This window comes from Flavobacterium sp. UBA7663 (assembly GCF_002483315.1).
Classification (GTDB): domain Bacteria; phylum Bacteroidota; class Bacteroidia; order Flavobacteriales; family Flavobacteriaceae; genus Flavobacterium.
The window spans coordinates 1-57,671 of sequence record NZ_DLHR01000015.1 but is presented as its reverse complement, the minus strand read 5'-3'; the positions used below and the strand labels follow the sequence as shown (position 1 = coordinate 57,671).

Sequence of the window (57,671 nt, the reverse complement as noted above, 5' to 3'; positions counted from 1 at the left end):
CCACAAGATGTTGTATTTATCTCTTGGAATTGCACCTGCATTTTTCCAACGCTCGCGAATGTCGTTTACTTTTTTGAACATATCGCCAATACTCGAATCACCTGAATCGATTAAGTTTTTCAACTCTTCGATTAAGCCTTCACGAACGGCAAAATTTTGCTCTAAATTGTTTTGTAATTGTTTGAAATGTTTGGCTTTGCTTGCTTTGTAAGCGTTGTAAATGCCATCAAACTTATTTTTTAAAGGGAAGTGATACTCAAAATCTAAACCTTCTTCGTTGTTTTGAGCTAAGAATTCCTCTTTTTTCTCGTCTATAAAATGGTGGTATTTGTCCGAAAAAGCCTTTCTAATGCCTTCTACATGGTCTTTAATCGCCATTACTTTTTCGTTGTTGACTAATTTTTCTAGCTCATCGGTTAAGGCTTCCATCGACATTGCATCGTAATCCAATACCGGAATTTCGTGCTTTTCTTTTATCGAATCATCTTCGCTTTCTTCTGCATTAGAATTGTCTATTTCCTCTAATACCGATTGACTAATAATGGTAACGCCATCTAATTGTTCCATTTGGTCTTGTCCATCTGCGTTGTGCAGGTTATCATGTGTTGCTTCTGACATTGTGTAAATGCTTAAGGTTACTAATATTTTGTGAAGATACTAAAGCACTCCGAAAATTCAAAAAAAATCGTCTAATTATCGCTTATTTTCTTTGAAACGAGTGTTTTGGGCATTCTTGCCATCCATTTTCCCGCTATCCGCTATATCCGCCAAGGCGAGATGTCTCTTCTATCGGGGTTAGATTGCCATCAAAAAGCTTTCTTGGGATTGGTTTTTTGAAGAGGTTTTAGTTTTGTATTTTTTCAAAAGTTTTAATCAAATGCCGTTAGGCATGAAATCTCGATAAAAATTATAAAGAATAGGAAAAAAATCCCGTAGGGATGACATAAAAGAGATGCTTAATAGTATGACAAACAACGAGTATTAAACCATCTAAGTCATATAAGTTCATTTAAGTTGACTTTGTGTTCTATGCAAAGTGAAACGCCTAAAATCAACGCATAGTTTTTCTAATGTGTCTATGTGTTTAAAAGAAAATCAGTTATAATCAGCGCTTGAAAACCCGTGTCATCAGCGTGCTAATCTACTCATTCCAAATCTTCCAAGCCTTTTCCGCCTGTAAAACCAACATTTCATAACCGTTTTTAGTCACGGCGCCTTGTGCTTTGGCTTTTCTTAAAAATGCGGTTTCTTCTGGATTGTAAATTAAGTCGTAAGCAATGTGTTTTTTTGTAAACAAATTGTAGTCTAAATTAGGACAATCGTCTACATTAGGATGCGTTCCTACTGGAGTCGTATTGATGACAATCGTATATTCTTCAAAAATTGAAGCGTCTAATTCTTCGTATTTGAATTGAAATTCATCTGCTGTTCTGGAAACAAAATCATATTCGATTTTTAAGCTTCGTAAGGCGTATGCGATTGCTTTACTTGCGCCACCAGTTCCTAAAATCAACGCTTTTTTGTGGTGGTCTTTCAATAAAGGTTTGATGGATTTTTTAAATCCGTGGTAATCGGTGTTGTAGCCTTTTAGTTTTTTCTTTTTGGAAATCGTAACGCAATTTACGGCCCCAATTTTCTTAGCTGTTTTCGATAATTTATCTAAATAGGGAATAATCTCTTCTTTGTACGGAATGGTAACATTTAAACCACGTAACCCTTTAATTTCAGTGATTACTTTTGGAAACTCTTTGATACTTTCAATGTCGTAATTCTTGTATTCACAATTGTCAAAATGACCAATTTCAAACTTTTCATTGAAATACTTTTTAGAAAAAGAATAGCTAATATTTCGGCCAATTAAGCCAAATTTCAACTGTTTTTTTGTTTTCTTTTTCATTGGTAAAAGATTTTCAGAGTTTTAAGAAATCAAATTTAAATAGTATTTTATTATAAATTGTTAAGACAATGTTTTTTTTTGAATTTAAGAGTAATAAAATTATTTTTTTGATAGTTTCTTTTTAATTATCTTAATGATAACAGGAGAAACAGAAACAAATGTTATTAATAAAATAACCATGTCAAAATTTTCTTTTACCCAAACCACTTGTCCTAAGAAATATCCTAAAAAGGTTAAGCTGGTTACCCAAATAAACGCTCCTAAGACACAAAAAACAATATATTTAATGTACGGCATGCTTCCTGCACCAGCAACAAAAGGAGCAATGGTTCTTAATACGGGTACAAATCGTGCCATGATAATAGCTTTTCCACCATTTTTTTCAAAGAAAGTTTCGGTATGAGTGATGTATTCTTTTTTAAGGAAAAGGATTTTCTTTTTTTGCTTTATGAGATTGCCAAATTTATTTCCTACAAAGTAGTTTAAATTATCACCAAGCAAAGCGGCAATAATTAATAACGGAATGATGATTGACATGCTTAATTGTCCTGTTGAAGCGGCAATTACGCCAATAGCAAAAAGCAAAGAATCTCCTGGTAAAAGTGGCATAAAAACAAAGCCAGTTTCTGCAAAAATAACTAAGAATAAGATTAAGTAAATTAAGTAATCGTATTGATGAATTAAATCTTGTATTACTGTTAAAGGGTCATTCAGAAAGGCAGATAAAAAATCGATAATTTCCATTATGGTGGTTGGGGTATTTTAAATTTATTTGTGATTTAAGCGTTTAATGAAAAAGGTAGTTTTAATGAAATTGTCAAAATCGTTTGCTTATTTTGAAATTTTTACTTTATGAAAATTAGTTTCTCCCTAATTTACTAGCTAATTTTTCCATTCCAAAAATTACAAAAAATCCTAAAATAGCCAATACGATTGCCATTGCAATTTGAGGTTCACCCTCAAAATTTTGTGGTAAAATACTTTTGTCAATATAAGGAACTACTTCGCCATGACTGTTGATTCTTGTTTCTAAAACTTGTTTCCAAGGCCAAACTTTATTTAATGAACCAACCATAAATCCTACTAATAAGGTTAATGTTGTGTTTTTATGATGGGCAAACATCCAATGTAATACTTTAGAAAACGATTTTAATCCGATAATACAACCAATAGCAAAAACACCTAATTTTAATAAAGCTTGTGTTAAGATTTCAGAATTGGCAGTGGTTAAGCCTTCTCTAAATGTATTGATGGTTCCAATTACCGTTTCATAAGAACCCATTAAAAGCAAAATGAAAGCACCTGAAATTCCGGGTAAAATCATCGCAATAATGGCAATAAAACCCGATAAAAATAAATACCAATAGCTGTCAGGAGAACTCACTGGACGTGCAATAGTAATATAATAAGAAACCGTAATTCCTATTAGTAAAAATAAAATATCGACTAATTTCCAACTCGTAATTTCTTTCCAAATTAAAGTAATACTAGCGATAATTAATCCAAAGAAAAACGACCAAACTAAAATAGGTTGGGTTTCTAATAAATGCGTAATCACTTTAGAAAAAGTTAAAATACTGATTCCGATTCCAGATAATAAAGCCAATAAAAAACTACCGTTTACTTGCTTCCAAGCGGCTTTTAAGCCTTCGTTTTTTAATGTTTTTAAAACAGAAATATTTACATTATTAATGCTATCAATTAATTCTTGATAAATTCCAGAAATAAAAGCAATGGTTCCTCCAGAAACACCTGGAACTACATCGGCAGCTCCCATTGCTAATCCTTTAAGCGTAATAATCAAATAATCGGGAAATAGTTTTCTCATGACAATAAAAATTCCAAAGTATTGCTACTTTGGAATGGGTTAAGGGTTGTTTATTTTTATTTTTTAAATTTCATAATTGTTTTCTGAACTTCAGTTCTTTCCCAAACTACTGGAAATAACTCTTGAAACAAAGAAAGTTGTTTCAAATTTAATTTCATTCCGTTCATAAGGTGAAGATTTCCTTTGGTAACGTCATCTGTTAAGAAGTACAATCCAGCCAAACGGTATTCCATTTCGTACTCGTCTGGTAAAACATCTCTTGCTTCTAAAAGGATTTCAATAGCAGTATCAAACTCGCCTAAATATTGTAAAACGTCTGTCCAAAGTGTAAAAGTATCTAAATTGATATCGCCACTTTCAAATGCTTTTCGGTAGCCGTATTCTGCTTCTTCAAAGAAATGAAGTGCTGTATTTACGGCTGCAAATCGTTTCCAGTATAACGAATTATCACCATCAATTCCAATTGCTTTGTTTACGTAATATAATGCTTTTTGGAAGTTTTTTTGACGAATATAAAAATCAGTAATTGCAATCCAGCCTTTATCTAACAATGGGTCTTCGTGAACTGTTTTTAGGTAATAATTTAATGCGAATTCGGTATTTCCTAAACGCTCGTAACATTTCGCCACACGAAGCAAAACAAAAGAAGAAGGATCATCTAATTCTAATGTAATGTTGTAGCAATCAATTGCTTCTTGATATTTTTTTAGTTTTTCGTATGATTTTGCTTTTTCCATGTACGCACCTAAGAAGGTCTCGTCAATTAAAGTTGCGTAATCGAATGCCCAAACTGCTTTTTCGTAGTTTTTCAACGCATAATATTGTCTGCCTAACTGATGCCAAGCGACTTCACTATACGGATTTTTATCAATGAATTTGTTTAGGTAAACAATAGCATCTTCATTCTGATCTAAGAAATCAAAACAGTACACTACGTTGTAAAGTGCCGAATAATCTTCGGTATCTTCGTCTAAACATTTGATGAAATTTTCTTTTGCCATTTCAAGATTATCCATGAAAAGATATTCCATTCCAATCATCGAATACACATCAGCATAATCATCTGTGTATTTTAAGGCGATTTTTAAAAAGGAAATAGCCTTTTCGTGTTCGTCTCGTTTAGAATGTATGTTGGCTTTTTGGATGTAAATTTCTTCGTTTGTTGGCTCAATAGCATATAACTCGTTTAGTAACTTTTCAGCAATATCGAGTTTGTCTTCGTACACCAACATTTCTACTTGAACTAATTTTAATCCAGTAGATTTTGGATGTTGTTCTAAACCTAATTTTAGCGCTTTTTTGGCCAAGTTCAATCGGCCGGTATCCATATAATGAAGAATAATATCTTCAAACTCCTCTGAATCAAAGAAAAAAACTTTGTTGGTTTTTAACATTGATTCAAATTTAGATAAGGACAAGCTGTTTTCTTCTTCTTCGTGACTCAAATTCATAGCGCTTCGTTTTATGATTTTATCCTTATTAAAATTAAGGAATAATATTGGGGTAGTGGTTCGGGGTTTGAATTGTTGTAAACAATTTAATTAACAATTTACAATTACAAGAGCAACGTCAAAAATTAATTTCAAAATTTAGTTTGAGTTAAAAAAAACATCAAACTCCCATCTTCCATCATCCATCATTTCATTTCTCTTTCTATCTCATTTAATACCTCAATAATAATGCCACATCCTTTTGTAATTTCTTCATTACTAATGGTTAATGGCGGTGTAATTCGAACAGCGCAACCTTCGAAAAGGAGCCAGAATAAAATCACTCCTCTTTTGTGGCAACGTAAAATCACTTCATTAGTAATCTCTGGAGAATTGGTCATTGCAGCAATCATAAGCCCTCGGCCGCGAATTTCTTTAATTAATGGATGTACTAAAAGGCTTCGGAACAATTGTTCTTTTTCTAAAGTTTCAGCCATTAAATTGGTTTCCGTTACTTCTTGTAATGTTGCTAAACTCGCTGCCGCTATGACAGGATGTCCGCCAAAAGTAGTAATATGACCTAATTTTGGATCGTGACTTAATAAATCCATCATCTCAGCTGATGCAGTAAAAGCGCCAACTGGCATTCCGCCACCCATTCCTTTTCCCATAACGACTACATCAGGAATGACATCGTAGTTTTGAAATCCGAAAAGTTTTCCGGTGCGACCAAATCCGGGTTGGATTTCGTCTAATATCATGATAGCACCAACTTCATCACAACGTTGGCGTACTTTTTTGAGAAAATCGTTTTGAGGTTCAATAAAACCTGCACCACCTTGAATCGTTTCTAATAAAACTCCAGCAGTTCTTGTGGTGATTTTTTCCAAATCCGGTTCATTGTTGAATGTAATAAAATCAACATCTGGAATTAAAGGACGAAAAATTTGTTTGCGTTCTTCAAATCCCATCACACTCATACTTCCCATAGTGTTTCCGTGATACGCATTATGACATGAGATTAATTGACTTCTTCCAGTTACACGACGAGCTAATTTTAAAGCACCTTCAATGGCTTCTGTTCCTGAATTTACCAAATAGGTTTTCGTAAGTGGATAGGGAAGGTGTTGTGCTAATAATTTACATAATTCTGTTGCTGGATGTTGGGCATATTCGCCATATACCATGACATGAGAATACGTATCTAATTGTTTTTTGATTGCATCATTTACTCGTTGCGGCTGATGCCCTAATGTGTTTGCTGAAACTCCAGCAACCATATCCAAATAGGCATTGCCATCAGTATCATAAATATAAGAACCCATAGCATGAGAAATTTCCATTGCTAATGGGTGAGGTGAAGTTTGGGCTTGGTATTTAAAAAAATCTTCAATCATATTTTTTAGTGATTAGTAAAAAGTGATAAGTTAATTTTAGCTAATCACTTTTTACTCATTACTTTTTACTTTTTTTGCTACGGGTTTTTTATCCAATTTCTTTTCTTCTGGTTTGTTTTTAGAATCGTATTCTAAAGTTTCTGGAAGTATTTCCATTGGTTTTTCAGCTTCAATTGCTTTTTTCTTTGCTTCAATTTGAATTTTATCATCTAATTCAATTTCTTCTGCAGGGAAAATATCGTCTTTTGATAAAATGCGCTCATCACCACGCCAAAGGAAGCCTCTAAGTTTTCGTGCATTTTCTGGAAAATCTTTCTCGGGATATATAAAACTATCGGTTTTAGTGAAGAAAGTAATTGAACTGATTTTATTTTCTTCTAGTTCCAAATTGATTTTACTACAAACTGTTTTGTTGATTCCAATAAACTCATTAGCATCATTATACATGTAATAAATGACTTCGGCGTTCTTAACGACATCAACTTCTTTTAGTTTGCTATCAACGAATTTTCCATACAAATTTTGTCCTTTTATCTGATTGTAACCATTTTTACTGAGACTATCTTTTTGAATAATAAAAGCGTTATTGAGTACTTTTAATGAATCTAATTTTTGTGTTTTGTTGTTTCCAATTAAATGCATTATATCACCTGTCATTTGGTTTTCGTTGTTCCAAAGAATAGGTTTTCCAATCATTTTCGTCAACTGTGTTTTGTTGTTAGAATGAAGCGAATCACATTTTCCACTCATGTCACTCTTGTAAAAACGCACATTGTTAAAAGCACGAATCACACGGTCATCTTGAGGTCCTGAAACAATGATTTTTTTACCATGCATATACAAAGTATCTTTTTCTACCAATGTTTTTACTAAAGCTCTTTTGGTTAAAATCATCGAGTCTTTTTTGGTAGCTGCATTTCGGTATAATTCTGCGTAATGGCCTGTAGCGATTACATTGTTGATGGTATCGGTAATTTTTACATTGTTGATACCTCTCGAATAATTTTTCTTTCGGTCGTAATACAAATCATCCCCTTCAATTATTTTATTATCGAGCGTGATTTTGGAATTTTTGGAGAGTTTTCCAATATCATTAGTAGTGTCGTAAAATCCGTTTTCGGTATAAATTACGTTTTCTTTGCTAGTAATAGTTGAAGGTCCAAAAACATAAGCATGTCCAGAATTTTCGTAATAATCTAAATGGTTAGTTTTTATAGTACTTTCTGGATTCGTAACAGTAACAGCAGTAGTAAATTTGTATTTCTTTTGGTCTACATAATAGCGACCCGATTTACTTCTTAACGTATTTTCTTTGTTACGAATGGTGCCGTAGGTATTGTAAGATGCTAATTGATTTTTCTTATCAAAATAAACGGTATCTGTTGTTAATGTTGATTCTGGCGAACGTAAAACTACATCTCCTGTAGCAAAAGCGAGTTCTTTATCACCATTGTATTCTGCATAACGGCTGTTCATAGTAATCGTGTCGCCTTGATTCATTTGAACATTCCCAAATGCTTTTACGTAATTTTCCTCTTTAAAATGATACGCTTTGTTACAAAACATTTTCACTCCATTGTGTATAATGCGAACATTTCCCGTAAAAACAGTTGCGCCGGGGATTTCGGTCTGATTCATATCTACGAAATCGGAATTTTCAATGATAATTTTTTTCTTTTCCTGCGCCACCGAAAAGGTAACTGAAAGAAGTAGAAAGGCGATATAAAAAAATGTGTTTTTCAAGTCGAATTTATTTTGAGCCAAATTTAAGTAAAAACTCTAAAAGCCATTGATAATTAAGAATATTTTATCATTTAAGAGTATAAAAAAACGCTTTCAATTGAAAGCGTTTTTAGTAATTATTTCATTATCGTTTGTTTTCTGTCTGGTCCAACTGAGATTACTTTGATTGGCACTTCCACTTCTTTTTCAATGAATTCGATATATGTTTTTAATTCTTGTGGTAATTCATCATACGTTGTCATACCAGTTAAATCAGCTTTCCAACCTTTCATTTCTGTAAAAATTGGAGTTACATTTTCTGGTTCGATGTTGTATGGTAAATGTTGAATTGCTTGTCCTTTATAGTTGTATCCTGTACAAACTTGTAAGGTGTCAAATCCTGAAAGAACGTCGCCTTTCATCATGTATAATTGCGTTACACCATTTACTTGAACCGCATATTTTAAAGCAACTAAATCTAACCAACCACAACGACGAGCACGTCCTGTAACCGATCCAAATTCATTTCCTACTTTAGCCATCGTTTGCCCAGCTTCGTTGAAATCTTCTGTAGGGAATGGTCCGCTACCTACACGTGTAGTGTACGCTTTGAAAATTCCGAATACGTCTTTTACTTTGTTAGGAGCAATTCCTAAACCAGTACAAGCACCTGCGGCAGTTGTATTTGAAGAAGTTACAAATGGATATGTCCCAAAATCAACATCTAGCAAAGAACCTTGCGCTCCTTCTGCCAAAATTGATTTTCCTTCTTTTAACGCTTTGTTTAAATATTCTTCACTATCAATGAAAGTTAATTTCTTTAAGTCCTCCACGGCTGCAAAAAACTCATCTTCCATTTCTTTTAAGTTGTATTGTAATTCTACATCGTAGAACGCAATCATTGCTTCGTGTTTGTCAGCTAAAGTTCTGTATCTTTCTTTGAAATCTACTAATTCTAAATCACCAATACGAAGTCCGTTTCTGCCCGTTTTGTCCATATAAGTTGGACCAATTCCTTTTAAAGTAGAACCAATTTTTGCTTTTCCTTTTGATGCTTCGGAAGCAGCGTCTAGTAAACGGTGTGTTGGTAAAATTAAGTGTGCTTTTCTAGAAATGAACAATTTAGCAGTAACATCCATATTGAATTTTGCTAAACCTTCAATTTCTTTTTGGAAAACTACTGGGTCGATTACAACTCCATTTCCAATAATATTGATGGCGTTTTTGTGGAAAATTCCAGAAGGAATCGTTCTTAAAACGTGTTTGATTCCATCAAATTCTAAAGTGTGTCCAGCATTTGGTCCACCTTGAAAACGAGCAATAATATCGTATTTTGAGGTAAGAACGTCAACGATTTTTCCTTTTCCTTCGTCTCCCCATTGTAATCCAAGTAGTAAATCTACAGTCATTGTGTTGTGTTTATTATTTGTAGTTAGTTGTTATTATTTTTTTGGTAGAGACAAGTCAGTGACTTGTCTGTACTAATAAATTACGAATCGTCAATTATTGTTGTTTTTTTGTTCCGTAGAAGTAAAGTGAATGGGTTGAGATATTAATACCAAACATTTCTTCCATGGTTTGTTTAATTTGCTGAATTCTTGGATCGCAAAATTCGATAACTTCACCAGTGTCGGTTAAAATAATGTGATCGTGTTGTTTATCGAAGTATGATTTTTCATAATGTGCTTGATTTTGTCCAAATTGATGACGACGCACCAAACCACATTCTAATAAAAGTTCGATAGTATTGTAAAGTGTAGCTCTACTTACGCGATAGTTTTTATTTTTCATTTTGATATACAAAGATTCGATATCAAAATGCTCGGTGGCATTGTAAATTTCCTGAAGAATAGCATAACGTTCAGGCGTTTTACGGTGCGCTTTCTCTTCTAAATATTTAGTAAAAACATTCTTTACAATTTCCTGATTTTTGTTTTCCATTGCTTTGGTTAATGAAATATTGGCAAAGATAGTGTTATTTTTGCTTTGTATAAAATCCTAAACTTAATTGGGATATTTTAGTTATTAACTTTTGTTAATTATTATAAACCCTTGTTACCTTATCAATTCCATCTACTTTTTTGATGTTTTCAATCAATTTTTTCAGAATGGTATTGTTTTGAACAACAACAGCAACTTGTCCGTTAAAAATACCAGCGTCACTGCTCAACGAAATACTCTGAATATTCACATTCATTTGGTTTGAAATTACTTTGGTTAAATCGTTGGTTAATCCTAAAATATCCATTCCTGTGATTTTTAAAATGGCTTTAAATTCTTCTTGAGAGGAGTCAATCCATTTTGCTGGAATAATGCGATAGGCATAATTAGATTGCATACTAATGGCATTTGGACAGTCTTTTCTATGTACTTTTATTCCTTCATTAATACTAACAAATCCAAAAACTTCATCACCTGGAATTGGATTGCAACAGCTTGATAATTTATAATCTAATTTGTCTTGTTCTGAACCAAATACTAATAAATCGTATTTTTTACTAATTTCATTTTTGTGAATTTGTTCTGGTTGATTAGATGGCGAACGTTTGATAGTTTTCTTAAAGAAATTAACCAATGTGTTGCTTTTTTGAGCAGCATAATCTTTTAGTTGTTGGTTTTCAATTGCGCCAATTCCAGCTCGGTAATACAAATCTAAACTGGTTTGTAACTTAAAGAAGTTGACCAATTCATTAGTCGTATTTTCGTTAAGTACAATTTTTAAATGACGTAGTTTTCGAGTAAGAATTTCTTTTCCGTCTTCGGCAATCTTTTTAGTGTTTTCGTTTAAAACGTTTTTAATTTTATTTTTCGCTCTCGAAGTGGTAACATAATCTAACCATTGCGAAGTTGGTTTTTGATTCGCCGATGTAATAATTTCTACTTGATCACCACTATTTAAAACATGATTTAGCGGAACTAATTTTCCGTTTACTCTAGTTCCTCTTGTTTTTACACCAATTTCTGAGTGAATACTAAAAGCGAAATCTAACGAAGTAGCTCCTTTTGGTAACGATTTAATTTCGCCTTTTGGAGTGAATACATAGATTTCTTTGGCATACAAATTCAATTTAAAATCTTCTACAAAGTCAACTGCATTGGTAGAAGAATTTTCTAATGCTTCTTTTAATTGGTTTAGCCAAATTTCCAAACCATGTTCTTCAGTAGCTCCATTTTTATATTTGTAATGCGCTGCGTAGCCTTTTTCCGCAATTTCATCCATCCGTTCGCTTCGCACTTGAATTTCTACCCAACGACCTTTTGGTCCCATTACGGTAATATGAAGTGCTTCATAACCAGACGATTTTGGGGAAGAAATCCAGTCACGTAATCGACTTGGCGAAGGACGATAATGATCAGTAACTACAGAATATATTTTCCAAGCAATGAATTTTTCGTCATGTTGGTTGGCTTTGTAAATAATTCGAAGCGCAAATTTGTCGTAAACTTCATCAAAAGTAACGCCTTGAACTTTCATCTTTCTACGGATAGAATAAATCGATTTTGGACGACCTTTAATTGTGAATTCTATTCCTTCTTCAACCATTGATTTACTTAATACATCTGAAATAGTTTTGATGTATTCATCTTGCTCTTCTTTGGTTTCTTTAATTTTACTTACAATATCATTGTAAACTTCGGGTTCGGTATATTTTAAACCTAAGTCTTCTAATTTGGTTTTGATGTTGTATAATCCTAAACGATGAGCAAGCGGTGCATAAATATAAAGTGTTTCGGAAGCAATTTTGGCTTGTTTGTAATCCACCATACTTCCCATAGTTTGCATATTGTGCAATCTATCGGCGATTTTGATTAGAATTACCCGAACGTCATCGTTTAACGTCAATAGCATTTTACGGAAATTCTCCGCTTGCATTGAAATTTCTTGGTCGGTTTTAACCTTGGCAATTTTGGTTAAGCCTTCAACCAATTGAGCAATCTTAGGATTGAACATTTTTTCAATGTCCTCAACTGTAATATCGGTGTCCTCTACCACATCGTGCATTAAGGCGGCTGCTATTGAAGTTGCTCCCAAACCAATATCACGCGCTACAATTTTAGCTACGGCAATGGGATGGAAAATATAGGCTTCACCCGATTTTCTTCGTTGGTCTTTATGAGCATCAACAGCTACATCAAATGCTTTACGGATGATTTTTTTGTCTTCATCAGTAAGGGTTTGATAACTGATGCGAAGTAATTCTTTATATTCTTGCGCAATGGCTTTGTTTTCGGCTTCTAATTCTAACTCTGTCATACATTTTCTTTAACCAACTAAAAGTAAAGTATTTTTTCTAATTGTGCAAGAGTGAAAATAGAGAAATGAATAAAGAACAAAGATTTGACGTTGAATTTTGAAATTGCTATTGAAATTGTCTTTGTCTTTTAGCTTCGAATAGCAGAATAGCAGCTGCAACCGAAACATTCATTGAATCAATTTCGCCTTGCATTGGAATGATGATGTTTTTAGTGCTTTCTGTTCGCCATTTTTCTGATAAACCTGTTGCTTCTGTTCCAACCACTAAAGCAGTAGGAGTAGTGTAGTTTTGGGTGTGATATTCGGTTGAATCTTGTAAAGTAGCTGAATAAATATTGATTTTATTTGCTTTCAAATAAGCAATAACTTCCTCTGTAGTTCCAACCGCAATTTGTCGGGTAAACAAACAACCTACACTTGAGCGAACGATATTTGGGTTATATAAATCGCTTTTTGGATTGGCAATAATAACTGCATCAATATTAGCAGCATCAGCAGTTCTTAAAATGGCGCCTACGTTTCCGGGTTTTTCTAAGGATTCTCCAACTAATATTAGTGGATTTTTAGAAAGTTTTAAATCGGATAAGGCTAACGATTTTGTTTTGGCAATGGCTAAAATTCCTTCGGTAGTATCGCGATAGGCTAATTTTTGATAGACTTCTTTTGATATTTCGATACGTTCTATTTCACCTGATTTGACAAGATTTTTTATTTCTCTTTCAGAAATGATTTCAGGTAAAAATAGAATGGTTTCTAATTCATAGCCACCTTTTAGTGCCAATTCAATTTCACGTTTTCCTTCAATTAAAAAAGTGCCCGTTTGTTTACGAATTTTTGCCTTTTCTTGCAATTGAACTAACGATTTAATAAATGGATTTTGAACCGAGGTGATTTGTTTCATGAATAAGAAATTATAGAGCAAAAGTACAAAAAAAGCCTCTCATTTACTGAAAGGCTTTTAGTGTTATTTTTTTTGTTGTTCAAATTTTCCTTTGTAACGTTTGTACAATTCCGTGTGATGACTTTCTAAACTGATTTGTCTTCCATCAATAAAAGCGAAGGAAATAACATTCGTTTTCATATCTAAAGCATCGCCTTCAGAAATGAATAAAGTTGCGCTTTTACCTGATTCTAACGTTCCGTATTGGTTGTCAATTCCTAGAATTTTAGCTGAATTTCCAGTGATTAATTGTAACGCTTGTTCTTTTGAAAGTCCCCAAGCCGCACAAGTTCCAGCGTAAAACGGAAGGTTTCTGGTTTGCATACGTTCCATGTCACCAGCGTTTTGTAAGCCAACTAAAACGCCTGCATCTACTAATAATTTGGCATTTTTGTAGGGTAAATTTACATCTTCATCTTCTAATAAAGGCAAACTGTGTACACGATTTAATAAGACCGAAACGTTATTTTCTTTTAATAAAGCACCTACTTTAAAAGCATAATAACCACCAACAATTGTCATGTTTTTGATGTTGTTTTTCTTTTTGAACAAAACCGCATCGATGATTTCTTTTTCGCCATTTGCGTTTACATACAAGGTTTTCTCACCCGATTGTAAACCTTTCATAGCTTCGTAAGGAATGTCTTTTTTAGCATTTTTACTTCCCAAATAAGCAAAAGCATTGTCAAAATATTCTTGAATTGCTTTTACTTGTGGATCGTAGTTTTTGTTCATTTCAATGCCTCCTGGTTCTGCCCACCAACCCGCTCTTGAATAGCTTCTTGGCCAGTTTAAGTGAATTCCATCGTCGGTTTTAATCGAAGCGTCTTCCCAGTTCCAAGCATCTAATTGAACGATTGATGAAGTTCCTGGAATTCTGCCACCTCTTGGTGTAATTTGTGCTAATAAAACGCCATTTGGACGCGTAGTTTCAACTAATTTTGACTCGGCATTGTAAGCGATAATACTTCTTACGTGTGGATTGAATTGTCCAATCTCACTTTCGTCATCCGAAGCTCTTACGGCATCAATTTCAACTAAACCTAATGTTGAATTCGGCGCGATAAATCCTGGATATACATGTTTTCCAGATGCTTCAATCACAATATCGTGTTTGGCTGGTTTCATTACTGTTGCATCGCTAATTGCTGCAATTTTTCCATCTATAATCGAAATTAAACTGTTTTCAATTACTTGTCCGTTTCCTAAATGCGCTTTAGCACCTAAGATTAAAATCGATTTACTTTGTTTTGGAGCTGGCGTTTGTTGGGCAAACCCAAACAAAGAAATAAATAAAAGAACTATATATTTTTTCATTATTAATTGTATTTATAGTGAGACTCTTTGCAATATTCTCCTAAAGTATCACAGTGGTAGTGACCGTTTTCTTTTTTCTTAGGTAATTGCGTTTTCATTCCTTTGTTTTTAGCGTCTAACATGAAGTTAATCAAATCGGCTCTTTCTTTTTGAATTTCGCTCATCACTTCTTTCTCTTTTTCTAAATCATAGAAAATAATTCCGTCTACTAATGTTTTTTCTGCTCTAGTGTAGATAGATAAAGGGCTATCAGACCAAAGTACCACATCGGCATCTTTACCTACTTTAATACTTCCTACTTTATTGTCTACTTGAAGAATTTTTGCTGGATTTAGGGTTACGAAATTCCAAGCTTCTTCTTCCGTTACATTTCCGTATTTAACCGTTTTAGCTGCTTCTTGATTCAAACGTCTTGACATTTCAGCATCATCTGAATTGATAGATACTTTTACGCCTTCGTTCATCATAATAGCCGCATTGTAAGGAATGGCATCGTTTACTTCATATTTATAAGCCCACCAATCTGCAAATGTTGAACCAGCAACGCCGTGAGCCGACATTTTATCAGCTAATTTGTAGCCTTCTAAAATGTGTGTAAATGTTTGAATTTTGAAACCATAACGCTCTGCTAATTTCATCAACATATTGATTTCCGATTGTACGTAAGAGTGACAAGTGATGAAACGTTTTTTAGCTAAAATTTCGCCTAAAACTTCCATTTCGACATCAAATCTTGGCATTTTTTTATTTTTACCTGATTTGTAAGTATCCCACTCATTTTTGTATTCGATTGCTCTAGTGAAATAATCTTCGTAAACTTGTTCCACACCCATACGCGATTGTGGAAAACGGCTTCTTTCAAAATCGCCCCAATTCGATTGTTTTACGTTCTCACCTAAAGCAAATTTGATGTATTTTGGAGCATCTTTCACTAACATTTCATCAGGAGAATAACCCCATTTCAATTTGATGAAAGCTGCACGACCACCAATAGGATTTGCAGAACCATGTAACAAGTTAGCCGAAGTAACGCCACCAGCTAAGTTTCTGTAAATATTAATATCATCAGAATTTACCACATCTTCAATAGTAACTTCTGCTGATGAATTTTGCCCACCTTCGTTAACTCCATTTGAAATGGCAATGTGCGAGTGTTCATCAATGATTCCAGCTGTTAAGTGTTTACCTGTTCCGTCAACAACTTTTGCTCCAGTTGAGGGTAAGTTTTTACCAATTTTTGCAATTTTACCGTTTTGGATTAAAACATCTGTTTCTTTAAGATTTCCTTCTTTTTCACCAGTCCAAACCGTTACATTTTTGAATAGAATCGTTTCTTGTTTTGGTTTTTCGTCGTTTCCAAAAGAAATATTTGGATACGTTACAGCATACATAGACTGCACTTTTGGTTCGTCTTTTTTATCGTCTTTCTTTTTATCGTCTTTAACTTCAGTTGCTCTTTTAGTTGCTGTCCAAGATGTTTCGTTTCCATTTTCTAAAACGGCTTTTCCTTGCATCATGTCTTTTACGAAAGTTCCTGAAAGTCTAACGAAATTTGCTTTTGTAGTATCTTGATTTTTGATAACTAAATTCACCCAAGGATCATTGAACTGAATTTTTGTTCCAAAGTTGATGCTGTCTTTAACGGCTTTTGCTTCAAATTTTGAAGTTTCACCTTCGATTTTTAATTCGAATTTATGGTTGTCAAAAACTAAATCGTAAGTTCCTCTAATATCAGTAGGATTGATTTTATCGATGATATTTCGATTTCCTTGTACCCAGTTTTCTAAGATGTTGCTTTTGTCTTCAAAAATATCCCCTGAAACGATAATGAAATTCGCTAATTTTCCTTTAGAAATAGAACCTACTTTGTCAAATTGATTTACCAATTTTGCAGGAGTTTCTGTTAAAGCTAATAGAGCTTTGTCTTTTGGTAAACCATATAAAACGGCTTTTCTTAAATTAGAAAGAAATGATTTGGTTTCTTTTAAATCTGCTGTAGAAAGTACAAATGGTACATTATTCTCAGCCAAAATTTTCAAGTTAAATGGGGCTTGATTCCAAAATTTCATATCGCTCAAGCTTACTTGTTGCGCTAAGTATGGGTCAGAAACGTCATACGCATCAGGGAAGTTCAATGGAATGATAAAAGTAGCGCCTGATTTTTTGATTTCGTCGATACGCTCAAATTCATTTCCGCTTCCTTTAATTAGATATTTTACTCCAAATTCATCACCTAATTTATCTGCTCTCAATGCATTTAATTTATCGCCAGCGTTGAAGATTTGAAGTAAAGATTTGTTGTTGTTGAATGCTTCTAAAGATAAATCTTTATTAGTTGCATTTCCTTGTCCGTACCATTTAGCATCGTGAAATACTTGGCGAATTAAAGCCATACTTCCCATCATAGAAGAAGGGTAACTTTGCTTGGTAAATTTACTTCTGCTGAATGTGAAATGTTGCGATACTTTATCTTTAATCATTCTATCAGCGTTTGTCCCGAAGTCGTTTAATGTCCAAAGTAAACCTGTTCCTGCAATTACACCATCATTGTGGTGACTTAAAACGGTACCAAAACCAGCTTCTCTTAAACTTCCAGCTGCTTTTTGATCGTAGCTTAAGTTTTCGTATGCATTGTATTCTGGTTTGATGTGGTCGTTCCAATAATAACCTTCACGATTGGTATCGTATTGTGGTGTGAAGTTACCACTTGGTCTTGGTGTTGGTTTGTTGATTCCAAATTCGCTATATAATTCTACGAATGATGGATAAATTGTTTTTCCTGTTGCATCTACAATTGTAGCTCCTTTTGGAATAGAAATGTTTGTTCCAACTTCAACAATTTTGTTTTCTTTGATTAACAGCGTTGCTTTTTCAATTTTTTGCGTTGCTGATACATAAATAGTGGCGTTTGTAATAGCAACATAGTTTTTGAAGCTTTGTTTTACGCCATCATTTTTTGGAAAATATTCTTGAGCATTTCCGGAAAAAGAAATCAAGAATACTAACAATAACGATAAGTATCTCATGGTTTTTGGTTTAGTAATGGCTAAAGATAAAAATTATCTTCGATTTTAATTATGTAAGAAACGGATTTAAGAAATTTTAACTTTTGTTAACAGTAAATTATCGGTTTATATAAAGGTAGCCGGTTAATGGTTCGGAATAATTAGGATCATTTAAATAAAGGATATAATAATAAGTTCCAGCAGGCGCTAAAGTACTTCCAACTCCATCTTCCACATAACCATCCCAGTCGGGTTTGTTATTATTACCTGTCCATAAATGTTTACCCCAGCGGTTGTAAATTAATAATTCAAAATTCATAAAAATATCACGAAGTCCATCGATAAAAAAGGTGTCATTTGAATTATCTCCATTTGGAGAAACTGCATTATAAACTGTAGGAGGACAATTTTCAGTTAATAGTAAAAAAGAAGTAACAGCGAAACAACCATTATAAATTCGAATAAAAATTTCTTTTGGAGTTGTTATTGCTTCGTAGTTTGAAGTGTTTGTTATTGAATTTATATTTTGGACTGCATCATCATAATTTTCATGAAATGAAACGATATGGCTTGGATCTGTTTTAACTAACTCAGAGTAACTTGAAAAATCAAAAATACCTCGAGTTAAACCAAGATTACAAGTAGTTATCGAATTTAAATTATTGAAAGTTGGAGAAACAGTAAGTTCAATATCAATTTGGAAAGTGTTGTTGTTTTCTACTAGTTCTGTAACAATTCCAGAACCATTTCCTGTATCGTCAACAACAGCTAGCAATGAAAAATTTAGAGGAACAGAACTTGGAATTGTTAAAGTTATGTTCCCATTTTCGCTACCTCCAATTGGAATTATGTTTTGAGTGAATGCAGTTGCTATTGCTTGTGTTCCAGCATAAAAGGTGATTGGGGTGTTGGCTTGTAAAACTTCTGTACTATTCAAATTTGAAACTGTAAAATCAATTGCGACTTGTCTGGAATTACAAGTGGAAATTGGGTTTTCTAGCACAATAGTTGCATCAGGTAATTGACTGTTTAGTTTGGTAACTACAGTATTAATCATGATGAAATCTTGAAAAGAAGTTAATGCTATTGAAGCACTTGTATCCCCTATGGAAATATAACTATCAATTTCGTAAATATCCAAATCCATATTGTACAATTGGTTGGAACCTGTAACAGAATTAGTACTATTAAAAACGTTATTAGGTGGATTAAAAGGATTACTTATTGCAGTTCCATTTACTGTAAAAGTTTCGGTTGGTAATTGAGAATCTCCTTCCCAAGCAATGAATCCTGCTTTAGCATTGGCATTATTTAATACATATAAATTAGTTAAATCTATTTGTAAGGCATCTGGAACACCTTGTAAACCATCATAAATGTTTAGTTGATTTAATGTTAAACTAGGATTTTCATAAACAATTAATATGGCCCAACCTGCAAAATTTGTCTTTCTACTATAATGAAGTGCTTCAAAAGGAGAAATGTCTAAATTAGAAAGGGTATAAGTTCCATTTCCTGTTGTTTGAACTAAAGTTGTAATATCTTTAAACGCACTGAAATAGGTAAAAGTACTAGGGTTGAAAAATCTCGAATGCGAAAAAGTTCTATCAGGAGTAATTAGTGTTCCGTTTAAATCGACTTCAAAATCACCATCTCCACTGCCTGCCCAATATAAATAAGCTCTAATAATTGTGTCACTCGGACCTAAATTTAGTGTTGCAGATGCCGAAGTATTGGTTACATAAAAATTGGTTGGATTATTTTCAGCTATGTTCATTGTATTTCCCACAAATGTGAAATCGTATCTTCCATTTACTTGTGTGAATAGCGAAATATCTTGACCTTTTATAAAAGTAGGCAATAGAATTCCTAATAGAAAAATGAGGCAAAGTAATTTTTTCAACATACTGATTTAGTGAAAATTTGGTTCCAATTTACTATATTTTTTTTAAAAAACAGAATAAAGAAATCAGATGCCGTAAAAATTTAGTAATTTTCCGCTTTAAAATAATAGTTTGGGAAAGTATCACGTAGAAAAATATAGTTCAATACGTTATGATTTGTGGAACAAATTTGTAGCCAATGCCAAAAATGCTACTTTTTTATTTCATCGCGATTTTATGGAATATCATCAAGACCGATTTGAAGATTATTCATTGCTTGCTTTTGATGATAGTCAAGAATTAGTTGCTGTTTTGCCCGCAAATAGAGTAGGAGAAACCCTTTTTTCGCATCAAGGACTAACTTATGGTGGAATTGTAATTCATGAGAAAACAAAAATTTCCGATTTTATCTCGATTTCAAAATCTATTTTTGAATATTTGAACGCTCAACAATTTCAGAAAATAATTTTTAAAGAAATTCCAACTATTTACAACCAAATTCCTTCTGACGAATTGCAATATTTGATGTTTTTGATGCAAGGAAATTTGGTTAGAAGAGATGTTTTGTCGGTTGTAGATTTGAAAACCAATTTTTCTTTTTCACGCGATAGGAAAAATGGGATTAAACGAGGAATCAAAAATGATTTAGTTGTAAAAGAAGAACCTAATTTTGAATTATTTTGGAATGAAATTTTAATTCCAAATTTAGAAGTTAAACATCAAGCAAAACCAGTTCATTCATTGGAAGAAATTCAGTTGTTGTTTAGTAAATTTCCAAAAAATATCCGACAATTTAATGTATATCAAAACGATAAAATTGTGGCTGGAACAACCATTTTTGAAACGGATTTAGTAGCGCATTCTCAATATATTTCTGGTAATTCAGATAAAAACGAATTAGGAAGTTTAGATTTTTTACACGATTATTTAATTTCTAACGTTTTTAAAGACAAAAAATATTTCGATTTCGGAATTTCCAATGAAAATCAAGGTAAAAATATAAATGAAGGTTTATTGTATTGGAAAGAAAGTTTTGGAGCAAGAGCTATTACACAAGATTTTTACGAGGTTGAAATAAAAAACCACACACTTTTAGATAACGTTTTATTATGATACATTTCCTAAATTTAAGAAAACTAAACCAACCTTTTGAAGTTGCTTTTCAAAAAAAGATGAAGCAATTCTTAGATGGTGGTTGGTATATTTTAGGTAATGAAGTCAAGCAATTTGAAATTGATTTTGCATCTTATTGCGGCACAAAACATTGTATTGGAGTAGGAAATGGTTTAGATGCTTTGGTTTTAATTTTCAAAGGCTACATTCATCTGGGAAAACTACAAAAAGGAGATGAAGTTATTGTTCCGGCAAATTCTTACATTGCTAGTATTTTAGCAGTTTTACAAGCTGATTTAGTTCCTGTTTTAGTCGAGCCTAGATTAGAAACTTTCAATATAAATCCAGAAGAAATTGAAGCTAAAATAACTTCAAAAACAAAAGCCATTTTACCTGTTCATTTATACGGGCAATTGTGTGAAATGAAAGCTATAAATGAAATAGCTCAAAAGCACAATTTATTAGTTATTGAAGATGCAGCTCAAGCGCACGGAAGTCAGTTTTCAGAAAATGAAAAAGCAGGAAATTTATCAAACGCTGCGGCTTTTAGTTTTTATCCAGGAAAAAATCTTGGTGCTTTAGGTGATGCAGGATCTATTACAACTAGTGATAATGAATTAGCTGAAGTGCTTTTTTCTATGCGAAATTATGGTTCAAAAGTAAAATATGAAAACGAAATTATTGGTGTAAATTCTCGTTTAGACGAATTGCAATCGGCTTTTTTAAATATTAAATTAAAGCAATTAGATTCGGAAAATGAATTTCGTAGAAGTATGGCAAAACGTTATCTTTCGGAAATTAAAAGCGATAAAATCATGTTGCCAAATTGGGATTTATCTCAAAATCATGTGTTTCATTTATTTGTAATCCGAACTTCAAACCGATTAGCATTAAAAAATTATCTAAAACAAAATGGAATTGAAACAATGATTCATTATCCAATTCCACCTCACAAACAAAAAGCTTTATCAAATTGGAATAATTTATCGTTTCCAATCACTGAGAAAATCCATGATGAGGTTTTGAGTATTCCTTTGAATTCGGGTTTAAAAGCTTCCGAAATCCAACATATTATTACAATTTTAAATCAATATTGATTTTGGATATTTTTAAAAAAATAAGTCAAAACCAATTGTTTAAAGTTACTTCGCTAAGTAGTTTTAGCATTCTTGTACGATTAATTACTGGTTTTTTGTCATCTAAAGTAATTGCTTATTTTGTTGGTCCTTCAGGAATGGCTTTGATGGGAAATTTGAGAAGTTTTACATCATTATTAGAATCTGTTGGAACACTCGGAATTCAGAATGGCGTTTTACAAAATGTTGCTAAAAATCATCAAGATAGAGTAAAATTAAATTATTTTGTACGCCTTATTTTTTGGACACTTTTGTTTTTCTCGCTTTTAATTTCTACCGTTTTAATTTTTGGAAATTCGTATTTCGGAAAAATGATTTTCAATCGCCAATCGGAGTATAATTTTATTTTAAATTTTGTTGCTTTTTTTCTTCCATTTCAAGTTTTACATCTCTTTTTTATTACGGTTTTAAATGGTTTTAGTTATTACAAAAAAGTAACATTGATTTCGATTTATGGTTACATTGCTAGTTTGCTTACTTCATTTGTTTTTATTTGGTTTTATGGAGTATTTGGTGCTTTGGTTTCCATTTCCATAACTTCTTTTTTATTGTTTTTATTTTCAAGTTTTTATTTTTTTAAAGAGTTTTCTTTTGGAATTATTTTCAAAAGAATTCAAATCGATTTCAGTGTTTTAAAAGGATTGATTCCATTTGGAATTATGTCGCTTTTTACGGCTGTTTTAACTCCTGTTTTATACATTTTTATTCGAAATCTTATAGCTAAAGAAGTTTCTATTGAAGCTTCAGGTTGGTTTGAGGCGATGCAGAGAATTTCGGGATTTTATTTCATGTTTATTTCAACTTTAGTAAGTTTTTATTTCTTGCCAGAATTAATCAAAACCTCTTCTGAACATGAAAAAATAGCTATTACAACTAAGTTTTTTAAACAAGTTATTCCTGTTTTTTTAATTACTTTAATTGGTGTTTTTTTCTGCAAAGATTTTATAATTAAATTATTGCTAACATCTGATTTTTATCAAGTGAGAGAATTATTTGCTTGGCAACTTATTGGAGATTTTTTCAAAGCAATGTCACTAATTTTAGGAATTCGATTTTATGTAATTAAAGACTTAAAAGGCTATCTTCTCACTGAAAGTATATCATTTTTAGTCTTTTTTGTTGCTTCTTGGTTTTGGATTCCAATTTATGGTGCGATTGGAGCTGTAATTAGTTATGCTGCTACTTATGTAGTTTACTTTTTAGCTTTGGTTGTCTATTTTAGAAAAGTTATTTTTAAGTCTTAAATGTTTTTCAAACGTACCTTGATTTCCAATAACAAAAGCTTAAAAAGTAACTTGAAGTGTTTCGCTTTTATAAACTTATACATTTCAAATCGAATTCTTCCCAACAACGCTTTGTGCTCGTCTTTTGTTTTGTTTAAATGATATGCTTTGACTAAAATTCTCAAAGTAGATTCGTTTAACTTTTTTGCTCTCAAATTGTTTTCAATCAAAAAATGAGAACTTAATGAATCAGAAACAATTCTTTTTTTTGCCAGAATTTCAGAAATGTATTCAAATTCAAAATCTCTGGAAGTTCTAATCCATAAATCTAAATCTTCGTAGGCCAAATCTTCGTCATAATATTCCAATTTTTCCAAAACCGATTTTTTAATCATTGAAGAAACCGAACAAATTTTGGTTGTTCTTCCTACAACCATTCTGTAAATATCTCCACTTTCTGGGCGATCTTCTTCGTTGTAATAATTATTTAGGAAGTTACCGTTTTCATCGATTTCGATTAAATTTCCGTAAACAATCCCCAGATTTTTATATTTAGAATTTTGAAAAGTTGTGACTTGTTTTTCAATGCAATTAGGAACTAATAAATCATCTGCGGCTAAATCAATGATAAATTCGCCTTTTGCTTTTTTAGCCAATTGATTAAAGGTTTTGGTGTTGCCCAAATTCTTTTCATTAGAAGAAAAATGTACTTCAGGATGATTTTTTACCCAATCTTTAATTACTTCGATCGAATTATCGTCACTACAATCATCTGCAATTAGTAATTCAATATTTGGGTAGGTTTGATTAATGACAGAATTCAAGGCTTCCACTACGTAAGCTTCGTGATTGTAAGACAAACAAATAACACTAACAAGCGGAAAATTTTGCATATTGGGTTTTTAAATCTATTTTTATGCTAAATTACTAAACTAATTCAACCGAAATGAAAAACCACTCAAAAAAACCATTAAAAGTAGCCATTGTTGGCTATAAATTGGCTGAAGGTGGTTTGGAAAGGGTTTTTGGAACTACAACAAAAATACTTCATGATGCTGGAATAGAAGTACATACTTTGGTTTTAGAAGACAAAATTGATTATGAGTTTGGTGGGAAATTAGTAGCTTTTGGACAATTTTCGAAGTTTGTTAAGTATTTTAAATTACGAAATTACCTAAAAAACCAGCAATTTGATTACGTAATCGATTTTCGTCATCGTATCAATCCAAAAATGGAGTGGGTGTTTTTGAATTTTATTTATTGCAATCTAAAGTTTATTTATACCATTCATAGTAGTAGATTGGAAACGTATTTGACTGATAATAATAGGATTGCAAAGCAAATACTTCAAAAAGCACATAAAATTGTAGCGGTTTCCAGTTTTATCAAACAAAAAATTGAAACTAAATTTGAAGCTAAATCAGTTGAAGTTATTCCAAATTCGGTTTCAATTCGTTCGTATTCAACTACTGAAAAATTATCTTTTGAATATGTTATTGCGGTTGGAAGATTAGTTCAATTAAAACAATTTGATAAGCTAATTGAAAGTTATTCTAATTCTAATTTGTCTCAGAAAAATATTCATTTGGTAATCTTAGGAACTGGAGAAGAGCAAGACAAATTAAAAAAGAAAATTTTAGATTTGAAATTAGAAACTAAAGTTCATTTGTTAGGTTTTAAAGAAAATGTTTGGGATTATATTTCCAATGCAAAGTTTTCGGTTTTGTCTAGTCAATACGAAGGTTTTCCGATGACTATTTTAGAATCATTAAGTTTGGGAATTCCAGTAATTTCATTCGATTGCGAAAGCGGTCCAAACGAAATGATTATCAATCATCACAATGGGATTTTAGTAGAAAATCAGAATTTCACTGAATTAACTCACAAAATGAATATCTTTGTTGAAGACGAAATTTTATATCAAAATTGCAAAAATACCTCGGTTTCGAGTGTTGCAAAATTTCAGTCGGAAGTTGTAGTAAACCAATGGTTACAGATGTTAAATTATGGAAATTAAAATTGTAAATATCCCTAAGATTGAAGACCCAAGAGGTAATTTATCCGTTATCGAAAAGGAAGTGGTGCCGTTTGAAATCAAACGCGTTTACTATTTGTATGATGTTCCTGCTGGAGCAGAACGTGGCGGACATGCACATAAAAAATTGCAACAGTTTTTAGTAGCGCTTTCAGGAAGTTTTGATGTTATCTTAAACGACGGAAAAGAGGAAAAAATAGTTACTTTAAACAAACCTTTTGAAGGTTTATTAATTACCAATGGTATTTGGCGTGAATTGAAAAACTTTTCTTCGGGAGCAGTTTGTTTGGTGGTGGCTTCTGATGTGTTCGAAGAAGCGGATTACATCAGAGAATTTGAAGATTTTTTAGCGATTTCTACTAAGTAAATTTTCATAAACGTTTACTAAATCTGAAAAATGTTTTGCAAAGGTCTTTGTAACTAAATAATTTGGGATGTTATTTTCTAATTTGCTTTTTAAACCTGAATTTGAAAGAAGTTCGACCATTTTTTCTTCCAATGCTTTCTGATTTTTGAAAGAATAAGTTAGTCCAACATTGTTTTGCTCAATTTCCTCTTTAATTCCAATTAAATTACTTGTGATTACTGTTTTTCCAAAAGCGAAACTTTCTAAAATTACATTACCATACGCTTCTAAATATTCACTCGGTATCACTGAAAATTTGGAATTAGCATAAATTTCTTGTAATTCTTCACGTGATTTGTTTCCTAAAAATAAAACGTTTTGCAGATTATTATTTTTTGTAAAATTCTGAAGTTCTTCTATTTGATTTCCATCGCCAACAATCCATAATTTTTCGTTTGGAAATTGTTTTGAAATGTTTTGAAATGCTTTTAATAAAGTCAAAATCCCTTTTTCAGGAACCAATCGCCCAACAAACAAAATATAGTTTCCTTCTGAATTGGAATTTTGGTTTTGCTCTATAAGTATTGGATTTGCTAATGTTTTACCTTCTTTTTTAAAATGGTTTGAGACAAATTGCGTTAAGTTTTCTGATGGCGTTAAAAAATAATCAATATGTTTTTTGATAATACTTTTATGATGCGATTGTTTTAAATACAACAAAGTGTCAAACAAAATATTTCGTTTTGGTTGATGATGTAAAATGCATTCCAAAGCATTTTCATGCTTGTGAAGCACTTCATTTTTATCATTCAGCATGTAATTTTTTGGACAGATGTAATAATAATCGCGAAAAGAAAACACAATCGGAATTCCTTTAGATTTTGCAAATTCCATAAAATGCGGCGTTACTGGTGCGCCAATGCTAAAACAGTGAATTACATTAGGTTGAAAACTTTCAATTTCTCGAATAATTTCTTGAGTGATGGTTTTGTGGTAGAATTTTTCAACCCAATTGGTTTTTATTTTATCCTTCCCAAACCATTTAAAGATGTAATTAGAATTGTTTTTTTCGGAATACTGAATCAATTCATGCAAATAGTTTTCAACTCCTCCAAGTCGATTTTCACTATTAAAATTATTGATAATCAGTATTTTCATCCAATATAAATTTTACTAAAATAAGTTAATCGAAACACATTGAAAACAAACAAAGACGGATTATTTCCTTTAAGTTGATGCTCTAAAAATTTCCCAAAAACCGAATACAAAACAGCTAGTAAATATGTAATTTTAAAAGTATGTAACTTAGAAACTAAGTTAACCATTTTGCTGTATTCTTTAGTAATAAGCTGTTTTTTATATAGTAAGTATAAATTATCTAACGAGTTTTTTGTCTTTTCAACATAAACGACATTGGTATCAATATCATCATGTTGAACTGGATTATGAATATGTTTGATTTTAGCGTTCATTTTTTGAAGTTCAAAAGAAAAAAGTGTGTCATCGTGACCATATTTTTTAAAAGAACTATCAAATTTAATGCGATTAAAAACCGATTTTTTTATCAAAGTATTATTGAACAAAGTCGCTCGATAGGTATTTTTATTTCTCTGGTCGACTGTTTGGTCTTCCATGAATTTGCCATATTTCCAGCGAAGTAATTGTTGGTTTGAAGGCGCTTTTTCAGCATGAATTCTTCCACCATATACTACTTCGTAATCAGGAATTTGATCAATGTAATTTTTTATGAAATTAGGAAAAGGTAAAACACAATCGCCATCTAAAATTAGTAAATTTTCATATTGAGATTGACCAACTAAAATATTTTTATTTTCACGATAACCTACATTTTTCTCCAAAGAAACATAACTACAATGAGAAAGTAAATTGATTTTCTCGTTCTCTAAATTATGAATCGAATTTGAGGCGTCATCTTGTGTTAAAATCTCAAAATCGATTCCTAAATCAAGACATTGTTGATGAATTTCTTTTACTAATGGCAAAAGATTGTAATGGTATATCGTTATTAAAATCGATAGCATTTACACCGATCTTTGAACTACTTCAAACATTTTTCCACCTTCAAATTTTAAAGTTTTTGAAGGGTATTTTAAAACTAATGCATAATCGTGAGTGGCCATTAAAATGGTTTTTCCATTTGCGTTAATTTTACGAAGTACTTCCATGATTTCCACACTAGTTTGCGGGTCAAGGTTTCCTGTTGGTTCATCAGCTAAAATGATTTCAGGATCGTTAAGTAAGGCTCTTGCAATCCCAACACGCTGTTGTTCTCCACCAGAAAGTTGGTGTGGCATTTTATTAGCAAAACCTTTCATTCCAACTTTATCTAAAACTTCCTCGATTTTAACTTCCATTTCTTCTTTTTCTGTCCAGCCAGTTGCTTTAAGAACGAATAATAGATTTTCCTTTACACTTCTGTCAGAAAGTAATTTAAAGTCTTGGAAAACCACTCCTAATTTTCTTCTTAAATACGGAATGTCGTTTTCTTTTAAAGTAGTTAAATCGTAATCTACAATGCTTCCTTCGCCGTCTGTTAAGGCTAAATCAGCATACAATGTTTTTAAAAAACTACTTTTTCCCGAACCTGTTCTACCAATTAAATAAAGAAACTCACCATGTTTTACATCGATGTTTACATCGGTTAAAACCGGATTTTTATCTTGATAAATCGTTACGTTTTTTAAGGATAGAACTGTTTGTGACATATTTTTGATGGATTTTAAAATGTAAAAGTAATAACTTATGGTTCTGTATCAAAATTTTAAGTTGATTTCAATTAAAAATTGTGTATTTGGTTAAAAACTATGTTCAAAAATTGTACAATAATATGTTAAGAACCTTCGTTAATACTTTCAATAAGCCTTATATTTGGAACTTATAAATAACGAATCAAATGATAAAGTATTTAAAACTTTCTTTTTTAGTGTTGTTCTTTTCGGGAACACTTTTTGCCCAACAATCTTCTGTCTATACACACGAATTAACGGAGTTCAACAGAGCAGTTGAATTGTATAAAGACAAGCAATATCAAGCAGCCCAAATTTTATTCGACAAGGTAAAATCGAAAACTGATAATATGGAAGTGGAATCGGATTGTGCTTACTATATTGCTAATTGCGCTATTCGTTTGAATCAAATGGGAGCCGATGTTTTGGTAGAAAGTTTTGTGGAAGATTATCCAACGAGTACAAAGACTAATCAAGCATATATCGAAGTAGCGCATTATTATTTTGATCAAGGAAATTATCCAAAATCATTAGAATGGTTTGATAAAGCGGATTCGAATAGCATGTCGCAAGCCGATAGAGAAAAATACAATTTCCAAAAAGGTTATGCGTATTTCACGGCAAAAAACACAAAAGAAGCTACAAAATACTTCAACCAAGTAGTGAATTCGAAGACTTTTGGAAGTCAGGCGAAATATTATTTAGGTTATATGTCTTATGAAACAGATGATTATAAAAGTGCGAATCAATATTTCGAGCAAGTTTCTGACCAAGACAAGTACAAAGAAAAAATGGGTTATTTTCAAGCCGATATGAATTTCAAGCTTGGAAATTTCCAAAAAGCAATTGATTTAGGTTTAGAACAAATGCCAAAATCTAAAGGTGAAGAAAAAAGTGAATTATCAAAAATCATTGGAGAAAGTTATTTTAATTTAAAACAATATGATAAAGCGCTTCCATATTTATTGGCCTATAATGGAAAAAAAGGAAAATGGAATAATACCGATTTTTATCAATTAGGTTACACCTATTACCAACAAAAAGATTATGAAAACGCAATTTCGCAATTCAATAAAATTATTGGCGGAAATGATGCAGTAGCACAAAATGCGTATTATCATTTAGCAGAAAGTTATTTGAAAACCGATAAAAAACAACAAGCGTTAAATGCTTTCAAAACGGCTTCTGAAATGGAATTTGATTTAAAAATTCAAGAAGATGCGTATTTGAATTATGCGAAATTGAGTTACGAAATCGGAAATCCTTATCAATCGGTTCCTGAAGTATTAAATGCTTACGTGGCTAAATATCCAAATACGCCTTATAAATCGGAAATCAATACGTTGTTGATTAGTTCGTATATCACTTCAAAAAATTATAAAGAAGCGTTGGTTTTATTAGAAAAAAGTAAAACACCAGAAAATAAATTAGCGTATCAAAAAGTAACGTTTTACAGAGGTTTAGAATTGTATACCGATGGCGATTACAAAGGTGCTTATGCGTTATTTAAAAAATCGTTAGCCGAAAATAAAGACGCAAAGTTCACCGCAAGAGCTACTTTTTGGAAAGCGGAAACCGAATACAATTTAGATCAGTTTGAAGAAGCTAAATTGAGTTTCAAACAGTTTTTAAATTCAGCTGAAGCTTCAAATACTCCAGAATACGCAAATGCAAATTACAACTTAGCGTATTCGTATTTCAAGTTAAAAGAATATGAAAATGCGATTCAATATTTCGATTCGTATACCAAATCGGTAAAAGAGGATAAAATTCGTTTAACCGATGCGTATTTGCGTTTGGGTGATTGTAATTTCATGGCAGCAAAATATTGGCCAGCAATGGATGCTTACAACAAAGCCATCGACATGAAAAGTGTTGATGCTGATTATGCGGCATTTCAAAAAGGAATTAGCTACGGATTTGTAAGCAAACCAGATCGTAAAATTGAAGATTTAGAGAAATTTGTAAAAACATATCCAACCTCTCAATATGCAGATGATGCTTTGTATGAGTTAGGAAATACTTACGTAAATCAAAATCAGAACGACAAAGGAATTGCAACGTATGATAAATTAATCACTGGATATAAATCGAGTTCGTATGTAGCAAAAGCGATTTTAAAACAAGGTTTGATTTACTATAACTCAAGCAAAGAAGATTTAGCATTAGCGAAGTTCAAAAAAGTAGTATCAGAATATCCAAATTCACCAGAATCTATTGAAGCAGTTTCAACAGCTCGTTTAATTTATGTAGATAAAGGTCAAGTGGATGAATATGCTGATTGGGTAAAAACACTTTCATTTATTGAAGTTTCAGATGCTGATTTAGATAACGATACTTACGAATCGGCCGAAAAACAATATTTACAAAACAACAGTAAACAAGCTATTTCAGGTTTCTCAAGTTATGTGAGCAAATTTCCAAACGGATTACATGCTTTGAAAGCGAATTTCTACTTAGCACAATTGTATTTTGCAGATAACTTAGAATCAAATTCTGTGAAACATTATGAGTTTGTAGTGGCTAAACCAAGAAACGAATTTACAGAACAAGCTTTAGCACGTTTGTGTCAAGTGCATTTAAAAGCTAAAAATTACGATAGTGCTATTCCAGTTTTAAAACGTCTGGAAACAGAAGCTGAGTTTCCTCAAAATACTACGTATGCACAATCTAATTTGATGAAATCGTATTACGAAAAACAAGATTTTACGAATGCCGTTATCTATGCCGATAAAGTATTGAAAAACGACAAAATCGATGATAGAATTAAAAGTGATGCTCAAATTATCGTAGCGCGTTCTGCTATTAAAACAAATGATGAAGCTAAAGCGAAAGAAGCGTATGCTAAATTGCAAAAAATCGCAAAAGGAGAATTAGCAGCCGAAGCTTTGTATTACGATGCGTATTTTAAAAATAAAGAAGGCAAGTTTGAACCGTCAAATGTTGTGGTGCAAAAAATCGCTAAAGATTACTCAGGTTATAAATATTATGGAGCGAAGAGCTTAGTAATTATGGCGAAAAACTTCTACGGATTAAAAGATAGTTTCCAAGCGACTTACATTTTAGAAAGTGTAATTGAAAACTTCAAAGAGTATACAGATGTAATCGAAGAAGCTCAAAAAGAATTAGACTTTATCAAAGGAGAAGAAGCAAAACGTAATTCATCAATCACAAATTAATAAAAATAAGATAATTGTCATACTGAACTCGTTTCAGTATCTAGCATCTCATTTAAAAATATAGAACATGAAGAAATTAAATATAATCGCCTTAGTTTTAGTCGTATTCGGAATTCAATTTTCTTTTGCCCAAGTAAAAGATGAAAACATTGGTTCGGAAGTAGTAAACATTGTGAAGCCTTATACGCCAACCATTTCAGATGCGTTTAAAGTTAAGGAAACGCCATTGTTGGATGACGAAGACAATCAGCAAAAAGAAGTAATTCAGTACAATATTTTCTCGTTTCCGGTTGCTTCAACGTTTACGCCAGCAAAAGGAAAAGCAGCAGGAGTAGATAAAACCGAAAAAGAAAAATTATACAACAATTACGCGACTTTAGGTTTCGGAAATTACCCAACTATCAATGCCGAATTGTTCATTACACAAAATTTAAGTAGAAGTAATTATGTAGGCGGAATGTTACGTCATTTATCGTCTCAAGGCGGAATTAAAGATTTGGTTTTAGATGATAAATTCTATAACACCAGTTTAGATGTAACTTACGGAGTTCGTGAACGCGATATGAGTTGGAATGTAGATTTAGGCGTGAAAAATCAAATTTACAATTGGTACGGTTTGCCAACAGAAACTATTTTCTTTGATGATCCAACGATTGCAGGAATCGATTCAAAACAAACTTACAATACAATTGCACTTGGTGGAAAAATGAGTTTCAAAGACGGAATTTTCAATGATGCTAGCATGCAATTCAAACGTTTTTCTGATGGATTGGATTCGGGAGAAAATCGATTTTTTATCAAGCCAAATTTTGATTTCGATGTAATGAATCAAAAAATAAAAGCAGATTTCGTAGTGGATTATGTGGGAGGAAGTTTTGAAAGAATGTACGATGTAGATTCGGAATTAAAATACAGCACTATTATCGCAGGAACAAAACCAAGTATTTTGTACCAACAAGATGATTTATCGGTTCAAATTGGAGCTGGAGTGTATTATGCAACAGCAAAAATCAATGGAGAAAGCGATGGAAAGATTTTTATTTATCCAAACATCAAAGCATCTTATAAATTGGTAGGTGATATTTTAGTGGCTTACGCTGGAGCAGAAGGTGATTTAGAGCAAAATTCGTATGCTGATTTCGTAGATCAAAATCCATTCGTGTCACCAACGTTATTCATCGCGCCAACCGATAATAAGTTTGATTTGTATATTGGGTTGAAAGGTAAGTTAGCCAATTCTGTAGCGTTCAATGTTAGAGCTTCAAATAAAAATCAAGCAGATAGAGCGTTATTTGTAAGCAATGGTTTTGATGGAACTGGAACAAATACAAATGGTTATGCTTATGGAAATTCATTCGGAGTTGTGTATGACGATTTAAACACGCTAAGTATTTTCGGAGAATTGAAAGCCGATTTCTCTAAAAATGTAACTTTCGGAATCAACGGAACCTACAATAATTACTCAACCGATTCTCAGGCAGAAGCATGGAATTTACCGCAATTACAAGTTGGAACAACAGTAGATTTTGACATTAACGAAAAATGGTACGCGGGAGCCAATGTATTTTTTGTAGGCGAAAGAAAAGATTTAATTACTAAACAAGAATTAATATTCCCGTTGCCTTCTTTTGTACAAGAAACAGTAACTTTAGATAGTTATTTCGATTTGAATGCGCACGTAGGTTACAAATACAACGCAAGATTAACTGCTTTCTTAAAAGGAAACAACTTAGCCAATCAACAATACAACCGCTGGGCAAATTTTCCAGTACAAGGTATTCAGGTTTTGTTAGGAGCTAATTACAAATTTGATTTCTAAAACTTCAACATTCAATATTCAAAATTGATTGTTCCAAGTTAAAAATAATGAATATTCAATTTTGAACAACGAATTTTGAAGTTGAGTTATTAGTTTTATTAGGTTTTCCAATAACGTTTGTTATACTGATAGCATCTCCGAAATAATTGAATTATGAAAAAAATTATTTACATATTATTTCTTCTAATATTTGGAGTATCATTTTCTCAAAATGAAAATTCTAAAAATAATGATTCTATAGTTTGGAGAAAAGTTACTTGTGAAAACGGAACTGAACAAGCAAAAATCGATTTTGATAATGGAATATATAATTGTTATTCTTATGGACTAATTTTTGACAAAAACCCTGATTTAAGCATTTATATTCAAGAGTATAGAAGAAAAAAATACGGGATTGATACAAAAAATGCAGGATGTGTAATTACTGAATATTCAAAATGTTATTCGAAAACGATGAAAGAACTCGTTTTAAAGAAGTTTGGAAATGATATTTTTGAAAAATCAAGAAAAGAAGCTGAAGAATTGTATAAAAATGAAAAAAAATAATCCTAGCGTCCTTAGTGCCTTCTTTGTGCTCTTTGTAGTTAGTCTTTCATTATGACATTTAAACAAAAAATAAAATCCCATTATCAAAACCTATTATCTGAGAAAATAAACGAACTGCGTTTTATGATTTCCGATTTAGCTCAAGATGCACAAAACGATGTGAAAGGTTCGGCTGGCGATAAGCACGAAACAGCTTTGTCAATGATGCATTTGGAGCAAGAAAAACTCAATCAAAAATTAGCAGAAATCATCGGTCAAAAAAATAGCGTTGACAAAATTGATGCAGATGCAATTCATACCAAAGTTGCTTTGGGTAGTTTAGTTCAAACCAATGAAATGCTGTTTTACATCAGTGTCGCTTTGCCAAAAATCCAACTCGAAAATAAGACGATAATTGCTGTTTCTCCTCAATCACCATTAGGAAGTCAATTAATGGGGAAAAGTCTCGGAGATGAAGTTCTAATCAATAATAATCGATTCCAGATAAAAGCAATTGAATAAAATGTAAACTACTCGCTCGAGTGGTTTTTTTATGATTTGTAACCAAAACAAACTCAAAACCACTTTTAAAGTTTCTGATTTAATTAAAAAATCTTTTTTTAGTTTTAAATTATAACTAAAATTAATTTTATGGTTTATTATTTAAACTTATATCTTCAATTTTGCTTCATCAAATTAAGTGAATCTAAAATATCACTTAAACTTATCAACTCTTAAACTAAAAAGTTATGTGCGGAATATTAGCCATTATAGGAAAAGGAAAAGAAGAAGCATTAGTGCAACAATTGTCAAAAAGAATGAGCCATCGTGGTCCAGATGAAAGTGATATTCATGTAACTGAGAAAGGACATGTTTTGGCGCACGAGCGTTTGTCAATTGTAGATTTACACACTGGAAAACAACCGATTCAAGGAACCGATTCCGCTTGGATGGTTCATAATGGCGAAATATACAATCACAAAAAAATAAGAGAAACTACTTTAAAACATCATGCGTTCAGAACTACTTCAGATTCAGAAGTTATTGTGCATTTGTATGAAGAATTTGGTTACGATTTCTGTGATATGTTAGACGGAATTTTTGCATTAGTTGTTATCGATGGAGATGATTATATCGTAGCTCGCGACCCACTGGGAGTAAAACCATTGTATTACGGAATGGATGAAAGAGGTCGCTTGTATTTTGCTTCCGAAATGAAAGCCATTGCCGACCAATGTAAATCGTTTTCCACTTTTCCTCCGGGACATTATTATACCGAAAAAACAGGTTTTGTAAAGTATTATAAACCAGAATGGGAAACGCATGAAACAGCAGTTAAAAAATTAGATTTACAAGCTTTACAATCAAGTTTAACACAAGCGGTAGAAAAACGTTTAATGTGCGATGTGCCTTTTGGAGTATTGCTTTCTGGCGGATTAGATTCCTCTTTAATTGCATCAATTACTTCAAGATTGTTAGAAGGTAGCGGACAAGAATTACATTCGTTTTCTATTGGATTAGATGCTTCTGCTCCGGATTTAGTTGCGGCAAAAAAAGTGGCGGATTTCATTGGAACAACGCATCATGAAATTCATTTCACAGTCGAACAAGGAATTGAAATTTTAGATAAGTTAATTTGGCATTTGGAAACCTATGATGTAACGTCAATTCGTGCTAGCACACCAATGTATTTCTTGTCGAAATCGATTACGGAAAAAGGAATTAAGATGGTTTTGTCTGGCGAAGGTGCTGATGAAATTTTCGGAGGTTATTTGTATTTCCGAAATGCACCATCGGTATTAGATTTCCAAAAAGAAACCATCGAACGCGTTCAAAAGTTATTTACAGCCGATTTACTTCGTGCAGATAAATCAACTATGGCACATGGATTAGAAGCGAGAGTTCCGTTTTTAGATAAAGCATTTTTGGATTTAGCAATCAAAATTCAACCCGAAGAAAAAATGCCAAAAACGTATGATGGAATTGAAAAATATATTTTAAGAAAAGCATTTGACACACCCGAAAGACCCTATTTGCCAGAAGAGATTTTATGGCGCCAAAAAGAACAGTTTTCTGATGGAGTTGGTTACAACTGGATTGATACTTTAATCGAATATTGTTCGAGCCAAGTTACTGATGAAGAATTTGCAAAAGCAAAAACATTATTTCCATACAATACGCCAGTTACAAAAGAAGCATTCTTTTATCGTCGTATTTTTTACAAGCATTTTTCACAAGATAGCGCAGCGCAAACGGTTCGTAAATGGATTCCAAAATGGCAAGAAAACCAAGATCCAAGTGGAAGAGCAAATGTAGCCCATCTAAAGGCAGATGTGTCGATTTCAGCAGAAATGGAGAAAATATAGTTTTGATTTGTTATAGTTTTAGTTTTGTTGTTTTAAAAAACCTCTTTAATTGCGTTTTAAAGAGGTTTTTTTTATTTCTTCTGTTTTGAGGAAATTAAAAAAGTATCGAAAATTAAAAATAAGGTCGTTTTTATTCGATTTAAGCCACTTTTGTTTGAAATTAACAAATGTTAATAACTTAGTGTTGAGTTAGGCTGGTTTTTATTTCTTGTTTTTGTCTAATTACTTATATTTGTTGACATAAAAATACTTTATTTAGCACAAATATTATGAGTGAAGAAAATAAAAAAGGTAGTTATTCGGCAGACAGTATTCAGGCATTAGAAGGAATGGAGCACGTAAGAATGCGTCCTTCCATGTATATTGGAGATACTGGAGTTCGTGGATTACACCATTTAGTTTATGAAGTTGTAGATAACTCAATCGATGAGGCTTTAGCAGGACATTGTGATACTATTTATGTTGCAATTAATGAAGATAATTCGATTACGGTTGAGGATAATGGTCGTGGTATTCCAGTTGATTTACACAAAAAAGAAGGTGTTTCGGCACTTGAGGTTGTAATGACTAAAATTGGTGCTGGAGGTAAATTCGATAAAGATTCATATAAAGTTTCTGGAGGTCTTCATGGGGTTGGAGTTTCGTGTGTGAACGCACTTTCTGACCATTTACGTGCAACGGTTTATCGTGAAGGTAAAATTTATGAGCAAGAATACGAAAGAGGTAAAGCAATGTATCCAGTTAAACAAATTGGAACTACAGATAAAAGAGGTACCATGGTTACTTTTAAACCAGATGCTACTATTTTTACCCAAACTTTAGAATATTCTTACGATACTTTAGCAGCTCGTTTACGTGAACTTTCTTTCTTGAATAAAGGAATTACCATCACGTTAACAGATAAAAGACATTTAGCGGATGATGGTTCTCAACCAGTAGAAACATTCCATTCAAAAGAAGGTTTAAAAGAATTCGTTAAGTTTTTAGATGGAAATCGCGAGCCAATCATTTCTCATGTAATTAGCATGGAACATGAAAAAAGCGAAATTCCAGTTGAGGTTGCTTTGATTTACAACACAAGTTACACAGAGAATATTTTCTCTTATGTAAATAATATCAACACACACGAAGGAGGAACGCATTTGCAAGGTTTCCGTATGGGATTAACTCGTACGTTGAAAAAATATGCGGATGCTTCTGGATTGTTAGATAAATTAAAATTTGAAATTTCTGGAGATGACTTCAGAGAAGGTTTAACAGCTATTATTTCGGTAAAAGTACAAGAACCTCAGTTCGAAGGTCAAACCAAAACCAAATTAGGAAATAGAGAAGTAGTTTCTCCTGTTTCTCAAGCGGTTTCAGAAATGTTGGAAAATTATTTGGAAGAAAATCCAAATGATGCAAAAATCATTGTTCAAAAAGTAATTTTGGCTGCTCAAGCACGTCACGCTGCTAAAAAAGCACGTGAAATGGTACAACGTAAAACCGTAATGGGTGGCGGTGGATTACCAGGTAAATTATCAGATTGTTCAGAACAAGATCCAGAAAAATGTGAAATTTTCCTTGTCGAGGGAGATTCGGCGGGTGGAACAGCTAAACAAGGTCGTGACCGATTTTTTCAAGCAATTTTACCTTTACGTGGTAAGATTTTGAATGTGGAAAAAGCAATGCAACATAAAGTATTTGAAAATGAAGAAATTCGAAATATTTTTACAGCATTAGGTGTTACTATTGGAACGGCTGAAGATTCAAAAGCATTAAATTTAGAAAAATTACGTTACCACAAAGTAGTGATTATGTGTGATGCCGATGTCGATGGTTCTCACATTTCTACCTTAATTTTAACGTTCTTTTTCCGTTACATGAAAGAACTTATCGAGAAAGGTCACGTTTATATTGCGGCTCCACCTTTATATTTAGTTAAAAAAGGAAACAAAAAAGAGTATGCTTGGAATGACGTTCAACGTGATGTAGCTAACGAAAGAATGGGAGGAAGTGCTGCTATTCAACGTTATAAAGGTCTTGGGGAAATGAATGCGGAGCAATTATGGGAAACCACTTTAAATCCAGAAAACAGAACATTTAGACAAGTAACTATTGATAGTTTAGCAGAAGCAGATAGAGTTTTCTCAATGTTGATGGGTGATGAGGTGCCACCTCGTAGAGAATTTATCGAGAAAAATGCTTCTTACGCAAAAATTGATGCGTAATATTTCATTATTATTGTAAACCGATAAATCATTTGTCTTTAATCAAAAAAAAAATACTTGCTTTTGGTAAATTTGTCAACGGAAATATTGGAGTTCAATATCAATTTTAATTTTTATAAATATTTAATATACACAACAAAATGAAAGTAACAATAGTAGGTGCGGGTAACGTGGGTGCAACATGTGCAGATGTTATTTCGTACAGAGGAATCGCAAGCGAAGTAGTATTAGTGGACATCAAAGAAGGTTTTGCTGAAGGTAAAGCGATGGATATTATGCAATGTGCTACAACAACTGTATTCAACACACAATTAAGCGGAACAACTGGCGATTATTCTAAAACAGCAGGAAGTGATGTAGTAGTTATTACATCTGGAATTCCAAGAAAACCAGGAATGACTCGTGAAGAATTAATCGGAATTAATGCAGGAATTGTTAAATCGGTTGCTGATAACGTATTAACTCATTCGCCAAACGCAATTATTGTAGTAGTGTCAAATCCAATGGATACAATGACCTATTTAACATTAAAAGCTACAGGATTACCTAAACACAGAGTAATTGGAATGGGTGGTGCTTTAGATAGCTCACGTTTCAAATATTTCTTATCGAAAGCATTAGACAAACCAGCTAATGATATTCAAGGTATGGTTATTGGAGGTCACGGTGATACTACTATGATTCCGTTAACTCGTTTAGCTTCTTACAATGGTGTTCCAGTTTCTAATTTCTTATCTCAAGCTGAGTTAGATAAAGTAGCTGCTGATACTATGGTTGGTGGTGCTACTTTAACAGGTTTATTAGGAACTTCTGCTTGGTATGCGCCAGGAGCTTCTGTAGCGTATTTAGTAGACAGTATCTTAAACGATCAAAAACGTATGATTCCATGTTCAGTTTTCTTAGAAGGTGAGTACGGACAAGAAGATATTTGTATGGGAGTTCCATGTATTATTGGTAAAAATGGTATCGAGAAAATCGTTGATGTACAATTAAATGATGCAGAAAAAGCGTTATTTGCTAAAAGTGCAGATGCAGTTCGTAATATGAATGCTGATTTAAAGTCAGTATTGTAATTTTACGTCAAAATAGAATTGAAAAACTGTCAAGAAATTGGCAGTTTTTTTTTGTTATTGCTATTTTTAAAAATGGTTTTAAAATTTATTTTTTGCTGTAAATTAATAAGTTTTCAACAATAAATAAAGGATTGTGAAATACTTTTTTAAGTTGCAAGTCTTTCATTATTAGGTTGTAATGGCGTTTTATGATTAAACTTGTATAAAAAGGGTATTTTAATCCAAAATAAAATTGCTTAATCCTATTGTAAATTATATATTTGTCCGTTTTTATAAAATAGAATAAATAAAATTTAGAATAATGCAGAATAGAGGACTTATTAAATTTTTCGCAATTATCTTTGCTTTGGTATGTGTATACCAACTTTCTTTTACTTTCGTAGCGAATAGTATTGTTTCTGATGCAAAAGCTTTTGCAAAAGGAGATACGGCTAAAGAATTACGCTATTTAGATTCTATAGGGAAAGAAGAAGTATACTTAGGACATACTTACAAAGAAGTTACTAATAACCAAATCAACAAAGGTCTTGACTTAGAAGGAGGATTGAACGTAATCCTTCAGATTTCGGTTAAAGACGTTTTAAAAGGATTGGCTAACGATTCTAAAAATCCAGCTTTCAACAAAGCGCTTGCTGATGCAAAAGCAAATCAAAAAGGAAATCAGGATTTTATTGATGCTTTTTTCGAAGCGGCAAATGCTGGTAATGTAAAATTAGCAGCTGCTGATGTTTTTGGAAACAGAAACTTAGATGAAGTTATCAAATTTGATATGACCAACAAACAAGTTGAGCCAATCATCAAACAAAAAGTTCAAGAATCTGTAGAAAGTGCTTTCAAAGTATTGAGAGAGCGTATCGATAAATTTGGTGTAACTCAGCCTAACATTCAATTATTAGGAAATTCTGGTAGAATTTTGGTAGAATTACCAGGAGCTAAAGATGTTGATCGTATCAAAAAATTATTACAAAGTACTGCTCAATTAGAGTTTTGGGAAACCTACAAAATTGAAGAAGTTGGACAATATTTAATGGCTGTTGAAGACGCATTAAAGAAAACAGAAGTAGCTGTTAAAGCTGCTCCAACTAAAACTACAGGAATCGATTCATTATTAACTGACAAAGTAGATACTACTGCTGCAGCTAGTAACAGCCCATTTTTAGGTAAAATGTTAGCTCCAGGTCAGCAAGGTGCTCCACATGTTGGAACATTTGCTACTAAAGATACTGCAGCAATCAATGGATATTTAAAAAGAGCCGATATTAAAGCTTTATTACCAGCTAATTTAACAAACATTAGATTTGCTTGGGGTAAAACAAACGAGAAAAATCCAGATATTACAGATTTATATGCATTAAAAGGAACAAGAGATAATGTTGCTCCTTTAAGTGGTGGTGTAATTGTTGATGCAAAAGATACTTTTGATCAAATGGGTAAACCAGCCGTTTCTATGCAAATGAATGGTAATGGATCAAGAAAATGGGAGCAAATTACAGGAGCAGTTTCGCAACAAGGAAATGCTATTGCAATTGTTTTGGATAATATTGTTTACTCTGCACCAGGTGTAAGTAAAGGAGCTATTACTGGAGGTCAATCAGAAATTTCAGGAAACTTCACAATTGATGAAACTAAAGATTTAGCAAACATCTTAAGAGCAGGTAAATTACCAGCTGCTGCAGAAATTGTTCAATCTGAAGTTGTAGGACCATCATTAGGTCAAGAAGCTATTGACAATGGTATGTTGTCATTCGTTATTGGTTTTGGTTTAGTATTATTATGGATGGTAGTTTACTACGGTAAAACAGGATTCTATGCTAACTTAGCTTTATTAGTAAACATCTTGTTCATTTTTGGAACATTAGCAAGTTTTGGTGCTGTATTAACATTGCCAGGTATCGCAGGTATCGTATTAACAATCGGTATGGCGGTAGATGCTAACGTAATCATCTTTGAAAGAGCAAAAGAAGAATTAGATAATGGTAAATCGGTACAAGAAGCTACTGATTATGCATTTACTTGGAAAGGGGCAATGTCATCTATTATTGATGCCAACGTTACTACAGCAATTACAGCTATCATCTTATTAGTATTTGGAACTGGACCAATTCAAGGTTTTGCTACAACATTATTAATTGGTATTTTCACTTCTGTAATTACTGCAGTTTTTGTAACAAGAATGTTCTTAGATTGGAGTTTAAGCAGAAATGAAAAATTAGCGTATTCAACTTCATTAACTAGAACTTGGTTTAAAAACTTAAATATTGATTTCTTAGGGAAAAAGAAAATTGCTTATGCTGTTTCTGGAGTTTTGATTGCATTAAGTATTTTCTCTTTAGTAACTAAAGGATTAAATGAAGGTGTAGATTTCGTAGGAGGTAGAACATATCAAGTACGTTTTGATAAAGCCGTTTCTGCACCAGAAGTTGCAGCTGACTTAGTAGCTGTTTTTGGAAGTGCTGAAGCTAAAATTTATGGTGGAAACAATCAGTTAAAAATTACTACTAAATATAAAATTGAAGAAGAAGGTGAAGGAGTTGATAAAGAAGTAAATCAAAAATTATTTGATGGTTTAAAGAAGCATTTACCAGCTGATTTAACTTACGATAAGTTTGCTAACTTGTATGAAGGAAAACAAATCGGAATTTTATCATCTGCTAAAGTAACAGGTACTATTTCAAAAGATATTAAAACAAATTCACTTTGGGCAGTTTTAGGTTCCTTGTTTGTTGTGTTTGCATATTTAATGATTAGTTTCCGTAAGTGGCAATTTGGTTTTGCCGCGGTTATAGCAGTTGCGCATGACGTAATCATAGTGTTAGGTATTTTCTCATTTTTCTATACTATTTTACCTTTCAACATGGAGATTGATCAAGCGTTTATCGCAGCAATCTTAACGGTAATTGGATATTCCTTGAATGATACCGTAATTGTATTTGATAGAGTACGTGAATACTTAGATTACAATTCGTCACCAGATTTCAAAGGGTTAGTAAACAAAGCGTTAAATACCACATTAAGTAGAACTATTAATACTTCTGCTACAACATTAGTGGTATTAGTTGCTATCTTCATCTTTGGAGGTGAAACTATTAGAGGTTTCGTATTTGCTATCTTAGTAGGTATCTTAGTAGGAACTTATTCATCATTGTTTATTGCAACTCCAGTGATGCAAGATACAATTGGTGAAAAAGAAGGTCGTAAAATGGCTGAATTCAAAAAAGAAGACTAAGAAATTAGTTTACATTATACTAAAAAGTCCTGATTTATATCAGGACTTTTTTTATATTTATAATTCTAAAATGATAAATTATGAAAGCTAAACTTATTTTAATTGGACTTGTCTTTGTATTAACTTCTTGTAACAAGAATGAAGTATATGAAGAATTTAATCGTGATTTTATAGATAATCGCTGGGAAGTAAACGATATGAAGTCATTTGTGTTCGAAAATATGCAATCTGAAGGGGTTTGTGAGTTAAAGTTGCACTTTGGACACATAAGTGGGTTTCAATTCAAAGAAGTGCCTTTAGAGGTGGAAATTACGTCTCCTGATGGTAAAGTCGAAACACTTCCAGTTATTATGAATCTTATTGATGAAGCTGGAAAGGATATTGGTGATTGTTCAGGTGATATTTGCGATGTTTTTCAAACTATTAAAACCTTTGATACACTTGAAAAAGGGAAATATAAAATAGATATTAAAAGTAAATTTGAAGGCCCTTATTTACCAAATGCTTTAGGAGTTGGAATACTTATTGAAAGAAAAAAATAAAAAAGTCGGTTAGAATTTCTAACCGACTTTTTTATAATGGATTATTAAATTAAGCTTCTTTAACCAGTTTAGCTTTCCAAACAAAGTAAAATCCAATAAGAATAAACGGAATACTCAACCATTGTCCAGTTGAAAGTGCGTTAAAAATAGGATATTGTTCAAAACCACCTTGACTTTCCTTAACAAATTCCACAACAAAACGAATTGACCAAAGTAAAATTAAGAACAATCCAAATAAATAACCCGCTTTGTTTCTAGCTTCCGTTTTCCAGTATAAAAACATCAAAATAGCAAACACAAAAACATAACAAATGGCTTCGTATAATTGAGCTGGGTGTTTTGGTGTTACAGCAGCTAATAATTCGGTAAATTGTGGATTAGTTTCAATGGCTTTGTAAGCTTCGTTAACATCGCCAATTTGGGTTTGTTCCATCGCTTCTCTACCATTGTATTTATCTCTTAAGAATTTAATTCCGAAAGGAGAAGTAGTTTCAGTTCCTACGATTTCAGAGTTCATGAAATTCCCTAAACGAATGAAAATTGCTCCTAATGAAACGGGAATTACAATTCGGTCTAAAATCCATAAAAACGAACGCTTGATGACTCTTCTTTGGATGTAAAACATAGTGATAATGATGCCAATTGCCGCACCATGACTCGCTAAACCAGCAAAACCAGTAAAATGTAGTGTAGGTTTAGTGCTAATTGGTAATAAAATACTCAAAGGATCTTCGTGAAATAATTCAGATTGATAAAAAATTACGTGTCCTAATCTAGCGCCTAACATTGTTGCCACCAAAGTATACACAAAAAGTTTATCTAAAGATTCTACAGATTCGTTTTCTCTAAGAAAAATAGGTTTCATTACATACCAACCTAATCCAAAGGCTAAAACCCAAGAAAGGCTGTAAAAACGTAACATGAAAATCCCTAAATCTATTCCTTCTGCAGGATTCCAAACCATATTTAGTGCGTGAATCATAATAATGTGTAAATGTTTAAAGGGTAAAAATAAATAATAAAATTGGTAAACATGTTAAAATTCCGATAAGAAATTTTTTCAAGAGCAATGACAATTTCAAAAATCAACTTCAAACTTGAAACAAATTATCAGGAACACAGATTGAAGAAATTTAAATAATTTTAAAAATTTGATAAGTGAAACGCTCTGTGCATCTCTATTCAACACATTCAAAATCAAAAAAAACTCCGTGCATCTCTGTGTAAAAAATTAAGGAACAGGATCATAACCACTTCTTCCCCAAGGATGACAACTGAAAATCCTTTTAATTGCTAACCAACTTCCTTTAAATAATCCGTGTTTCTGTAACGCTTGAATGGTGTAAGTGGAACACGTAGGTTCAAAACGACAAGTAGCCGGTGTAAAAGGAGAAATCCCAACCTGATAAAATCGAACCAATAAAACAAAAGGATAAATAATCCATTGTTTTAGGGTTTTTGGATTTGATGAAGTATGATGACTGCACATAATTTTCGCTTGTCTGTTAAAAAAAAGAATCCCTAAAAAGAGATTCTTTGTGTTTGATTATATAAAATTTAGGCACTAAAAGTAGTACCATCTTTTCCGTCTTTTAATTGGATTCCTAAGGCTAATAATTGGTCGCGAATTTGGTCAGATAAAGCAAAGTTTTTATTGGCTCTAGCTTCGTTTCGCATTCCAATTAGCATTTCAACAACTCCTTTTAATTTATCTGTTGCATTTGAACTTCCCGATGTTGCTTCATTACTAATTCCTAATACATCAAACAAGAAACTTGAAATAGTGGTTTCTAAAAGTTGAATGTCTTCAGCTGTTAATGTTGCAGTTCCGTCATTTACCAAATTGATAAAACGAGCACCTTCAAATAATTGTGCGATTAAAATTGGTGTATTGAAATCGTCGTTCATCGCATCATAACAACTTTGTTTCCAAGAAGCAATATCTAAAGTAGAAGTGTTGCTTGCTTTCAACATCGGAATTAATTTGTACGATTCCATTAAACGAGTATATCCTTTTTCGCTTGCTAACATCGCATCGTTTGAAATATCTAAAACACTTCTGTAATGCGCTTGTAAGAAACAAAAACGTACAATATTAGGTTGGAAAGGCTTTTCGAAAAACGTATTTTCACCCGTAACCAATTCCATTGGAAGAATATAATTTCCGGTCGATTTACTCATGCGTAAACCGTTCATGGTTAGCATATTGGTATGCATCCAAAAATTCACTGGCGAATGTCCGTTACAAGCTTTTCCTTGCGCTACTTCACATTCATGATGCGGGAATTTCAAATCCATTCCACCACCGTGAATATCAAATGTTTCTCCTAAGTATTTCGTACTCATTGCTGTACACTCTAAATGCCAACCTGGAAAACCTTCACCCCAAGGCGAGTTCCAACGCATAATATGTGCTGGAGAAGCATTTTTCCAAAGGGCAAAATCTTGTGGATTTTTCTTTTCGTTTTGTCCGTCTAAATCACGTGTGTTAGCAAAAAGTTCTTCGATGTTACGGTTACTCAATTCACCATAATTCATGCCTTTCTGATTGTAAGCAAACACATCAAAATAAACCGAACCATTGCTTTCGTAAGCAAATCCTGTGTCAATTAATTTTTGAGTTAACTCAATTTGTTCTAAAATATGTCCCGTTGCAGTAGGTTCAATCGTTGGTGGAAGAAAATTAAACGCATCCAAAACCTTGTGAAAATCCACCGTATATTTCTGTACGATTTCCATAGGTTCTAATTTCTCTAATCGCGATTGTTTTACAAAACGGTCGTTATCCACATCACCATCATCGGTTAAATGTCCGGCATCGGTAATGTTTCTTACGTATCTTACTTTATAATCTAAATGTAATAAATATCTAAAAATCACATCAAACGACATAAACGTACGAACATTTCCTAAGTGCACATTGCTGTAAACCGTAGGACCGCAAACATACATTCCAATATTTCCTTCATGAATAGGAGTAAAGGTTTCTTTCTCGCCCGAAAGCGTATTGTATATTTTCAACGTTTGATTTTTATGTAATTCCATGTTTTATGATTGCTCAATATTTGTGATAGTTTAAATTAAAATTCTGATTTCAGAATTCTAAATTAAAATTGTGTGTCTAATTTGATGTAGTCTAAAAATTCTCTACGAACTTTATCTTCTTTGAATTTTCCGCCAAATTCAGCCGTAACCGTACTGCTTTCAATATCGCGAATTCCTCTTGAGTTAACGCATAAGTGTTTAGCATCGATAACACAAGCCACATCATCAGTTCCTAAAACTTTTTGTAATTCTTGTACAATTTGCATTGTTAAACGTTCTTGAACTTGAGGTCTTTTTGCAAAATAATCTACAATACGATTCATTTTAGATAAACCAACTACCGTTCCGTTAGAAATGTAAGCTACATGAGCACGACCTACAATAGGTAGTAAGTGATGTTCGCAAGTAGAATATACCACAATGTTTTTTTCAACTAACATTTCGCCATATTTATATTTATTGTCGAAAGTAGAAGAGCCTGGTTTTTTGTTTGGATTTAGTCCTCCGAAGATTTCTTTTACAAACATTTTGGCAACACGATTTGGTGTTCCTTTTAAACTATCATCGGTTAAATCTAAGCCTAATGTGTTTAAAATATGTTCAACATCTTTTTTAATCAATTCAATTTTTTCTTCGTCAGAAATAATAAATGCATCATCTCGCATTGGAGTTTGAGCACTCGTTGCAATATGGTCGTTTCCTATCTCGTCCTGAAAATCCTCGTTTTGTGTCATTTTACCAATTAGTTTTAATAGCAATTTTAAAGTGACGCAAAGATAAATAATAAACTTTAGATTTTATTTTTAAATGTTAATTATTGAAAAAAAAGTATCTAGTTTTAAATTTTTGTTAAATTTGTGGTTCTATAAACTAACTATCAAACTATAAAAAATGAAAAAAGTATTACTTTTTAGTATCTTTTTGTTTTTTCAATATGGTTTCTCTCAAACCACATTAGGTAAAAACGATGCTATTTTTAAAGGGGTTAAAATCGAAAATCTTCAAGACCCTAAACTAGATTTTATAAACAACGCAAAAATTTCTTGGGATTTTTCAACTCTTGATTTAACAAACAAGGATGTTTCTATTGAAGTTGTAACTATTTTTGATTGCTTTAATGGCGAAAATGCTTCTGACTTTAAAGAAACAATTAAAGTTTTAAATAAAGAAAACTTTGTTAAAAAAGGGAATCGTGATTTAATTCATGTTGAAGTAGGGGCAAAGTGTTTCAAATGGAGATTAGTTTTGGTTGAAAATAGCCAAACAAAGGTTTCTGATTGGTCTTATTTCTCATTTCTAAAATAATCAGATTATGAAATTACTTTATAAAATAATATTTTTATTAAGCTTTAGCTTAACATTTGCGCAATCGCCTGATTGTGCAACGGCTTCTGCAATGTGTTCTGGTCAAGGAGGACCTTACAACAATACACATCCAGGTACGCCTGGAGGAAATCAAACTGGTTATGGTCCTATTACTGGTTGTGGTGGTAGTGGAAGTCATGGAAATAATGGTTCTTTAGGCTCAACACCTCGCCCAGCATGGTTTACTTTTCAAATTGGACAATCGGGTCCTATTGAATTAAACTTACAGCAGTTTAATATGTCAGGAACTGGTATTGATGTTGACTTTGCTTTATGGGGTCCTTTTTCAACTAATAATTTAGCTAATATATGTAGTAGTTTATCTGGGTTTCCAGGTTCAACTTATACAGGTCCATGTAATCTTGTAGATGCAAGTTATAGTTCAACGTTTAATGAAACTGTACATTTCCCAAATGCAGTTGTTGGGGAAACATATTTATTGTTGGTAACAAATTTTAGTACTCAACAAGGTACTTATACAATTAACCAAGTAAATGTTACTCCTTCATCTGGTCAAATATCATGTGATGTGGTTTGTGGAGTTAATTTAGGTCCAGATAGAATTTTATGTGGAGCAGCAACAAGTGTAACTTTAACAGCTTCTTTTTTACAAGCACCAACACAACCAGGTTCTCCTATATATAGTTGGTATCTTGGTGGAGCTTTACAATATACAACACCAACAAATACTACAACTGTAAGTCAAAATGGTACTTGGTCAGTAAGTGTTACAAGACCAGGATGTTCTGATGTAGCCACAGATGACGTTGTGGTTAATATTGTTGGGGCAGTTCCTTTTAATAATACGGGACCTATTGTGGCAACACCAGGAGAATGTAATCCTGTGATTGATTTGACTTCTTATCAAGCAGCTTGGGTTGCACCATATGATCCTGCAAGTTTTGTATTTGTATATTATGATGAAAATGCGAATGTAATTACTAATCCATCAGCATATACTCCAACTTCATCAACATCTATATTTGTTGAAATTAATGCTGGTCCGTGTAATGCTACTGAGGAAATTAATGTAATTGTAGATTGTGTACCTTCTACATGTGCTATTACTTTAACATCACCTGTAGGAACAAATAGTCAAGTAATTTGTCAAGGTAGTGCTATTGCTGATATTGTTTATACAACTAGTGGTTCAGTTACTGGTGTTACAGCTACAGGTTTACCAACAGGTTTGACAACAAGTTTTGCCACTGATACTTTTACAATAAGTGGTACGCCAACACAAACAGGAACGTTTAATTATACAGTTACTACTGTAGGCTGTACTCCTAGTGTAAGTCAGAATGGTACTATTACAATTGTAAGTGTTCCCGTAGTTCCAACAATTAATTCTGTTGCGCCAACATGTTCAGCAAATGGTAGTAGTACAGTTTCAAATTATGATAGTGGTGTAACTTATGTGTTTACTCCAGCTGGTCCAACCGTTGGTGCAGGCGGTGTAATCTCAGGAATGGTTACAGGAACAAGTTATACAGTTTTAGCAAGTAATGGGACATGTTCTTCTACATCTTCTTTACCTTTTGTTAATGATATTATGTTGGTTACCCCAGTTGCACCTACAGTTTCAGTTACGCCTGAAACATGTTCATCAAATGGCGTTGCTACAATATCAAACTATGATGCTAGCATGTCTTATACATTTACGCCAGCTGGACCAACGGTTGGAGCAGGTGGATTGATTTCAGGGATGACAGTTGGGACAAATTATACAGTTACAGCTTCAAATGCTAGTTGTACCTCTGTAAATTCAGCATCATTCAGTATTAATGCAATTTTAGTTACTCCAGCAGTTCCAACAATTATTTCTGTAGGACCTACGTGTGTGATAAATGGTTCTAGTTCTATTTCAAATCATGACGGAAGTTTAACCTATACTTTTTCTCCAGCTGGACCAGCTGTTGGGGTAGGTGGTGCTATCACAGGAATGATTACAGGAACAAATTATACTGTTGCTGCTAGTAATGCGACTTGTACATCTGCCTCTTCATTAACTTTTAATAATGCAGCGCAATTATCAATTCCAGTTACTCCTATAATTTCAGTTTCAGCTCCAACTTGTTCGTCAAATGGTGTTGCAACTATAACAAATTATGTTCCTGGATTAACTTATGTATTTACACCTTCAGGACCATCAGTTAACGCTTCAGGTGTTATTTCAGGAATGACAGTTGGTAGCAATTATGTGGTTGCTGCTAGTAACGGAAGTTGTGCTTCAACGGATTCAGCTTCATTTAGCATTAATGCTATGTTAGCAGCTCCAGCTACTCCTACTTTGAGCACAGTTGCTCCTACTTGTACAGCAGTTGGTTCTAATTTGATTACGAATTATAACGTTGCTAATACCTATACATTTTCACCAACAGGTCCTACAGTTGGAGCAGGTGGAGTTATTTCAGGAATGATAACGGGTACTAGTTATACGGTTGTTTCTAATGATGGAACTTGTTCATCAGCTACTTCTGTTTCATTTGTAAACGCTGCACAATTAAGTAGTCCTATTGCTCCAACATTAACTGTTATAAATTCAATAATTTGTTCAGGTGAAAGAGCTATTTTCCAAATTAACGGTACGGCAAATAATATTATTACTTATTCTATTAATGGAGGAAGTGACCAAACAGTAACTTTAAGTGCTGCTGGTATTGCAACTGTTGAAGTTGTAAGTACGACGGTTCTTGTTTCAATTGAATTACTAAATATTAGTAATGGAAATTGTTCGTTAGCTCTTTCTGATGTAGCAAGTGTTACTGTTCAACCTTGTTCTATTCCAAAAGGAATTTCTCCAAATGGTGATAATCTAAATGATGAATTAGATTTAAGTTTCTACAATATTGAAAAGTTAGACATTTTTAATAGATATGGAACTAAAGTGTATTCTAAATCAAATTATGAAAACGAATGGCATGGTCAATCGGATAACGGAAATGAATTACCAGACGGTACCTACTATTTTGTAATTGATTTTACAGATTTAGAAACCAAAACTGGTTGGATATACATTAATAGAGAACATAAATAATTTAAAAAGTTAATATTGTAAGCTTAGCTTATTTTAAAATAAATTAAAAATAATGAAGAAACTATTTTTAGTAACTTTAAGTGTAATTGCCTTTACGGTTGAACTACATGCCCAGCAAGATCCGCATTATACGCAATACATGTACAATATGAGTGTAATGAACCCGGCCTATGCGGGTAGCAAAGAGAATTTATCATTAGGATTATTACATAGAAAGCAGTGGGTTGAGATTGAGGATGCGCCTACCACGACCACTTTTTTTGGACATTCTCCAGTGGGAAAGAATGTTGGAATGGGATTATCGTTTATTTCAGATAAAATTGGACCAGTAGAGGAGAACAATGTTTATGCTGATTTTTCTTACACATTAAATTTAGGAGGCGAACACAAATTAGCTTTTGGATTAAAAACGGGATTAACGTTGCACAAAGTAAGTTTGTTTGATGATGTTTATTCAACGTTGCCAGATGTTAACGATCCTGCTTTTTCAGAAAATACGAGCAATTCGTATTTCAATATTGGATCTGGACTTTTCTATTATACGAATAAGTATTACTTAGGATTTTCGATTCCGAATTTAATGAAGTCAAAGCATTTAGATTTTAATGGAAGAGAATTTGGTTCAGAAGTATCGCATTATTTTGTAACAGGAGGATATGTGTTTGATATCAATCAGAATGTTAAATTCAAGCCCTTTTTCATGATGAAATCGGCCTTTGAAGCGCCAACATCTTTGGATTTATCGGCTAACTTCTTGTTTAATGAGAAATTTGAGATTGGTGGAACCTATCGATTAGAAGACAGTTTTGGAGCCATGGTTAATTATGCCATTACACCAAATATAAAATTAGGTTACGCTTATGATCATATCGTATCGGATTTGAATGTAACAACGCCATCTTCGCACGAGATTATATTGTTGTTTGATTTGAACTTCCCGAAAAAAGTATCAAGTTCACCAAGATTCTTCTAACCTAAACCGACTAAAGTACAATGAGAAATTTATATGTAACATTAAGTTTTGTGATGGTAAGTGGAATACTTAGTGCACAAAATCAATATACCAAAACAGCAGACAAATTATTCAATAGATATGAATACGTTGATGCAGCCAAAGAATATTTAAAATTAGCCGAAGGCAGTAAAGCCGATAACTACGTTTACAAACAATTAGCTGAAAGCTACTACAATGTTTTCAATACGAAAGAAGCATCAAAATGGTATGCAAAAGTAGTAGAGCAAAAGCAAGATGCGGAAACGTATTACAAATATGCTCAAATGCTAAAAGCAGAAGGGAACTTTAAAGAAGCCGACAAACAAATGCAACAATTTGCTCAATTGGCACCAAACGACCAAAGAGCCAAAACATTTTTAAGTAATCCAAATTACCTTCCAGCATTAAAAGGACAAAGTAAATTGTACGACATTGCCAAATCAGACGTAAGTAGCGATAAAACTGATTTTGGTGCTGTACTTACTAATGATAACAATGTATATTTTGCAAGTGCGAGAAACACATCAAAAAGAAACAGCAACTTCAACGAAGAGCCGTATTTGGACATCTACAAAGCCACTTACAACGCCAATGGAACCATTAGTGATGCAGTAGCGGTAGATAACATCAATACCAAATGGCATGATGGACCAGCAAGTATTACAAGCGATGGCAACACGATGTACTATGGTAGCGAGAGTTTTAATGAAAAAGAATATGTAAAAGATAAAGCCAAAAAATCAAAATTTGGTAAAATTTACCTTTACAAAGCTACAAAAGAAGGCGATAAATGGTCAAACAGCAAACCACTTCCATTTAATAATAAGGAATATGATGTTAGAAATCCAAGCATAAGCAAAGATGGAAAAACATTGTACTTCTCATCAAACATGCCAGGAGGCTTTGGAGGAGAAGACATTTGGAAAGTAGCTGTAAACGGAGACGAATATGGTACGCCTGAAAACTTAGGAGCTAAAGTAAACACTGAGGCAAACGAGAGTTTTCCATTTATTACAGACGACAACATTTTGTTTTTCTCATCAAACGGGAAACAAGGTTTTGGAGGATACGATATCTTCAAGATGGACTTGAACAAAGGTACAGAAGCGATGAACGTTGGTGAACCAGTAAATACATCAAAAGATGATTTTGCTTTCACTTACAATGCAACTAAGAAAGTTGGCTTTTTCTCAAGTAACAGAGATGGAGTAGACAACATCTACAAAGCAGATCCAGTTTGTAACGTACAAGCATTAGTTCGAGTAAAAGACGCTAAAACAGGAAAAGTAATAGAAGGAGCAACGGTAATGTTAGTGGATGAGAAACAAAAAACAGTTTCAAATCAAACCACAGCATTAAACGGAGAAACTTTAACAGGTGTAGCGTGTTATACAGCTTACAGCGCTCAAGTATCAAAATCAGGATATGAAAGTGGTGTATTTGAAGTAACAAAAGCAGAAAACGAGCAAGTTGTAGTAGAAGCTTTATTAACTCCAATTATGCCAATCATCACAGAGAAGGAAGTTATTTTAGAACCAATTTACTTTGAGTTCAACAAAAGTAACATCACAGCAGAAGGAGCAGCAGAGTTAGACAAGTTGGTAGCCGTAATGAACGAGTATCCAAACATGGTAATCTTTGCAAAATCGCACACAGATAGCAGAGGAAGTGATAAGTACAATATGAATTTATCAGACAGAAGAGCAAAATCGACTGTTCAATACTTAATCAGCAAAGGAATAGCAAAAGATAGAATTTCAGGACAAGGATTTGGAGAAAGCGAACCAAAAGTAGCTTGTAAACCATGTAACGAAGAACAATACGCACAAAACAGAAGAAGTGAATTCTTAATTGTGAAGAAGTAATATTGTTTTCTGTCTACAACATATATCTCTTGTTTTTGAACAAGAGATATATGTTTTTTATCGATTAAATAAGCTTTTGGTCGATATTAGAAAATGACACAAAATAATTGTGTAAATTTGATATTTAAACAAATCATAACTATAAAATAACTATGAAAAGAATTTTACTTTTTATAATGACGTTTTTCTCAATCTTTGGTTACGCTCAGTTTCCTGAGGATTTTGAAGGTGCGACTTTTCCTCCTGCAGGCTGGGTTGTAGAAGATAACGGCGTTGGAACAGCTCAAAGTTGGGGTATAACTACTGCCACCGGTTTTGGTTGGGTTTATCAAGGTGCAAGATCAGCAATGGTAAATAGAGATAATGGAGCAACTTCTACTGGCTTAGCACAAGATTGGTTAATAACACCTCAAGTTACAGTTCCAGCAAACGGACAAATTAGATTTTATGCTAGATCAGGTTCAAATGGGGAACAAGGAAGTATATACAAGGTAATGATGTCAACAACAACTCAAAATAGAGCTGCTTTCACAACGACATTAGCTACTTATACAGAGCTTGATATTGAAAACTTACCATTTGAGCAAATGGTGATTCTGCTTAATGCTTATGCGGGTCAAAACGTTTATTTTGCTTTTGTAATGGAAGTAAATAATGGTTTAGGTGATAGATGGATTATCGATAATGTTAAAGTAGATCAACAATGTTTAACGCCAACGGCTTTAAATGTAGTGCCTTCAACAAATTCAGCTGTTTTATCATGGACAAGTCCTAATCCAGCTGGACCATGGGAAATTGAATATGGACCTCAAGGTTTTGCACCTGGAACAGGAACTATAATAAATGTAGCAACAAATAATTACACACTTACAGGATTAGCACCATTATCACCTTATAGTTTTTATGTAAGAACTATTTGTGAGGCTGATAACGTAAGTCCTTGGTCTATTGTTAGGAATTTTTCTACTACTGTTGCTCCACCAGTTTGTGGGGGTAATTTTGTAGATCCAGGAGGTGCTACAGGACAATATGGTAATAACTTTAATAATACTGCAACTCCAGTAGTTATTTGTCCCACTAATCCAGGGGAAATTGTAACGGTAACTTTTAGTTCATTCAATACAGAAGCAAATTGGGATGCATTATATGTTTATGATGGGCCAAATACAGCTTCACCATTAATTGCTAGTGGTAATCCGGCGGGTAATGTGCCTGGTGGTTTAGCGGGAGGTTATTGGGGTACAACAATCCCAGGTCCTTTTACATCTTCACATCCTAGTGGATGTTTAACTTTTGTTTTCAGAAGTGATGGTTCAGGAACTAGAGATGGATGGGTTTCTAATATTGGTTGTTCAACATGTCCTCCACCTGCCAGAGTTAATTTTGTAAGTGCTACAGCATCGTCATTAGAAGTTTCTTGGGTTAATTTAGCTCCATCCGCTACAAGTTTTGAAGTTATTTGGCTTCCTGCGGGTTCTCCTTCACCAAATGCTACTTCAACTGGTCAAATTGTTACAGGAAATTCATATACGATTACAGGTTTAACTTCTGATACAGCTTATGATGTTTATGTGAGACCAATTTGTGGTGCTACAACAGGAAACTGGTCAGTAGATGGTACTTTTAGAACACAACCAGATTATTGTGGTGGTGATCATTTCTATGATTTAGGAGGAGCTACAGCAAATTACCCAGATAACGTTACGGCTGTTAATGGTACAACAACAATTTGTCCTGAAAATGCTGGAGAGGTTGTTACAGTTTACTTTAATTCATTTAATTTAGTTAGCAGTATAAATGATTCTTTGACAATTTATGATGGAGATTCAGCAACTGGAACTCCAGTTGGAACTTATTTTGGAACTAATATTATACCCTCATATACAGCAACTTCTCCAACAGGATGTTTAACATTTGTATTTGTATCAAATGGTTCTCAAAATGCGCCAGGTTGGGATGCTACAATTTTATGTGGTCCACCATGTCCTTCCATTACGTCTGTTTTGGATAGTTCATTACCTGCAGCTGGAGCCCAAGATATAATTCGCGTTTGTCAAGGACAGACTGTTGAGTTTACTGGTAGTGGTGTTTTTGCTGCAAGTGGAGTAGGTGCAACTTATTTGTGGGATTTTGGTGACGGGACTACGACACCAGGTCAAACAGCTTCACATGTGTTTGCAAATGAAGGGATTTATTTAGTTAATCTATTTATTACCGATGCTAATGGTTGTAGAAATTCAAATAGATTAAACCAGTTGGTTTATGTTTCAACTACACCAACTTTTACTTCTAATGTATCCGATAACGAAATTTGTTTAGGACAAAGTGCAACTATAACTGCATCAGCAACTCCAGTTACTTTTACAAAAGAGTGTGCTCCACCAGTAAGTGGTACTACGTTTTTACCTGACGGAAGTGGGGTTTCATATCAAACGTCTATTCCGGTTGATTGTTTTCCTTTTGGAACTACCATTACATCTGCAAGTCAAATTACTTCAGTTTGTATTAATATGGAGCATTCTTATTTAGGAGATTTAGAAATTAGATTGGTAAGTCCAACAGGACAATCGATTGTTTTAAAAGCTTATCCAGGAGGTGGTGGAACTTATTTAGGATGTCCTTTAGATGATCCAGCTGTAGGTCCCGGAACAGGAAGATTATATTGTTTTACTCCAACAGCAGTTGGGCTTATGGTTGCTGGACCAACTTCAAATTGTGGGACACCAAATGGTGCATCAATTAATGCTGGAAATTATGCGCCAGTTCAGCCTTTCACTAATTTGATTGGCAGTGATTTAAACGGTGACTGGTCATTAATTATTACAGACAATCTTGGAATTGACAATGGTTATATATTTGATTGGAGTATTAATTTTGATAGTTCGTTACTACCAGCTGATTATCAATTTACTCCTGTAATTACAAGTACAAACTGGACACCAAATCCTGATATTACTAATATTAGTGGAAATCAAATTACTGTTACACCTACAACGGTTGGTAATCATTGTTATACTTACAATGTTACGGATGATTTTGGATGTACATATTCAGAACAAGTATGTTTAGATGTTGTTCCGGGAGTTGAATTTACAGATTTAACTGTTTTACCAACAGAAATTTGCGATGGAGAGAATGCAGTTTATACTTTTACAGGAACACCAAATTCAATTGTTACTTATAATATTAATGGAGGTGCAGATCAAACAATAAATTTAGATGCTGCTGGAAATGCTACATTAACTTTGTCTGGTTTAACAATTACTACAGATATTAATGTGACTTACATGACAGCCCCTTCAGTTCCAACTACTGGAAACGCAATAGCGACTGTAGGAGGTGTTAATCCAAATAATTCAACTGGCGCTATATTGGCCGCAGGTACTACTGCAAATACAGCAAACTCGACAACTATTAATGCTACCAATAATACGGTAACATTAACTTTAGCCAATATTGTTCCTGCAGGAACTCCTATTACTGTTAGTGTGGCAAAAAATAATACTACAGGTGCTGTTAATATTGTTGATGGTCCATCAACTTTGCTTTTCAATACAGGAGCTTTAAATACATTGCAACATGTTACTTTTATTAAAGGTACAACATCAAATACAATTACTGTTAATAGAGCAAATGGAACAGTTTTCTTAGATGGTGTTTCTTATAGTTACAACGAATTAGGTTGTGATAGACCTTTAAACGTTACTACTTCTGTTGTAGTTTATGCAAATCCAATTGTTTCTGTTACACCAGCCACTTGTGTTGCAAATGGTTCTGCAACTGTAACAAATTATAACCCAGCATTTAATTATGTATTTAATCCAATAGGTCCAACCCTTGATTCAAGCGGAAATGTGACTAATTTTGTTTATGGTACTTCATATTCTGTTACGCTTAATAATGTAACTTGTTCTGCAGTTCCTACAACTTTTGTTATTGATGAAATTTTACAAAATTTGTCAACCCCTATTATTCTAACTACAGCACCAACGTGTTTAGCAGATGGATTTAGTACAATTACAAACTACGATGCAACTGCTACATATACTTTTACACCAACAGGACCTTCTGTTGATGTAACAGGTTTGATTACAGGAATGGCATTAAATACATTGTATGAAGTTACCGCATCAAATGCTACATGTACATCA

At 33.0% G+C, this 57,671-nt stretch carries 41 protein-coding genes (1 of these 41 running past the window's edge); 19 read left to right on the top strand and 22 right to left on the bottom strand.

The window, feature by feature from the left end; all coding sequences use genetic code 11:
- From B2741_RS04835 to B2741_RS04770, 14 genes are all read right to left on the bottom strand, one after another.
- On the bottom strand, window positions 1-618 hold the beginning of the coding sequence (locus B2741_RS04835) for a DUF349 domain-containing protein (protein WP_291135934.1). It extends 1,266 nt beyond the left edge of the window; only the first 618 of its 1,884 coding nucleotides appear in the window; it begins with the start codon at window positions 616-618; its stop codon lies off the left edge, out of view.
- A 523-nt stretch (window positions 619-1,141) separates the two neighbouring features.
- Entirely contained in the window at window positions 1,142-1,897 is a 756-nt protein-coding gene (locus B2741_RS04830) for a shikimate dehydrogenase family protein (protein ID WP_291135932.1), read from the bottom strand.
- 99 nt (window positions 1,898-1,996) lie between these two features.
- Window positions 1,997-2,641, bottom strand: coding sequence for a VTT domain-containing protein (locus B2741_RS04825; RefSeq protein WP_291135930.1), 645 nt, complete (start codon window positions 2,639-2,641; stop codon window positions 1,997-1,999).
- Between the two features lie 115 nt (window positions 2,642-2,756).
- A complete protein-coding gene (locus B2741_RS04820) occupies window positions 2,757-3,725 on the bottom strand; it encodes a DUF368 domain-containing protein (RefSeq protein ID WP_291135928.1) in 969 nt (322 codons plus the stop codon).
- Between the two features lie 56 nt (window positions 3,726-3,781).
- Window positions 3,782-5,176, bottom strand: coding sequence for a tetratricopeptide repeat protein (locus B2741_RS04815; RefSeq protein WP_291135926.1), 1,395 nt, complete (start codon window positions 5,174-5,176; stop codon window positions 3,782-3,784).
- A gap of 185 nt (window positions 5,177-5,361) precedes the next feature.
- Window positions 5,362-6,552 carry an aspartate aminotransferase family protein gene (locus B2741_RS04810; protein ID WP_291135924.1) on the bottom strand — a complete coding sequence of 397 codons (1,191 nt, stop codon included), beginning with the start codon at window positions 6,550-6,552 and terminating at the stop codon, window positions 5,362-5,364.
- A 51-nt stretch (window positions 6,553-6,603) separates the two neighbouring features.
- Window positions 6,604-8,295: an OstA-like protein gene (locus B2741_RS04805; protein WP_291135922.1), complete on the bottom strand. Its 1,692-nt coding sequence runs from the start codon at window positions 8,293-8,295 to the stop codon at window positions 6,604-6,606.
- Between the two features lie 116 nt (window positions 8,296-8,411).
- On the bottom strand, window positions 8,412-9,683 hold the full coding sequence (locus B2741_RS04800) for an adenylosuccinate synthase (RefSeq protein ID WP_291135920.1): 1,272 nt from the start codon (window positions 9,681-9,683) through the stop codon (window positions 8,412-8,414).
- Between the two features lie 94 nt (window positions 9,684-9,777).
- Window positions 9,778-10,215: a Fur family transcriptional regulator gene (locus B2741_RS04795; protein WP_291135918.1), complete on the bottom strand. Its 438-nt coding sequence runs from the start codon at window positions 10,213-10,215 to the stop codon at window positions 9,778-9,780.
- A 94-nt stretch (window positions 10,216-10,309) separates the two neighbouring features.
- Window positions 10,310-12,529 carry a RelA/SpoT family protein gene (locus B2741_RS04790; protein ID WP_291135916.1) on the bottom strand — a complete coding sequence of 740 codons (2,220 nt, stop codon included), beginning with the start codon at window positions 12,527-12,529 and terminating at the stop codon, window positions 10,310-10,312.
- A gap of 106 nt (window positions 12,530-12,635) precedes the next feature.
- A complete protein-coding gene (locus tag B2741_RS04785; RefSeq protein ID WP_291135914.1) occupies window positions 12,636-13,430 on the bottom strand; it encodes a TrmH family RNA methyltransferase in 795 nt (264 codons plus the stop codon).
- 63 nt (window positions 13,431-13,493) lie between these two features.
- Complete coding sequence (locus B2741_RS04780) at window positions 13,494-14,786, bottom strand: amidohydrolase family protein (RefSeq protein WP_291135912.1); 1,293 nt, start codon at window positions 14,784-14,786, stop codon at window positions 13,494-13,496.
- Between the two features lie 2 nt (window positions 14,787-14,788).
- Entirely contained in the window at window positions 14,789-17,812 is a 3,024-nt protein-coding gene (locus B2741_RS04775) for an amidohydrolase family protein (RefSeq protein ID WP_291135910.1), read from the bottom strand.
- A gap of 97 nt (window positions 17,813-17,909) precedes the next feature.
- A complete protein-coding gene (locus tag B2741_RS04770; RefSeq protein WP_291135908.1) occupies window positions 17,910-19,697 on the bottom strand; it encodes a gliding motility-associated C-terminal domain-containing protein in 1,788 nt (595 codons plus the stop codon).
- 109 nt (window positions 19,698-19,806) lie between these two features.
- On the opposite strand from B2741_RS04770, the gene B2741_RS04765 reads away from it, so the two are divergent.
- The 3 genes from B2741_RS04765 to B2741_RS04755 all read left to right on the top strand — a co-directional run bounded on the left by B2741_RS04765 (window position 19,807) and on the right by B2741_RS04755 (window position 23,167).
- A complete protein-coding gene (locus B2741_RS04765) occupies window positions 19,807-20,787 on the top strand; it encodes a GNAT family N-acetyltransferase (protein ID WP_291135906.1) in 981 nt (326 codons plus the stop codon).
- Window positions 20,784-21,884: a DegT/DnrJ/EryC1/StrS family aminotransferase gene (locus B2741_RS04760; RefSeq protein ID WP_291135903.1), complete on the top strand. Its 1,101-nt coding sequence runs from the start codon at window positions 20,784-20,786 to the stop codon at window positions 21,882-21,884. Before B2741_RS04765 ends, B2741_RS04760 begins: the two co-directional genes overlap by 4 nt.
- A gap of 95 nt (window positions 21,885-21,979) precedes the next feature.
- On the top strand, window positions 21,980-23,167 hold the full coding sequence (locus B2741_RS04755; protein ID WP_291135901.1) for an O-antigen translocase: 1,188 nt from the start codon (window positions 21,980-21,982) through the stop codon (window positions 23,165-23,167).
- Here B2741_RS04755 and B2741_RS04750 read toward each other — a convergent pair.
- A complete protein-coding gene (locus B2741_RS04750) occupies window positions 23,164-24,039 on the bottom strand; it encodes a glycosyltransferase (protein ID WP_291135899.1) in 876 nt (291 codons plus the stop codon). The two genes, B2741_RS04755 and B2741_RS04750, sit on opposite strands and share 4 nt — an antisense overlap.
- A 53-nt stretch (window positions 24,040-24,092) precedes the next feature.
- Here B2741_RS04750 and B2741_RS04745 point away from each other — a divergent pair, with 53 nt between their 5' ends.
- Together B2741_RS04745 and B2741_RS04740 are read left to right on the top strand one after the other, a co-directional pair.
- Window positions 24,093-25,163 (top strand): glycosyltransferase, encoded by a 1,071-nt coding sequence (locus B2741_RS04745; RefSeq protein WP_291135897.1) that lies wholly within the window; start codon window positions 24,093-24,095, stop codon window positions 25,161-25,163.
- Window positions 25,153-25,548 carry a sugar 3,4-ketoisomerase gene (locus tag B2741_RS04740; protein ID WP_291135895.1) on the top strand — a complete coding sequence of 132 codons (396 nt, stop codon included), beginning with the start codon at window positions 25,153-25,155 and terminating at the stop codon, window positions 25,546-25,548. Before B2741_RS04745 ends, B2741_RS04740 begins: the two co-directional genes overlap by 11 nt.
- Here B2741_RS04740 and B2741_RS04735 read toward each other — a convergent pair.
- Genes B2741_RS04735 through B2741_RS04725 form a run of 3 tightly spaced genes read right to left on the bottom strand, consistent with a single transcriptional unit; the run spans window position 25,528 to window position 28,253 of the window.
- The gene (locus B2741_RS04735; RefSeq protein ID WP_291135893.1) at window positions 25,528-26,685 is read right to left on the bottom strand and encodes a glycosyltransferase family 4 protein; all 1,158 of its coding nucleotides are present in this window, start codon (window positions 26,683-26,685) and stop codon (window positions 25,528-25,530) included. The genes B2741_RS04740 and B2741_RS04735 overlap by 21 nt on opposite strands.
- Window positions 26,682-27,569, bottom strand: a complete 888-nt coding sequence (locus tag B2741_RS04730) for a glycosyltransferase family 2 protein (RefSeq protein ID WP_291135891.1) — start codon at window positions 27,567-27,569, stop codon at window positions 26,682-26,684. The genes B2741_RS04735 and B2741_RS04730 overlap by 4 nt, the downstream gene beginning before the upstream one ends.
- On the bottom strand, window positions 27,570-28,253 hold the full coding sequence (locus tag B2741_RS04725; protein ID WP_291135890.1) for a cell division ATP-binding protein FtsE: 684 nt from the start codon (window positions 28,251-28,253) through the stop codon (window positions 27,570-27,572).
- Window positions 28,254-28,441: 188 nt separating this feature from the next.
- On the opposite strand from B2741_RS04725, the gene B2741_RS04720 reads away from it, so the two are divergent.
- From B2741_RS04720 to B2741_RS04680, 9 genes are all read left to right on the top strand, one after another.
- A complete protein-coding gene (locus B2741_RS04720; RefSeq protein ID WP_291135889.1) occupies window positions 28,442-31,453 on the top strand; it encodes a tetratricopeptide repeat protein in 3,012 nt (1,003 codons plus the stop codon).
- A 67-nt stretch (window positions 31,454-31,520) separates the two neighbouring features.
- Entirely contained in the window at window positions 31,521-33,272 is a 1,752-nt protein-coding gene (locus B2741_RS04715; protein WP_291135887.1) for a TonB-dependent receptor, read from the top strand.
- 153 nt (window positions 33,273-33,425) lie between these two features.
- Window positions 33,426-33,818, top strand: coding sequence for a hypothetical protein (locus B2741_RS04710; RefSeq protein WP_291135885.1), 393 nt, complete (start codon window positions 33,426-33,428; stop codon window positions 33,816-33,818).
- Between the two features lie 123 nt (window positions 33,819-33,941).
- On the top strand, window positions 33,942-34,319 hold the full coding sequence (locus B2741_RS04705) for a hypothetical protein (RefSeq protein WP_349680394.1): 378 nt from the start codon (window positions 33,942-33,944) through the stop codon (window positions 34,317-34,319).
- A 227-nt stretch (window positions 34,320-34,546) separates the two neighbouring features.
- A complete protein-coding gene (gene asnB / locus B2741_RS04700; RefSeq protein WP_291135881.1) occupies window positions 34,547-36,163 on the top strand; it encodes an asparagine synthase B in 1,617 nt (538 codons plus the stop codon).
- A 269-nt stretch (window positions 36,164-36,432) separates the two neighbouring features.
- Window positions 36,433-38,373: a DNA topoisomerase (ATP-hydrolyzing) subunit B gene (gene gyrB, locus B2741_RS04695; protein ID WP_291135879.1), complete on the top strand. Its 1,941-nt coding sequence runs from the start codon at window positions 36,433-36,435 to the stop codon at window positions 38,371-38,373.
- Window positions 38,374-38,513: 140 nt separating this feature from the next.
- Entirely contained in the window at window positions 38,514-39,446 is a 933-nt protein-coding gene (gene mdh / locus B2741_RS04690) for a malate dehydrogenase (RefSeq protein WP_133610056.1), read from the top strand.
- A 301-nt stretch (window positions 39,447-39,747) separates the two neighbouring features.
- Complete coding sequence (gene secDF / locus B2741_RS04685) at window positions 39,748-42,672, top strand: protein translocase subunit SecDF (protein ID WP_291135876.1); 2,925 nt, start codon at window positions 39,748-39,750, stop codon at window positions 42,670-42,672.
- Between the two features lie 80 nt (window positions 42,673-42,752).
- Window positions 42,753-43,214 (top strand): hypothetical protein, encoded by a 462-nt coding sequence (locus B2741_RS04680; protein ID WP_291135874.1) that lies wholly within the window; start codon window positions 42,753-42,755, stop codon window positions 43,212-43,214.
- A gap of 49 nt (window positions 43,215-43,263) precedes the next feature.
- On the opposite strand, the gene lgt is transcribed toward B2741_RS04680, so the two are convergent.
- The 4 genes from lgt to folE all read right to left on the bottom strand — a co-directional run bounded on the left by lgt (window position 43,264) and on the right by folE (window position 46,993).
- Window positions 43,264-44,196, bottom strand: a complete 933-nt coding sequence (lgt, locus tag B2741_RS04675; protein WP_291135872.1) for a prolipoprotein diacylglyceryl transferase — start codon at window positions 44,194-44,196, stop codon at window positions 43,264-43,266.
- Window positions 44,197-44,445: 249 nt separating this feature from the next.
- Entirely contained in the window at window positions 44,446-44,703 is a 258-nt protein-coding gene (yidD, locus tag B2741_RS04670) for a membrane protein insertion efficiency factor YidD (RefSeq protein WP_291135870.1), read from the bottom strand.
- 68 nt (window positions 44,704-44,771) lie between these two features.
- The gene (gene cysS, locus B2741_RS04665) at window positions 44,772-46,259 is read right to left on the bottom strand and encodes a cysteine--tRNA ligase (RefSeq protein ID WP_291135869.1); all 1,488 of its coding nucleotides are present in this window, start codon (window positions 46,257-46,259) and stop codon (window positions 44,772-44,774) included.
- Between the two features lie 62 nt (window positions 46,260-46,321).
- Complete coding sequence (folE, locus tag B2741_RS04660) at window positions 46,322-46,993, bottom strand: GTP cyclohydrolase I FolE (protein WP_291135867.1); 672 nt, start codon at window positions 46,991-46,993, stop codon at window positions 46,322-46,324.
- A gap of 157 nt (window positions 46,994-47,150) precedes the next feature.
- On the opposite strand from folE, the gene B2741_RS04655 reads away from it, so the two are divergent.
- The 5 genes from B2741_RS04655 to B2741_RS04635 all read left to right on the top strand — a co-directional run.
- On the top strand, window positions 47,151-47,564 hold the full coding sequence (locus B2741_RS04655) for a hypothetical protein (protein ID WP_291135865.1): 414 nt from the start codon (window positions 47,151-47,153) through the stop codon (window positions 47,562-47,564).
- A 7-nt stretch (window positions 47,565-47,571) separates the two neighbouring features.
- Window positions 47,572-50,661, top strand: coding sequence for a gliding motility-associated C-terminal domain-containing protein (locus B2741_RS04650; RefSeq protein ID WP_291135864.1), 3,090 nt, complete (start codon window positions 47,572-47,574; stop codon window positions 50,659-50,661).
- A 52-nt stretch (window positions 50,662-50,713) separates the two neighbouring features.
- Window positions 50,714-51,634: a PorP/SprF family type IX secretion system membrane protein gene (locus B2741_RS04645; protein WP_291135863.1), complete on the top strand. Its 921-nt coding sequence runs from the start codon at window positions 50,714-50,716 to the stop codon at window positions 51,632-51,634.
- Window positions 51,635-51,654: 20 nt separating this feature from the next.
- On the top strand, window positions 51,655-53,520 hold the full coding sequence (locus B2741_RS04640) for an OmpA family protein (RefSeq protein ID WP_291135861.1): 1,866 nt from the start codon (window positions 51,655-51,657) through the stop codon (window positions 53,518-53,520).
- Between the two features lie 152 nt (window positions 53,521-53,672).
- Window positions 53,673-57,671, top strand: a 3,999-nt coding sequence (locus B2741_RS04635) for a choice-of-anchor J domain-containing protein (protein WP_291135859.1), incomplete at its 3' end; no start/stop codon positions are given.

Coding starts and splice junctions, on each gene's coding strand:
- B2741_RS04830 (WP_291135932.1), bottom strand. CDS start 1,897: ATGAAAAAGAAAACAAAAAAACAGTTGAAATTTGGCTTAATTGGCCGA.
- B2741_RS04825 (WP_291135930.1), bottom strand. CDS start 2,641: ATGGAAATTATCGATTTTTTATCTGCCTTTCTGAATGACCCTTTAACA.
- B2741_RS04820 (WP_291135928.1), bottom strand. CDS start 3,725: ATGAGAAAACTATTTCCCGATTATTTGATTATTACGCTTAAAGGATTA.
- B2741_RS04815 (WP_291135926.1), bottom strand. CDS start 5,176: ATGAATTTGAGTCACGAAGAAGAAGAAAACAGCTTGTCCTTATCTAAA.
- B2741_RS04810 (WP_291135924.1), bottom strand. CDS start 6,552: ATGATTGAAGATTTTTTTAAATACCAAGCCCAAACTTCACCTCACCCA.
- B2741_RS04800 (WP_291135920.1), bottom strand. CDS start 9,683: ATGACTGTAGATTTACTACTTGGATTACAATGGGGAGACGAAGGAAAA.
- B2741_RS04795 (WP_291135918.1), bottom strand. CDS start 10,215: ATGGAAAACAAAAATCAGGAAATTGTAAAGAATGTTTTTACTAAATAT.
- B2741_RS04790 (WP_291135916.1), bottom strand. CDS start 12,529: ATGACAGAGTTAGAATTAGAAGCCGAAAACAAAGCCATTGCGCAAGAA.
- B2741_RS04785 (WP_291135914.1), bottom strand. CDS start 13,430: ATGAAACAAATCACCTCGGTTCAAAATCCATTTATTAAATCGTTAGTT.
- B2741_RS04780 (WP_291135912.1), bottom strand. CDS start 14,786: ATGAAAAAATATATAGTTCTTTTATTTATTTCTTTGTTTGGGTTTGCC.
- B2741_RS04775 (WP_291135910.1), bottom strand. CDS start 17,812: ATGAGATACTTATCGTTATTGTTAGTATTCTTGATTTCTTTTTCCGGA.
- B2741_RS04770 (WP_291135908.1), bottom strand. CDS start 19,697: ATGTTGAAAAAATTACTTTGCCTCATTTTTCTATTAGGAATTCTATTG.
- B2741_RS04760 (WP_291135903.1), top strand. CDS start 20,784: ATGATACATTTCCTAAATTTAAGAAAACTAAACCAACCTTTTGAAGTT.
- B2741_RS04750 (WP_291135899.1), bottom strand. CDS start 24,039: ATGCAAAATTTTCCGCTTGTTAGTGTTATTTGTTTGTCTTACAATCAC.
- B2741_RS04745 (WP_291135897.1), top strand. CDS start 24,093: ATGAAAAACCACTCAAAAAAACCATTAAAAGTAGCCATTGTTGGCTAT.
- B2741_RS04740 (WP_291135895.1), top strand. CDS start 25,153: ATGGAAATTAAAATTGTAAATATCCCTAAGATTGAAGACCCAAGAGGT.
- B2741_RS04735 (WP_291135893.1), bottom strand. CDS start 26,685: ATGAAAATACTGATTATCAATAATTTTAATAGTGAAAATCGACTTGGA.
- B2741_RS04730 (WP_291135891.1), bottom strand. CDS start 27,569: ATGCTATCGATTTTAATAACGATATACCATTACAATCTTTTGCCATTA.
- B2741_RS04725 (WP_291135890.1), bottom strand. CDS start 28,253: ATGTCACAAACAGTTCTATCCTTAAAAAACGTAACGATTTATCAAGAT.
- B2741_RS04720 (WP_291135889.1), top strand. CDS start 28,442: ATGATAAAGTATTTAAAACTTTCTTTTTTAGTGTTGTTCTTTTCGGGA.
- B2741_RS04715 (WP_291135887.1), top strand. CDS start 31,521: ATGAAGAAATTAAATATAATCGCCTTAGTTTTAGTCGTATTCGGAATT.
- B2741_RS04710 (WP_291135885.1), top strand. CDS start 33,426: ATGAAAAAAATTATTTACATATTATTTCTTCTAATATTTGGAGTATCA.
- B2741_RS04705 (WP_349680394.1), top strand. CDS start 33,942: ATGATTTCCGATTTAGCTCAAGATGCACAAAACGATGTGAAAGGTTCG.
- asnB (WP_291135881.1), top strand. CDS start 34,547: ATGTGCGGAATATTAGCCATTATAGGAAAAGGAAAAGAAGAAGCATTA.
- gyrB (WP_291135879.1), top strand. CDS start 36,433: ATGAGTGAAGAAAATAAAAAAGGTAGTTATTCGGCAGACAGTATTCAG.
- mdh (WP_133610056.1), top strand. CDS start 38,514: ATGAAAGTAACAATAGTAGGTGCGGGTAACGTGGGTGCAACATGTGCA.
- secDF (WP_291135876.1), top strand. CDS start 39,748: ATGCAGAATAGAGGACTTATTAAATTTTTCGCAATTATCTTTGCTTTG.
- B2741_RS04680 (WP_291135874.1), top strand. CDS start 42,753: ATGAAAGCTAAACTTATTTTAATTGGACTTGTCTTTGTATTAACTTCT.
- lgt (WP_291135872.1), bottom strand. CDS start 44,196: ATGATTCACGCACTAAATATGGTTTGGAATCCTGCAGAAGGAATAGAT.
- yidD (WP_291135870.1), bottom strand. CDS start 44,703: ATGTGCAGTCATCATACTTCATCAAATCCAAAAACCCTAAAACAATGG.
- cysS (WP_291135869.1), bottom strand. CDS start 46,259: ATGGAATTACATAAAAATCAAACGTTGAAAATATACAATACGCTTTCG.
- folE (WP_291135867.1), bottom strand. CDS start 46,993: ATGACACAAAACGAGGATTTTCAGGACGAGATAGGAAACGACCATATT.
- B2741_RS04655 (WP_291135865.1), top strand. CDS start 47,151: ATGAAAAAAGTATTACTTTTTAGTATCTTTTTGTTTTTTCAATATGGT.
- B2741_RS04650 (WP_291135864.1), top strand. CDS start 47,572: ATGAAATTACTTTATAAAATAATATTTTTATTAAGCTTTAGCTTAACA.
- B2741_RS04645 (WP_291135863.1), top strand. CDS start 50,714: ATGAAGAAACTATTTTTAGTAACTTTAAGTGTAATTGCCTTTACGGTT.
- B2741_RS04640 (WP_291135861.1), top strand. CDS start 51,655: ATGAGAAATTTATATGTAACATTAAGTTTTGTGATGGTAAGTGGAATA.